General features: G+C 41.6%; 48 protein-coding genes and 2 tRNA genes (2 of these 50 cut by a window edge). 27 read left to right on the top strand and 23 right to left on the bottom strand.

What is annotated here, in order from left to right:
* Positions 1-682, top strand: the final stretch of a protein-coding gene (gene recJ, locus I6E61_RS07325; RefSeq protein ID WP_197132418.1) for a single-stranded-DNA-specific exonuclease RecJ. It extends 1160 nt beyond the left edge of the window; only the last 682 of its 1842 coding nucleotides appear in the window; its start codon lies off the left edge, out of view; its stop codon occupies positions 680-682.
* An 81-nt stretch (positions 683-763) separates the two neighbouring features.
* On the opposite strand, the gene I6E61_RS07320 is transcribed toward recJ, so the two are convergent.
* From I6E61_RS07320 to I6E61_RS07295, 6 genes are all read right to left on the bottom strand, one after another.
* Complete coding sequence (locus I6E61_RS07320) at positions 764-1429, bottom strand: trimeric intracellular cation channel family protein (RefSeq protein ID WP_197132415.1); 666 nt, start codon at positions 1427-1429, stop codon at positions 764-766.
* 103 nt (positions 1430-1532) lie between these two features.
* A complete protein-coding gene (locus I6E61_RS07315; protein WP_194197049.1) occupies positions 1533-2168 on the bottom strand; it encodes a trimeric intracellular cation channel family protein in 636 nt (211 codons plus the stop codon).
* A gap of 102 nt (positions 2169-2270) precedes the next feature.
* Positions 2271-3416 (bottom strand): multidrug resistance efflux transporter family protein, encoded by a 1146-nt coding sequence (locus I6E61_RS07310; protein ID WP_197132412.1) that lies wholly within the window; start codon positions 3414-3416, stop codon positions 2271-2273.
* A gap of 61 nt (positions 3417-3477) precedes the next feature.
* Positions 3478-4224 carry a radical SAM protein gene (locus I6E61_RS07305; protein ID WP_197132408.1) on the bottom strand — a complete coding sequence of 249 codons (747 nt, stop codon included), beginning with the start codon at positions 4222-4224 and terminating at the stop codon, positions 3478-3480.
* A gap of 241 nt (positions 4225-4465) precedes the next feature.
* Positions 4466-5287 (bottom strand): 2,3,4,5-tetrahydropyridine-2,6-dicarboxylate N-succinyltransferase, encoded by an 822-nt coding sequence (gene dapD / locus I6E61_RS07300; RefSeq protein WP_194363938.1) that lies wholly within the window; start codon positions 5285-5287, stop codon positions 4466-4468.
* A gap of 153 nt (positions 5288-5440) precedes the next feature.
* The gene (locus I6E61_RS07295) at positions 5441-6397 is read right to left on the bottom strand and encodes an alpha/beta fold hydrolase (protein ID WP_197132405.1); all 957 of its coding nucleotides are present in this window, start codon (positions 6395-6397) and stop codon (positions 5441-5443) included.
* Between the two features lie 540 nt (positions 6398-6937).
* On the opposite strand from I6E61_RS07295, the gene arsS reads away from it, so the two are divergent.
* From arsS to I6E61_RS07270, 5 genes are all read left to right on the top strand, one after another.
* Entirely contained in the window at positions 6938-7930 is a 993-nt protein-coding gene (gene arsS, locus I6E61_RS07290; RefSeq protein ID WP_197132402.1) for an arsenosugar biosynthesis radical SAM (seleno)protein ArsS, read from the top strand.
* Positions 7931-8024: 94 nt separating this feature from the next.
* Complete coding sequence (locus I6E61_RS07285; protein WP_197132399.1) at positions 8025-8846, top strand: DUF547 domain-containing protein; 822 nt, start codon at positions 8025-8027, stop codon at positions 8844-8846.
* 70 nt (positions 8847-8916) lie between these two features.
* Complete coding sequence (locus I6E61_RS07280; RefSeq protein WP_197132396.1) at positions 8917-9636, top strand: TIGR04283 family arsenosugar biosynthesis glycosyltransferase; 720 nt, start codon at positions 8917-8919, stop codon at positions 9634-9636.
* A gap of 98 nt (positions 9637-9734) precedes the next feature.
* Positions 9735-10409 carry a TIGR04282 family arsenosugar biosynthesis glycosyltransferase gene (locus tag I6E61_RS07275; RefSeq protein WP_197132393.1) on the top strand — a complete coding sequence of 225 codons (675 nt, stop codon included), beginning with the start codon at positions 9735-9737 and terminating at the stop codon, positions 10407-10409.
* A 131-nt stretch (positions 10410-10540) separates the two neighbouring features.
* A complete protein-coding gene (locus tag I6E61_RS07270) occupies positions 10541-11584 on the top strand; it encodes a methyltransferase domain-containing protein (RefSeq protein WP_197132390.1) in 1044 nt (347 codons plus the stop codon).
* A 161-nt stretch (positions 11585-11745) separates the two neighbouring features.
* Here the strand turns inward: I6E61_RS07270 and mtnP are convergent, their stop codons facing one another.
* Positions 11746-12639 carry an S-methyl-5'-thioadenosine phosphorylase gene (gene mtnP, locus I6E61_RS07265; protein ID WP_197132387.1) on the bottom strand — a complete coding sequence of 298 codons (894 nt, stop codon included), beginning with the start codon at positions 12637-12639 and terminating at the stop codon, positions 11746-11748.
* 506 nt (positions 12640-13145) lie between these two features.
* Here mtnP and I6E61_RS07260 point away from each other — a divergent pair.
* Genes I6E61_RS07260 through I6E61_RS07250 form a run of 3 tightly spaced genes read left to right on the top strand, consistent with a single transcriptional unit; the run spans position 13146 to position 16723 of the window.
* Positions 13146-14168 carry a TAXI family TRAP transporter solute-binding subunit gene (locus tag I6E61_RS07260; protein ID WP_197132372.1) on the top strand — a complete coding sequence of 341 codons (1023 nt, stop codon included), beginning with the start codon at positions 13146-13148 and terminating at the stop codon, positions 14166-14168.
* Entirely contained in the window at positions 14146-14709 is a 564-nt protein-coding gene (locus I6E61_RS07255) for a DUF1850 domain-containing protein (RefSeq protein WP_197132369.1), read from the top strand. The genes I6E61_RS07260 and I6E61_RS07255 overlap by 23 nt, the downstream gene beginning before the upstream one ends.
* Positions 14681-16723 carry a TRAP transporter permease gene (locus I6E61_RS07250; protein WP_197132366.1) on the top strand — a complete coding sequence of 681 codons (2043 nt, stop codon included), beginning with the start codon at positions 14681-14683 and terminating at the stop codon, positions 16721-16723. The genes I6E61_RS07255 and I6E61_RS07250 overlap by 29 nt, the downstream gene beginning before the upstream one ends.
* Before the next feature lie 124 nt (positions 16724-16847).
* On the opposite strand, the gene lipA is transcribed toward I6E61_RS07250, so the two are convergent.
* Both lipA and I6E61_RS07240 read right to left on the bottom strand, forming a co-directional pair.
* Entirely contained in the window at positions 16848-17891 is a 1044-nt protein-coding gene (gene lipA / locus I6E61_RS07245) for a lipoyl synthase (RefSeq protein ID WP_197132363.1), read from the bottom strand.
* A gap of 148 nt (positions 17892-18039) precedes the next feature.
* Complete coding sequence (locus I6E61_RS07240; RefSeq protein WP_197132360.1) at positions 18040-18444, bottom strand: carboxymuconolactone decarboxylase family protein; 405 nt, start codon at positions 18442-18444, stop codon at positions 18040-18042.
* Positions 18445-18901: 457 nt separating this feature from the next.
* Between I6E61_RS07240 and acnB the strand changes: the two genes are divergently transcribed.
* Together acnB and I6E61_RS07230 are read left to right on the top strand one after the other, a co-directional pair.
* On the top strand, positions 18902-21505 hold the full coding sequence (gene acnB / locus I6E61_RS07235; protein ID WP_197132357.1) for a bifunctional aconitate hydratase 2/2-methylisocitrate dehydratase: 2604 nt from the start codon (positions 18902-18904) through the stop codon (positions 21503-21505).
* Positions 21506-21728: 223 nt separating this feature from the next.
* Positions 21729-22172, top strand: coding sequence for a PACE efflux transporter (locus I6E61_RS07230; RefSeq protein ID WP_197132354.1), 444 nt, complete (start codon positions 21729-21731; stop codon positions 22170-22172).
* Positions 22173-22610: 438 nt separating this feature from the next.
* Here the strand turns inward: I6E61_RS07230 and I6E61_RS07225 are convergent, their stop codons facing one another.
* The 8 genes from I6E61_RS07225 to I6E61_RS07190 all read right to left on the bottom strand — a co-directional run bounded on the left by I6E61_RS07225 (position 22611) and on the right by I6E61_RS07190 (position 33041).
* Positions 22611-23378 (bottom strand): hypothetical protein, encoded by a 768-nt coding sequence (locus tag I6E61_RS07225; RefSeq protein ID WP_197132351.1) that lies wholly within the window; start codon positions 23376-23378, stop codon positions 22611-22613.
* A gap of 88 nt (positions 23379-23466) precedes the next feature.
* Entirely contained in the window at positions 23467-24114 is a 648-nt protein-coding gene (locus I6E61_RS07220) for a hypothetical protein (RefSeq protein ID WP_197132348.1), read from the bottom strand.
* Entirely contained in the window at positions 24107-24442 is a 336-nt protein-coding gene (locus tag I6E61_RS07215) for a hypothetical protein (RefSeq protein WP_197132345.1), read from the bottom strand. The genes I6E61_RS07220 and I6E61_RS07215 overlap by 8 nt, the downstream gene beginning before the upstream one ends.
* Complete coding sequence (locus tag I6E61_RS07210; protein WP_197132342.1) at positions 24439-25428, bottom strand: hypothetical protein; 990 nt, start codon at positions 25426-25428, stop codon at positions 24439-24441. The genes I6E61_RS07215 and I6E61_RS07210 overlap by 4 nt, the downstream gene beginning before the upstream one ends.
* A 442-nt stretch (positions 25429-25870) precedes the next feature.
* Positions 25871-26680 (bottom strand): hypothetical protein, encoded by an 810-nt coding sequence (locus I6E61_RS07205; RefSeq protein ID WP_197132339.1) that lies wholly within the window; start codon positions 26678-26680, stop codon positions 25871-25873.
* A gap of 4 nt (positions 26681-26684) precedes the next feature.
* Positions 26685-29183: a M23 family metallopeptidase gene (locus tag I6E61_RS07200; protein ID WP_197132336.1), complete on the bottom strand. Its 2499-nt coding sequence runs from the start codon at positions 29181-29183 to the stop codon at positions 26685-26687.
* A 1-nt stretch (position 29184) separates the two neighbouring features.
* Entirely contained in the window at positions 29185-29931 is a 747-nt protein-coding gene (locus I6E61_RS07195; protein WP_197132331.1) for a hypothetical protein, read from the bottom strand.
* Positions 29932-29963: 32 nt separating this feature from the next.
* Complete coding sequence (locus tag I6E61_RS07190) at positions 29964-33041, bottom strand: DUF2345 domain-containing protein (protein ID WP_197132328.1); 3078 nt, start codon at positions 33039-33041, stop codon at positions 29964-29966.
* Positions 33042-33239: 198 nt separating this feature from the next.
* Here I6E61_RS07190 and I6E61_RS07185 point away from each other — a divergent pair, with 198 nt between their 5' ends.
* The 16 genes from I6E61_RS07185 (at position 33240) to I6E61_RS07110 (ending at position 52834) form a co-directional block, all read left to right on the top strand.
* Positions 33240-33680 carry a tetratricopeptide repeat protein gene (locus tag I6E61_RS07185; protein ID WP_197132325.1) on the top strand — a complete coding sequence of 147 codons (441 nt, stop codon included), beginning with the start codon at positions 33240-33242 and terminating at the stop codon, positions 33678-33680.
* 105 nt (positions 33681-33785) lie between these two features.
* Complete coding sequence (locus tag I6E61_RS07180; RefSeq protein WP_197132322.1) at positions 33786-34493, top strand: hypothetical protein; 708 nt, start codon at positions 33786-33788, stop codon at positions 34491-34493.
* A 27-nt stretch (positions 34494-34520) separates the two neighbouring features.
* Positions 34521-35033, top strand: coding sequence for a type VI secretion system contractile sheath small subunit (tssB, locus tag I6E61_RS07175; RefSeq protein ID WP_197132319.1), 513 nt, complete (start codon positions 34521-34523; stop codon positions 35031-35033).
* 3 nt (positions 35034-35036) lie between these two features.
* Positions 35037-36527, top strand: a complete 1491-nt coding sequence (gene tssC / locus I6E61_RS07170) for a type VI secretion system contractile sheath large subunit (protein WP_197132303.1) — start codon at positions 35037-35039, stop codon at positions 36525-36527.
* A 52-nt stretch (positions 36528-36579) separates the two neighbouring features.
* Positions 36580-37083 carry a type VI secretion system tube protein Hcp gene (locus I6E61_RS07165; protein WP_025651832.1) on the top strand — a complete coding sequence of 168 codons (504 nt, stop codon included), beginning with the start codon at positions 36580-36582 and terminating at the stop codon, positions 37081-37083.
* 101 nt (positions 37084-37184) lie between these two features.
* Positions 37185-37676: a type VI secretion system baseplate subunit TssE gene (tssE, locus tag I6E61_RS07160; protein WP_197132286.1), complete on the top strand. Its 492-nt coding sequence runs from the start codon at positions 37185-37187 to the stop codon at positions 37674-37676.
* Between the two features lie 54 nt (positions 37677-37730).
* Positions 37731-39554, top strand: coding sequence for a type VI secretion system baseplate subunit TssF (tssF, locus tag I6E61_RS07155; protein ID WP_197132283.1), 1824 nt, complete (start codon positions 37731-37733; stop codon positions 39552-39554).
* A complete protein-coding gene (tssG, locus tag I6E61_RS07150; RefSeq protein ID WP_197132270.1) occupies positions 39518-40558 on the top strand; it encodes a type VI secretion system baseplate subunit TssG in 1041 nt (346 codons plus the stop codon). The genes tssF and tssG overlap by 37 nt, the downstream gene beginning before the upstream one ends.
* A 149-nt stretch (positions 40559-40707) precedes the next feature.
* Positions 40708-43653 carry a type VI secretion system ATPase TssH gene (gene tssH / locus I6E61_RS07145; protein WP_197132267.1) on the top strand — a complete coding sequence of 982 codons (2946 nt, stop codon included), beginning with the start codon at positions 40708-40710 and terminating at the stop codon, positions 43651-43653.
* Entirely contained in the window at positions 43653-44804 is a 1152-nt protein-coding gene (tssA, locus tag I6E61_RS07140; protein ID WP_197132264.1) for a type VI secretion system protein TssA, read from the top strand. Before tssH ends, tssA begins: the two co-directional genes overlap by 1 nt.
* 107 nt (positions 44805-44911) lie before the next feature.
* On the top strand, positions 44912-47815 hold the full coding sequence (locus tag I6E61_RS07135; RefSeq protein WP_197132251.1) for a contractile injection system protein, VgrG/Pvc8 family: 2904 nt from the start codon (positions 44912-44914) through the stop codon (positions 47813-47815).
* Positions 47808-48824, top strand: coding sequence for a polymorphic toxin type 44 domain-containing protein (locus I6E61_RS07130; RefSeq protein WP_197132248.1), 1017 nt, complete (start codon positions 47808-47810; stop codon positions 48822-48824). The genes I6E61_RS07135 and I6E61_RS07130 overlap by 8 nt, the downstream gene beginning before the upstream one ends.
* A 17-nt stretch (positions 48825-48841) precedes the next feature.
* Complete coding sequence (locus I6E61_RS07125; protein WP_197132245.1) at positions 48842-49324, top strand: hypothetical protein; 483 nt, start codon at positions 48842-48844, stop codon at positions 49322-49324.
* 1483 nt (positions 49325-50807) lie between these two features.
* Entirely contained in the window at positions 50808-51239 is a 432-nt protein-coding gene (locus I6E61_RS07120; RefSeq protein WP_194197080.1) for a hypothetical protein, read from the top strand.
* Between the two features lie 24 nt (positions 51240-51263).
* Positions 51264-51701, top strand: coding sequence for a hypothetical protein (locus I6E61_RS07115; RefSeq protein ID WP_197132242.1), 438 nt, complete (start codon positions 51264-51266; stop codon positions 51699-51701).
* Between the two features lie 71 nt (positions 51702-51772).
* Positions 51773-52834 (top strand): DUF6708 domain-containing protein, encoded by a 1062-nt coding sequence (locus I6E61_RS07110; protein ID WP_197132239.1) that lies wholly within the window; start codon positions 51773-51775, stop codon positions 52832-52834.
* Between the two features lie 369 nt (positions 52835-53203).
* Here the strand turns inward: I6E61_RS07110 and I6E61_RS07105 are convergent.
* The 6 genes from I6E61_RS07105 to I6E61_RS07085 form a co-directional block, all read right to left on the bottom strand.
* Positions 53204-53290, bottom strand: a tRNA-Leu gene (locus I6E61_RS07105).
* Positions 53291-53414: 124 nt separating this feature from the next.
* Positions 53415-53488, bottom strand: a tRNA-Cys gene (locus I6E61_RS07100).
* Positions 53489-53676: 188 nt separating this feature from the next.
* The gene (locus I6E61_RS14200) at positions 53677-53811 is read right to left on the bottom strand and encodes a putative transporter small subunit (protein WP_220034714.1); all 135 of its coding nucleotides are present in this window, start codon (positions 53809-53811) and stop codon (positions 53677-53679) included.
* Positions 53812-53918: 107 nt separating this feature from the next.
* Positions 53919-55559, bottom strand: coding sequence for a sodium:solute symporter family protein (locus I6E61_RS07095; protein WP_197133194.1), 1641 nt, complete (start codon positions 55557-55559; stop codon positions 53919-53921).
* Between the two features lie 949 nt (positions 55560-56508).
* A complete protein-coding gene (fdhD, locus tag I6E61_RS07090; protein ID WP_197132236.1) occupies positions 56509-57528 on the bottom strand; it encodes a formate dehydrogenase accessory sulfurtransferase FdhD in 1020 nt (339 codons plus the stop codon).
* Between the two features lie 104 nt (positions 57529-57632).
* Positions 57633-57671, bottom strand: partial view of an FdhF/YdeP family oxidoreductase gene (locus I6E61_RS07085; protein WP_197132233.1) — the end only. Its footprint extends 2310 nt past the window's final position; 39 of the gene's 2349 nt are visible here — the last part of the coding sequence; the start codon falls outside the window, past its right edge; its stop codon occupies positions 57633-57635.

Below are 57671 nucleotides of genomic sequence, written 5' to 3'. Positions count from 1 at the left end.
CATTTTGTATCAAGATGACTGGCATCAGGGAGTCATTGGTATTGTCGCTGGTCGCCTAAAAGAGAGCCACTATTTACCTAGCATCGTTTTTGCACCAGCAGATACTGAGCGCACCGATGAAGACAGCGCCATCAAAGGCTCGGCACGTTCTATCGCTGGCGTGCATATTCGTGATGCGATTGAACAAGTGGCCGAGCGTTATCCTGAGTTGATTACTCACTTTGGTGGACATGCGATGGCAGCAGGTTTAACGATTAAGCGCGGCAACTTTGATGGTTTTGTGACGGCCTTTAATGAAGTCATGGCGCAGATGGATGATGAGGTGTTTGCTGAGCAGAAATTCACTGATGGACCCTTGCAGGCCAGTGACTTTAGCTTATGGTTCGCTGAACACTTGGCGGATGCCAGTATTTGGGGTCATGGTTTTGCACCGCCGATATTTGATGGGATATTCGAAGTGCTAAGTTTTAAAGTTTTAAAGGATAAACATCTGAAACTGTCATTACGCTATCCCGATGTACAGTATCCAATTGAAGCGATTTACTTTAATTTTGATAGCGATGTATGGGATTACCGTGCCGAGCAGGTACATTTGTTATTTCAGCTAGACATCAACGAGTGGAATGGTAAGCAAAGCCTACAGCTGATGGTCAAAGACTTGGCTGTGGTAGAGCAGGGCTAAGGTTATAAGGTATCAGTGCGTTTGAGTTTGAGTGCACTTATAGCATTTGTTGCTTGTTACTTGTTGCTTTTTGATTGGATATCAGTACTTCCATTCCAGGGCTGGAAATTGCCAATCGTAGCGTATTGCCATCATGCGTAAGGTGAAAATCGTACTCATGGTGGCGATATCAGTAATCCAATCTGTCACACCCAAATTGCTTAGCGCAAAGTAGAGAATACCACCAGTCAAGGCTGCGGTGATATAAATCTCTTGCTGTAATACCAGTGGAATCTCATTGCAGATCATATCGCGGATGATACCGCCGACGATAATGGTAATAACTCCAAGTAATAATGCCACGGGTACATTCGTGCCCATGCTATCGGCAACCTTGATACCGATTAAGGTAAACGCTGCCAGCCCGATAGTATCTGAGAGTTTGAGAAACTTATCAACGCGTTTAGAGTTGGGATGGAAGAATATCTGCATCACGAGTGACGATATCGTAATAACGGTCAAGTAGCTCATATCCACCATCCAAAAAAGCGGATGACGATCCAAAATCACATCACGCACAGTACCACCGCCGATAGCTGTGACAATAGACACTAGCAAACAACCAAAGACATCGAAATTCTTATGTTTGGCCAGTATCGTGCCTGAAACGCTGCAAGCGATGATGCCGATCATATCAAATAAATATATCAAAGAGCGCGGATCAAAAGTAGTGATTAGGACGGCAGGGTCCAATGCGATAGATAGCATAAGCAAGTCTCACTAGTTTTTGATAATGATAAATCGATATGATAATTGTTAAATCTACAGCCGTTTTTACTTTAAGTGGCCAAGCGACTAAGCAGCTAGGCGACTAAGCAACTAGGCGAATAGAAGGCAGGTGCCAGTCGTATTTAAGCGCTAACATGCGTACCGCAAAGATGACGAAGAGCATAATAAATTCGTTGATACTGGTACCCACTCCTAAATACTGTAAGCATAAATAAGTAACAGACCCAGCGATACTGGCAGTAATATAAATCTCACGTTGCAGCACTAAGGGAATCTCATTACAGATAATATCGCGTAGTAGGCCACCGAGAATAGCCGTCCATACCCCCATCATGATGGCAATAATAGGCGACATGTCTTGCGTCAACGCGATTTTAAAGCCAATGACACTAAACGCTGCCAGACCAACGGCATCAAAGAGTTTTAATGCATTGTCGATCTTATGATATAGATGGAAAAATATTTGTAAGATGAGTGATGTCACAGTAATGACAATCACATAGTTGAGGTCAGTCATCCAAAATAGTGGATGACGGTCTAGCGCCATGTCTCGTAATGTACCACCGCCGATGGCATTGACCATGGCTACCAAGATACATCCCGCAATGTCAAAACCTTTATGCTGCGCCAGCAAAGTTCCTGCAATCGCGCACGCAATGATACCAATCATGTCCAATAAATATAATAAAATATCAGGGAAAATTAAAGCATTAACCATGGTTATATTACCAAATCGTGTTTATCAAAGTGATTAAGTGTTTTTTGAGCTGTCACTATGTGCGTGACTCAGACGGAAAGCTGAGTATTAGACCCAGACCGTTTAGCCATCTTTTGCAAATAGAATCAACCCAACAATAATGAGAGCAATACCTATTAATCCCATCATCGATGGCAGACTGCTATTGAGCAATAACATGCCACCAATCAAGGCAAATATCACCTCACTGGCTTGCGTGGCATCAACACCAGCCACTTCGCTTGATGTTTCTGCTTTTTCACGGGCATATAAGAAAATACTAGTGGCTGCCACACCTGCCAATAAAGCAACCAGTAACGTATTAAATACTTGCTTCGTCTCGGGCAATTCAGGATGAACGATAAGACCCAATACCAACCAAAATGGCACAGTACCCAAGGTCATGAGCCATACCTTATTAAAAGCATTTTGCAGTAAAGTGGTTTGGATAGCGGGAATTTTTGCAATTAAGCCTTGCAGTAGAGAAGGGGTTGGTTCGGCTAAGACAGCATCTGTCGTATGAGCAATACTGATTGAGTCTGTTGGGTAGTGAGTATCAATAGCAGATAAAGGCGGCAGCTCAGTTTCCGCCGTCTGGTCAGTTGCTTGATGGATCGCTTGCATCGGAGCTTGTGATTCAGTATTTTTCTGCTTGGTATTATAAGAGACCTGCCAAACTAACTGGTTACCAATGGGGTAGCTAAAGGCTGCTACTAAAGCAGGCAAAGCACCGTAAAGCAGCATGTCTTTCATAGGTACGGCATCAGCACCCAATACAGAGGCGGCATGTATACCTTCACTAATGTTAACCAGCACTACACCGAAAAACACCAATAGTGCATAAGCGATGAATTTCTTATCAAACCGCTGGCCAAATACTAGTAAGACGAGCAGACTTGCGACAACGGTAAACATAAAGGTTGCCGCAACGACCCAGCCCGCAGCATGATCTGCCGCGTAGCATATGCCTGTATAGAAAACACCAAAGCCAATACTACCGGTAATGCACCAAAAACCCCAATGTTGACGAAAGATAGTGAGCAGCTCTCTAATACGTCCAAAGCCATGTTGCATAACGATAATGGCGGTGAGAATCAACCACATAAATAAATAGCGAAGGCTGGCTGACCAAAACCAATGTCCACCAGCCGCACTCATTAGCTCATTTAGGATAAACGTCGAGCTAAAAAATGCGCCCGATAATAACCCCAATAAAATGAGTTTGACCATAACTCTATCCTTACACTTGCTTCGCTAGTTATTTAAAGTGTCTATTTACACTTTTATATTGCTATTTGCCTTTGGCATCTGCCCAAATAATTTTATGCAACTGTAATTGGAAGCGTACAGGTAGCGCATCCACCAACATCCACTCTGCAAGCTCACGAGCTAGTACCGGTACTTCAGGGCTAGGCAAGTTTTTACTAGCATCTTCACTGATGTCATCTGCGACGTTGAACATCGGAGAAAACCATACGGTACCAACTAACTCGTGTAGCTTATGCTTGGTCAACATAGCTTTTGCCCAGTCGTAATCGGTACGATTCATAATGACGAATTTTATTTGGTCATGCTGAGTGAGATAGTCGAGGTTAGACCACAGGTTTTTATCGACTTCGCCTGAGCTTGGCGTTTTAAGATCCATCACTTTGCTGACAGCTGGCGGTACATTTTCTACCGTGAGCGCGCCTGCTGTCTCAAGCGAGATTTCATAATCATCGTTCAGCAAACGTTTCAGTAGTTCAATGGCATTCGGCTGCGCTAGTGGCTCTCCGCCAGTCAAACAGATGCGCTTGCATGGATAGCCTTTGATGGTCTCGATGATAGTTTCTAATGACTGACGCTCACCACCTGTAAATGCATATTCGGTATCGCAATACACGCAGCGCAGTGGACAGCCCGTTAGGCGCACAAATATCGTTGGCAGACCTGAGGTGATGGCTTCCCCTTGCAAGGAATAAAAAATCTCTGTCAGACGTAGACCTGCTTCAGGATCAGTGACAGGGATGGCGGCTGTGCGTAATAGTGATTCACTCATAATATGTCAAATACAGTTAAAGATTGATAAGGCGATTAGGCATCTATCAATCGTAATAAAAAGGCGGGTTCTGATATGGGGATTTTGCGTTTGGATAAAGCCAAACTAAAGAAAAGGATTATAACGCACCACCCTCTATTAAGCTGCAAAAAAGACGCTGAAGTTTTCTTCAGCGTCTTTAATAAAGATGATCTGTCGCTGTCCGTACTGTTTGGGTACGAGACTATAAGTATCAGAAATACTAGGCTAAGCGTAATAGCTCATTGACTGATGTTTTTGCACGAGTTTGCGCATCTACTTTTTTCACGATGATAGCAGCATACAAGCTGTGAGTACCATCTTCTGACGGTAAGCTACCTGGTACGACAACTGAGCCAGCTGGTACACGGCCACGATGAATCTCGCCAGTTTCGCGATCATAAATGCGGGTAGATTGACCGATGAACACACCCATAGAGATGACAGAACCTTCTTCTACGATAACGCCTTCAACGATTTCAGAGCGTGCACCGATGAAGCAGTTGTCTTCGATGATGGTTGGATTAGCTTGCAATGGTTCAAGAACACCGCCGATGCCAACACCGCCTGATAGATGGACGTTTTTACCGATTTGGGCACATGAGCCAACGGTCGCCCACGTGTCAACCATGGCGCCTTGATCAACGTAAGCACCAATATTGACATACGATGGCATTAATACCGCACCAGCTGCGATGAAAGAGCCTTTACGAGCTACGGCTGGTGGTACCACACGTACGCCAGCTTCTTTAAACTGCGCTTCTGTCCAATCAGCAAATTTAGTCGGCACTTTGTCATAAAACTGCACATGCTCACCAGCGGCCTGAACATAGTTGTCGTTTAAGCGGAAAGACAGTAATACCGCCTTTTTCGCCCACTGGTTGACGACCCATTCACCGTCTTTCTTTTCTGCAACACGTAGGCTACCGTTATCTAGTTGCTCAAGCACTTGCTCGACAGCATCGCGTACGTCTTGTGGCATAGTACTTGGGCTGTATTCGTTACGGTTTTCAAAGGCTTGTTCGATGGTTTGTTGTAATGACATAAAAAATCCTAACGTTAGTTAAAGGTAGTTAAAAAATACATCGTACTTATAGTTAAATGTTTGCTTAGTTTTGGACTAAGATTTTACTTGCCGTATTGTCGCTAATTTAACAACTTTTAGCAAACGAGTTCACTGTGAACCTCGGCATTGAGGTTAATTATCCGACGTATTACTCTCAATCCACTCCAAGATATCTTGATAAACGATTTTATGGTCTTTTTCGTGTAGTGGCTCATGGCGCATATTAGGGTAGAGTTGAATATCTACGTTATTAAAGTTTCTCTTGTTTAAGCGAGTGACGATTTTGCGGATACCATGACCCATATCTCCAATGGGATCATCTTCACCGCTGATGAATAACATCGGGAAGTTTTTGGCAATCGTCGTCGCCCAGTTTTTATTCAAGCCTGTTTCCATTAGAGAAAACAACGTCATAAAGCCATTGTTGGTAAAGTCAAAGCCCGTTAATGGATCTGCTTCGTAGATTTCGATGGCGGCAGGGTCTTCAGTTAACCATGCAAATTCTGATGAAGAGATGCGATCTTCAAGCTTGCTATTCAATACCTTGTTCATCACTTTGGCAAACACAGGATTTTGTTTTCTTGAGGCGACTTTTGCCAGTATTTTATTGACGGGCAGTAGTACTTTAGTCAATGGATTGGCATCTGCTGTGCCCATTAAAATAGCGCCAGAAAAAGTGCCTGCATGATGCTTGAGGACGTTGCGGATAATGAACGAACCCATTGAATGACCCAAGACAAAATGCGGCACGTCAGGATGGCGATTTTTTAGGGTATCGGCCATAATAATCACGTCTTTCAACAAGGATTGAACCGGATGCTCTTCGCCAAAAAATCCTAAATCCTTTTCTGTTTTGATGGTTTTCCCATGACCAAGATGATCATAAGTGACCACTGAAACACCATGATCTGCCAAAAACTGAGCAAATTCTGCATAACGTCCGCTATGCTCTGCCATACCATGCACAATTAATAATGTGGCCTTTACTTCTGTCTTTTCATCGCTGGGCTCAAAAAATTCGTGATGCAAATAGTGAATGTTATCAGAGGAGAGAATGTGATCGTTAGCGGTATCGATATTGGTACTCATATAAGATTCCTTGATTACTTATAATTGTCATTAAGGGGTTCGATGGTTATGTTCAGATGATAGGCTACGCAGAGCAATCTGTCATGCGGCTATAATAATGTCCTATTGTACTGGTCGTTAGTAAGTAATTTCACCCTATTTTATTGTTTTTATCACCATTTTCAAAATAAGAGCAAGCCTTAGCGTAGTAAGTACTCTTGAAGCTAGATAAGACATTTACGCTCTTACTGTTAGCCTGTAACAGATTTGTTTTATTTATATGCTATTTTTAAATGGATTTTTGAAGCTATACCTATTTGTAAATCTCAAATAGACCCTAATGCTTATTTGGAATAAAAGATAAAATCCATACGATTAGTTATCAATGATTATTCATAATCAGGTATGATTGATTAGATAAATGTTAAAGTGGGCAAGTAAGATCTAAGCTGTTTTTTTTAAAATAGTCAGTAAAAGCAATGTGTTGCTATTATTTTCTAATGTTCGTTTTTGCGTTGCTATCCTTTTTTAGTTGTACCGCCAACAGGATTTTATACCACCATGAAATCAACTATCGAGTTACTTGAGCATACTGACTTTCCAACGATAAAACGGCATCAATTGACGATATTGCAAGTCAATATGGGCTACTTATGCAATATGTCCTGTGTACATTGCCATGTGGCTGCTAGTCCTTATCGTACAGAGATGATGTCACGTGAATTGGTCGAGTTGATACCTAAGGTGTTGCAAGCACAAAATATCGACACGCTTGATTTGACGGGCGGTGCGCCTGAGATGCACGAGGATTTTAAGTATTTGGTCAAGGCCGCCCGTGCTTTAGGTGTCAAAGTTATAGACCGCTGTAATCTGACCATTCTTATGGAAGAGGGTTATGAAGATATGGCGCAGTTTTTGGCAGACAATCAGGTAGAGGTGGTGGCCTCATTGCCATGCTATTCCCTAGAAAATGTAGACAAACAGCGCGGCAAGGGCGCGTTTGACGACAGTATATTGGGATTACAGAAGCTTAATAGTTTGGGTTATGGCAAGCCTGACTCAAGCCTGACACTGAATTTGGTCTTCAATCCGCAAGGTGCCACACTACCGCCCAATCAGCAGCAGTTGGAAGCCGATTATAAGCGGGAGCTAAAAGAGCATTTCGATATTGAGTTTAATCAACTGTTTGCACTGACTAATATGCCGATTCAGCGTTTTGGGGCAGTGCTATTGGCCAAGGATCAATTCCACCCTTATATGACACTGCTCAAAGACAACTATGTCGCTGCCAATGTAGCTGATGTTATGTGCCGATCAACCATTAGCGTCAATTGGTTGGGCGAGCTATTTGATTGTGATTTTAATCAACAGCTAGAAATACCCGTACCCAATAAATCGCGTCGACATTTAAACGATCTGTTAACCCAAAACCCTTCTGGTGATGAAATTGCTATTGCTGATCATTGTTATGGCTGCACCGCAGGACAGGGCAGTAGCTGTGGTGGCGCATTAGAAGAAGAGGTAGTAGAGCCAGTGCTAGTAGACACGCCCTAGTACTTTTAATACAAGGACTTTTGGCATAAGTAGTTTTAGCATATATAAAAAACAATTTAGACAAAAAATAATCAGTGTAAACGGAGTAAGTATTATGTCGGTATTTAATTTTTCAGCGAAGACATTGTTCGCGCAACCAGTGATTGCTACGACTATTTTATTAGCAAGCGTGGCGGCTCATGCTGATTTTAACCATCAAAGCTGGGATAGCTTGTTAAATAAGAACGTAACCATGACCAATGGTGGCAAAGCTTCTGTTGTGAACTATGCCGGTATGAAGGCAGACAAAGCTAAGCTCACCAGTTATCTTAATTCAGCAAGTAAAGTATCGCAGTCAGAATTTAATCGTTGGAGTAAAAACGAGCAGTTGGCATTTTTAATCAATGTTTATAATGCTGGCACGGTCGATTTGGTACTAACAAAATATCCAAATATTAAGTCTATCAAGGATATTGGCAGCGTTTTGAGCTCACCATGGAAGCAAGAGTTTATTCCATTATTGGGCAAAACACGTTCGCTTGACGACATCGAGCATAATCTTATTCGTGGCTCTAAGCGTTACAACGATCCGCGCATTCACTTCGCCGTTAACTGCGCCAGTATTGGCTGCCCTGCATTACAAGATGATGCTTTCACTGGCAAAGGTTTGGACGGGCAATTAGAGCAAGCTACCTCAAAATTTTTGGCAGACAGTAGCCGCAATCGTCTAAAAGGTAATACGCTGAGTGTATCACCAATCTTCAAATGGTATAAAGAAGACTTTGAGACCAATTGGCGCAGTACCAACGATTTGGAAGGATTTTTGGGTCGTTACTCTTCATCATTGGGATTGAGCAAATCCCAAACCGCTGACTTAAAGCAAGGCAAAATCAAAATCAGTTATACCGATTACAATTGGAACTTAAATAAAAAGTAACTCTAGATTTTGGTCGATACAGGTGCTGGTCTTTATCAAAGATAGGCGAAACTGATGATGATTCATTAAAATGGTGCATTTATTGGACATCTCTATCATCATTCCGTTGCTCAATGAAGCGGACAATATGCCGCAGCTCATTGCTCATATTAATGGTCTATATCCACCGCCATCACAAGTGATAGTGGTGGATGGTGGCTCGACGGATGATTCGGTTGGTATTGCTAGACGTTTATTAAATGATTTATCAAGTGTGGCGCAGCCTACTATAGACTGGCAAGTGATTGAATCCGTAGCAGGACGTGCTCGGCAAATGAATACGGGCGCTAGGCAAGCAACAGAGGATGTTTTGCTATTTTTACATGCTGATACCGAGTTACCAATTGAGGCGATAGATAACATTCAGCAGGCAATGACTCAGTATGACTGGGGACGTTTCGATGTGCGTCTAGACAGCCGTGATCTATTATTAAAAATCGTCGCCATGATGATCAATAAGCGTTCACGCTTAGTGAGTATCGCCACGGGTGATCAAGCGATTTTTATCAAAAGGTCTTTGTTTGAGCGAATGAATGGCTATGCCGACCAGCCATTGATGGAAGATGTTGAGCTCTGTAAGCGGCTCAAACGAATTGCCCGACCTGCTTGTTTAAAGAATAAAGTAACAACATCAGCTCGGCGTTGGCAGCAACATGGTACGTGGCGGACGATTTTCTTGATGTGGCATTTGCGCTTTGATTATTGGCGTGGCGTATCACCTGATAATTTAACGCAGCGCTACTATCGTTGAATCCAAATGACTTCGATTGCCTTGATGCTCGTTTAAACCGAATCAACGATATAAACATTAATACCTAATACCCCTTTAGATTAAGGATGCGCCCTAGCATGACTGAGCATTCAAGCCCTCACAAAACCCGTACGATAACCGATGCACAAGCACAATACCCAGACACCTGTGTCATATTGTTTGCCAAATATCCAGCGCGTGATATGGCAAAAACGCGCCTGCAACCAGCCCTAGGCGTAGAGGGCGCTGCTCGTATGGCAAGACAATTGCTGTTGCATAGTGTCGAGCAAGCAGTCGCTACTGATTTTGTCGTTGAGCTATGTGTCAGTCCAGCAGCGATAGAGCCTTGCTGGCAAACCCTTAATTTGCCTGACTCACTGCAGTGGTCGACTCAAGCAGATGGCGACTTGGGCACGCGTTTAATCACAGCAAGTCAAGATGCCCTGAAAAGATACCAAAAAATCGTATTGATAGGCTCTGACTGTCCCAGTCTGACGGCAGAGCGTATTCAGACAGCAGTACAGCAGCTCGATGCCCATGATGCGGTTATGACCCCAGCGACTGATGGTGGCTATGTGTTATTCGGGTTTAAGCAATTTGATGGCAGTCTGTTTTCAGATATCGTCTGGAGTACAGCTAGTGTGGCAACTGTGACCCGGCAGCGTGTGGCGGATTTGGGTTGGACATTGGCATTGTTAGCGCCGCTACATGATATTGACGAGCCTGCAGATTTAGAGCATCTGCCATCAGATTGGCTTAAGTTTGCTCAATAGCTATGACCATACGAACAACTAGATGACGGTCGGCACCCGCTTGTCATGGATGTATTTATACCGTATTGCTTTATTTTTTATGATGTTTACTCAGATTTTAACCAGGTTTTACTCTCAATAAGGATATTGTTATGCATGACGTCGTGCAAAATTACTATGGTAAAGAGTTACAAAGTACCGATGATCTAAAAACCTCAGCGTGTTGTGATGTGAGCAATATGCCAGAGTGGCTCAAGCCATTATTGGCCAATATCCATGATGAAGTGCTGAGTCGCTATTATGGATGCGGGCTGGTGTGTCCTGCACTGCTCGAGGGTTGCCGAATTTTAGACTTGGGCAGTGGTTCAGGCCGTGACGTCTATGCATTGGCGCAATTGGTGGGCGAGAGTGGGCATGTGGTCGGCGTCGATATGACCGATGAGCAGCTGGCCGTTGCCAAAGAGCATCAGCAATATCACATCGACAAGTTTGGTTATGACAATGTGACTTTTTTACATGGCTATATCGAAAAGCTAGATGAGCTCAATCTTGCAGATGCTAGCTTCGATATTATTGTCTCAAATTGCGTGATTAATCTCTCACCAGACAAAGCAGCCGTCATGGCCAGTGTGCAGCGCTTACTTAAGCCTGGCGGCGAGTTTTATTTTTCTGATGTGTATGCTGATCGCCGTATTCCACAACATTTAGTCGATGATCCAGTCTTGTATGGCGAGTGTTTGAGCGGCGCGTTGTATTGGAAGGACTTTACCCGTTTGTCACGAGACGCAGGATTTTTAGACGTACGTTTGGTCGAGGATCGTCCGCTTGAGATTACTGGTCCTGCCTTGGCGGCAAAAATTGGTGATATTCAGTTTTTTTCTGCTACTTATCGTTTGTTTAAGATTGCAGCGCTCGAAGATGCTTGCGAAGATCATGGTCAAGCGGTGATATATAAAGGCTCTATCGAGCAATCACCGCACCGTTTTGATCTTGATAAACATCATGCTATTGAAGCGGGTCGGGTATTTCCAGTGTGTGGCAATACGTTTAGAATGCTAAAAGAGTCTCGCTTTGCACCGCATTTTGAGTTTATTGGTGATGACAGTCGTCACTATGGTATTTTTGCCGGCTGCGGTGAGCTGATGCCATTTAACCAGTCTGTGATATCAACCTCTGGATTAGGTGGTTGTTGTTAAAACTAAGAGATTGACATTAGCAAAGGCCATTAATTTACTTAATGGCCTTTTTTATGAGTCATTCGTTGCTGATGTTTGTGTATTGGCAGACACTATAGAAATAGCGTTTTACTGTTTGATCGATTGATTTTCGGTTAGATACTCATTTATCGACATGTTTATCAATGTTTAGGAAGTAATGCTGCCAGTCTGATTTTGGTTGTGTCGTCCATCGTATCTACTGACGTCACTAATGCCTGAGCAAGCGCATTATGTGCAATTGAGTCAGGCGATTCAGCGGCAATCAAAGAAACAGCTTCCTTAATCACTTTTTGAGCATTGTCGGCATTTTTCATGAGATTTTTTATCGCGTAGTCTGCACTGACAGCTTCTTCAGTCGGATGCCAACAATCAAAATCTGTCACTAAGGCCAACGTGGCATAGGCAATACTCGCTTCACGTGCCAATTTGGCTTCTGGCATATTAGTCATACCGATAATATCTGCCTGCATCTGACGATACCACTCTGACTCCGCACGAGTTGAGAACTGTGGACCTTCGATACAGACATAGGTCGCTTTTGAGTGACTGGTGCCTTCTGCAATATCTGCATTGTCATAAGCACGCGTCAAGAGTTCTGCTAGGGCAGGGCAAAGCGGATCGGCCATTGATACATGAGCGACTGCACCCGCGCCAAAAAAAGTATTCACTCGCTGCTTGGTCATATCAATCATTTGATCTGGAATGACCATATCTAGTGGCTTAAGCGATTCTCGTAGAGAGCCTACTGCTGATACGGACACGATGTAGCGCACCCCAAGCGTTTTTAACGCATAAATATTGGCACGATAAGGCACTTCAGACGGCGTCAGTCTATGACCTTGACCATGCCTCGTCAAAAAAGCAACGGTCACACCTTCTAACTCACCAAGGACAATGTCATCAGAGGGGCTGCCAAAGGGCGTATCAATAGTAATATGACGCTTGTTGATGAGCGCATCCATTTGATACAACCCGCTACCCCCAATGATAGCGATATCTGCAGATAGTGGTGCTTGTTCTATAGAGGTTGTCATAAGTGTTATCCAATTTAGTTGTCGAAGACAACCGTGCTAATGTAGAAGAAATTTCTTGCTATTGGCGCTTATTAATATTTAAAGAAAATATAGCAGAAATTGAGTGGTAATAGTAAGCAATCAAAAATAAGTACTGGGTCAAATTTTATGCGTTATCTATAACAATATATTGTCACAATTAAAGTAGATGCTGCCTCAGATAGGTAGTATGTGTCATCCATATCTGGTTTTGATAAAGGTTTGTACTACCCTCAAACTTTGCTTGGATAGTTGATGATCGAAACTTAGTTTTATATAGAGAAACTATGTGCATATTCAGATTTGATGATAAAACACTAGCATGCCTTCAAACAGCTTTAAATATAAGGTATTGAAAGTAAAAGAGAAGATAAGCTTTGGTTTATTTATTGTTAAAATTACTATATTATTACAAGTCTGTAACGCATCAATGTATATGTGTTGATGCAACTAGATATATTAAATTGATTATTTCAAGGATGAATTCCATGCTCAACTCTTTCAAGTCCCCGTTATTATTGTCAGCGATGCTAAGCGCCACGTTAGGCCTAGCTGCATGTTCAGAAAGTAGTGATACTACAGCCACTGATAGTACCGCAACGGATAGCGCTGCGACGGACACTGCCGCTGATAAGCTAGATACAAAATTCCTTACCATCGCTACTGGTGGCGCTTCTGGCCCTTATAACATCATTGGTACGTCATTATCTGAACTTTATGTCAAAACATTTGGGGTCAACTCAAAGACTCAAACCACGGGTGCATCAGTCGAAAACGTTAACCTGTTGACCCAAGGTAAAGTCGATATGGTATTGGCACTCAGTGACGTAGTCACGGATGCAATCGAAGGTAAAAACAACTTTGAGAAGCCAATCACTAACATCCAACAGATTGCTGTTTTATATCCTAATGTCGTGCAAATCGTCACGTCAAAAAAATCTGGTATCAAAACTATTGAAGATTTGAGAGGCAAGCGTATTGCTGTGGGTGATCAAGGTTCTGGTACTGAAGTAAATGCTCGCACGTTATTGGAAGGGTTTGGTATCACGTATGACGATGTCACTGTTGATTATCTAGGCTTCGCTGAAGCGGCCGATGGTATGAAAGCAGGTAAAATTGAAGCAGCCTTCTTTAGTAGTGGTCTTCCAAACTCATCTTTGATGGAGCTTGAGCAGGGCTTAGACTTACAGATTGTCAGCATCGACCAAGACAAGCTAAAAGAAATCATCGCGACCAAGCCTTATTTCAAAACCTTTGAGATTCCTGCTGGCACGTATGGCAACGAAGCCGCTATCCCAACGGCAGCAATCATGAATGCGCTATTGGTTAGCTCTGATCTATCTGAAGCTGATGGTTATAAGTTAACCAAAACGTTATTTGATAATTTGGAAAGTCTAAAAACAGCTCACCAAGCGGCTAACGATATCAGCTTAGAGACAGCACGTGATGGCATGGTCGCTCCAATTCATCCTGGCGCTAAAAAGTACTATGACGAACAAGCAGCCAAATAATTCATTGTGGTTATCGACTGGCGCAGCATTTATTGCCGCGCTGGTTTTTTTTACGTTATGGATGGGGGTTATTCTCCAGCCTGTCGTTGAAGTGCGCGTCGCAGGAGTAGAAGGTGCTGATGATACAGTTTGTTATTTCGTTGAGTCTGACTTTCAACTGCGATGGATACATTCTGTAGAAAAACAATGGTGGGAGGAGCAGTACCAACGTATTGACGAAAGCCGTACGGAAAAAGGTGCACTGCTACTGACCACAACCTATTTTGAAGCTTTCGGTGCAGGTACTCCTTCCACCGAAATGCTTGCTCCTGTACAAAAACCTGGCTATCTGGGTTACCAAATCAATGAGAAGTTACCTAATCTCAATTGGGTGGTATCCAGACTGACCAAAGGTGAGATTGATTATGGCGACCATCGTGTTTTAATACATCAGTTGGTGCCAGATTATTCTGAAGTAACGATCATGCCGAAAATGTATGGTTTCATTGATAGATTTAACAAGGACTTTTGTCATGACATCCCAAGTGACGGATCACGGTAGCGTAACTACCAAGCCAGACGCTCATGTTGATACCGACGCTGAAGCTGCGGCAATCAACAAAGCAGTATTGGAAAAATATGACCGAGAGTCAATCACGCGTCATATTACTCAAGGACCAGTGAAGTATTTGATCGCTGGGGTTTGTATACTCTATTCACTGTTTCACCTCTATATTACCTTTAATCCGATGCCAGCGTTATTACAGCGTTCTGTACACGTAGGCGTTGGTTTTGCATTAATTTTCTTGATTTTCCCCGCGAGTAAAAAAAGCAGCCGCCAGCGCGTGGCATGGTATGACTGGATTTGGTTTGCGCTGTCGTTATCTGGCATGGGCTATCTAATATATGAGTATCAAGATATTGTGACCTCGCGTGGCGGTATGGCCAACCAAGTCGATGTGATATTTTCATTGATTACGGTGGTCTGTGTGCTAGAGGGTAGTCGCCGTATCACTGGTTGGATTTTACCGATCTTAGCAGGGATATTTTTGGCGTATCCATTTGTCAGTCATTTGGATTTTATGCCTGATAGATTATTGACTCGTCCTTATGATATGGGCGATATCTTTGGTCAATTATTCTTAAAAACCGAAGGCTTATACTCTGTTGCGATTGGTGCATCGGTAACGTTCATTTTCCTATTCATTCTCTTTGGCGCGTTCTTAGCACGCTCGGGAATGGGGCAGCTGTTCAATGATTTGGCATTGGCCATCGCGGGTCACAAAAAAGGCGGCCCTGCAAAAGTAGCGGTCATTTCTAGTGGCTTTATGGGCAGTATCAACGGCTCTGCGTTATCAAACGTGGTCAGTACCGGTGCTTTCACCATTCCGTTGATGAAAAAGGTCGGCTATCACAAAGATTTTGCGGGTGCCGTTGAGGCAAGTGCCTCTGTTGGCGGGCAGATATTACCGCCAATTATGGGTGCGAGTGCGTTCATCATGGCCGAGACAACAGGCTTACCTTATAGCACAATTGCATTGGCAGCCTTACTGCCCGCGATTTTGTACTATTTGGGCGTGATTGCACAGGTGCATTTCCGCGCTGGACGCCGTGATCTAAAAGGCATCGCGAAAGAAAACTTGCCAGCGGTAAAAGAAGTACTAAAAGCCCGTGGTCATATGCTACTACCGATTGTGTTTTTGGTTTTCTTATTAATCAAAAACGTGCCAGTTGGCTATGCAGCGGCTTATACCATTGGGTTCACCGTTGTGATCAGTATGTTACGTGCTGAGACTCGCATGGGGTTGTCTGATATCTTAGGCGCACTAGAGGATGGTGCTCGCCAGTCACTAGCGGTCATGGCGGCTTGTGCGGTCGTCGGTATTATCATCGGGGTCGTTAGTTTGACCAGCTTTGGTACGGTGATGACCTCATCTATCGTCACATTAGGCGCAGGGTCATTATTCTTTACGCTCATCTTAACCATGTTGGCATCGATGGTTTTAGGCATGGGACTACCTTCTATTCCTGCCTATATCATTACGGCGACAATGGCAGCACCTGCACTAGCTGGCTTTGATATTCCAATTTTATCAGCGCATATGTTTGTATTCTATTTTGGTATCTTTGCCAATATTACACCGCCTGTGTGTCTGGCAGCCTTTGCTGGTGCTGGTATATCAGGTGGCGATCCGATGAGAACGGGCTTCTTGTCGCTGAAACTTGCCCTTGCTGGATTCATCGTGCCGTTTATGTTTATCTACAACCCGACGATGCTAATGATAGATCCAACAGGTTTGGCAGTCACGGCGAAAGATTTCCCACTGCCTCCTATTGTAGATATCATTACCGTGGTAGTAACGTCAATCACTGGTGTGATTGCACTAAGCGCTGCGCTTGAGGGATATTTCAGAGGCGGAATGAATACGCTTACCCGTGTTATCTTGGTGGTTGGAGCATTGTTGTTGATTTATCCTGAGATCATCACTGGTGTTGCAGGCGCTGTTATTGTGCTTGGTATTGCTGTGTTTAATATTAAGACGAGTGAAGCACCGACACCGACGTTAAGTGTCTAGCTTTTAGGTATTGATATTTAATTAAGTTACAAAAAAAGGGTGAATAACAAATTTGTTATTCACCCTTTTTCTATGCTCAGTAGCTTTTCTTAGCGAACGCTTTTACATCAGCTGTATGGTCAGATTAGCAACCAAGTTTACCTTCTGCCGCCAATGCTTTTTTGCTACGGATTGGTGCAGGGCAGTCTTCGCCGTAGTACTGACGATCTGCAAAGTAGCTTGAACGTACCATTGGACCTGCCCAAATATTAAAGAATCCGATCTTTTTGCCGTAGTCCATATAACGTTGGAACTCATCTGGATGGACATAGCGATCAACAGGCGCATGGTTTTTACTAGGTTGTAGATACTGACCAACCGTAATCATATCCACATTATGTGCCTTTAAATCGTCAAGCAGCGCATAAATCTCTTCTTCGGTCTCACCAAGGCCAACCATAAAGCCACATTTGGTAGCGATATCTGGACGGCGCTCTTTATACAGCTTAAGCAAGTCGAGTGAATGCTGATAATCAGAACCTGGACGGAACGCTTTGTACAAACGCGGTACCGTTTCGATGTTATGGTTAAAGACATCTGGCGGCGTTTCCGTTAGCAAATCCAATGCAATATCCATACGACCACGAAAATCAGGCACCAATATCTCAATTAAGCAGTTCGGGCTAAGCGCACGTGATTCGTTGAGTACTTCAACGAAATGCATAGCACCGCCATCTTTTAGATCATCACGATCCACAGAAGTAATGACTGCATACTTGAGCTTCAAGCCTTCAATTGTCTCAGCAGTATGGCGTGGCTCATCAGCATCTAGCTCATTTGGACGACCATGGCCGACATCACAGAACGGGCAGCGACGCGTACAGATATCACCCATAATCATAAAGGTCGCCGTACCATCAGCGAAGCACTGTGGCAGGTTAGGGCAGGCGGCTTCTTCACAGACGGTATAAAGCTTTTGCTCACGCAAAGTGGCTTTGATACGGGCTACTTCAGCAGGCGATGACATCTTGACCCGAATCCAATCTGGCTTTTTCTTTGCCTCGATGGTCGGGATCACTTTAATTGGGATACGGGCAACTTTATCGTATCCACGCAGCTTCTCGCCTTGAATGGCTTTTTTGGGTTTGGCCTTAGCAGCAGGTACATAGGTTTGTACGGCAATTGTCATAATAAAATTATCTCTTAACCCTTTATCTTATAAGGGTTTATGGAATTATTAGAATGTGTTGTGAGTGAGGACATTATAACAGAAATTCAAGGGGTAGCTTTTAATCAATCTTGTTAAGATTACTACGACTTATCTCTTTACCATAGTTTTAAATATCTATGTCAATATCCAACTCATTCAGGATTTCTATGGCGGCACGAAACGCTTCTTGGGTAGCAGGTGCGCCGCAGTAGGGCAAGCTATGCATGAGCACTTCTCGAATCTCAGCGACACTGGCACCATTATTGATAGCGCCTCGAATATGTCCTTTTAGCTCATTTGGGCTTTTTTGGGCAATTAAAAAAGCGATAGTGATCAATGATCGATATTTGCGTGGTAATACGGAGTCCTCTTGCCACGTGCTACCCCACGCATGCTCAATGATCCAATTCTGTAATGGCTGAGTGAACCCATTCGCGCTATCCAGTGAGCGTTTGACATGTTGCTCACCCATTACCTCGGTGCGAACTTTTAGACCGTTGTCATAATTGGCATTGTTTTCTTTATCATTCATTTTATTATCCTCACTGGCGGTTTATATGTGCTAGCTATGTATGCTAATGATATATGTATGCTAATGATATGTGCTACTTTATTAAGCTGCTGTGCTAGAGTGCATTAAATGACTAAAGCGCATTTGAAAAAAAGCATGTTTGAAAAATAATATCTTATAGAAGAGTATAGCAGGCACGTAGCGTCTATTTAATCGAAAATCATAAAGCAGTCGATGAGCGTAGTAATAGACGTATAAATTATAAAAGACCATTCAAGCGTACTATTGACGGTACTATTTTTATAATAAATGTCCAATATGGCCTTATTCTAAGCCTTTTCCAAGCTGAGCCATTAACATTTAGAGCGTTTTGAGCTATGATTGCACAGATAATTATTCCATCTAGTACATGGACGCAGGCTGTCATACTGACTACCCAACGTAATGTGCTAAACACCAACTAACGAGGACGACTATTGTGTTAGAAGCTTATCGTAAACATGTCGAAGAACGTGCTGAGCTAGGAACGGTTCCGCTACCACTGAATGAAAAACAAGTAGCAGAGTTGGTTGAGCTATTAAAAACGCCACCTGCAGGCGAAGATGCATTCTTGATGAACTTGCTAGAAAATCGTATTCCTGCTGGTGTTGACCAAGCTGCTTACGTTAAAGCGGCATTTTTAGCTGCGATCCTTAAGGGTGAAACATCATCACCACTTATCAGCAAGCAAAAAGCAGTTGAAATCTTAGGCACCATGCAAGGTGGCTACAACGTTCAGCCATTGGTTGCTGCACTAGATGATAGCGATGTTGCACAAGATGCTGCTGAAGCATTGAAAAAGACTTTGCTAGTATTTGACGCGTTCAATGACGTGACTGAAAAAGCAGAAGCGGGCAACACTATTGCAAAAGAAGTCGTTCAATCTTGGGCAGATGCTGAGTGGTTCTTGAACCGCGCTGCAGTACCAGAAAAAACAACTTATACAACGTTCAAAGTAACTGGCGAAACCAACACAGATGACTTGTCACCTGCGCAAGATGCATGGAGCCGTCCAGACATCCCATTGCATTCATTAGCCATGCACAAAAACTCTCGTGACGGCATCAATGCTGATGACGAAGGCGTCGTTGGCCCAATGAAGCAAATCGAAGAGCTGAAAAAACTAGGCCATCAATTGGCTTATGTTGGTGATGTTGTCGGTACGGGTTCTAGCCGTAAGTCTGCAACCAACTCAGTGTTGTGGTTGATGGGTGATGATATCCCTAACGTACCAAACAAACGTGGCGGTGGTCTAGTACTTGGTAACAACATCGCGCCTATCTTCTTTAACACGATGGAAGATTCTGGTGCATTGCCAATCGAAAAAGTAGCGGTTGATAACCTAAACATGGGTGATGTATTTGACATCTATCCGTACGAAGGCAAAATCACTAAGCATGACTCTGACGAAGTATTGTCAACGTTTGAGCTAAACTCGCCAACGTTGCTTGACGAAGTTCGTGCTGGTGGCCGTATTCCATTGATCGTTGGTCGTGGCCTGACCAATCGTGCTCGTGAATACATGGGTCTTGGTCATTCAGATATCTTTGCTAAACCAGAAGAGCCAGTTGATACTGGTAAAGGCTTTACCCTTGCGCAAAAAATGGTTGGTAAAGCTTGTGGTTTAGAGGGCGTACGTCCTGGTATGTACTGTGAGCCTAAAATGACAACTGTTGGTAGCCAGGATACTACTGGTCCAATGACTCGTGATGAGCTAAAAGATTTGGCTTGCCTAGGTTTCCAAGCGGATCTCGTGATGCAGTCATTTTGTCACACTGCGGCTTATCCAAAGCCAGTTGACGTTGAAACTCAGCACACACTACCTGACTTTATCATGAACCGTGGCGGCGTAAGCTTACGTCCAGGTGATGGTATCATTCATAGCTGGTTGAACCGTATGCTACTTCCAGATACCGTTGGTACTGGTGGTGACTCGCATACTCGTTTCCCAATGGGTATCTCGTTCCCAGCGGGTTCTGGTCTAGTGGCATTTGCCGCAGCGACTGGTGTTATGCCACTTGATATGCCTGAGTCTGTCCGTGTACGCTTCGTTGGCGAACGTCAGCCTGGTATCACACTACGTGACTTAGTACATGCGATTCCTTATCAAGCAATCAAAGAAGGTCTATTGACTGTCGATAAGAAAGGTAAAATCAACGAATTCAACGGTCGTATTCTTGAAATCGAAGGTCTAGAAGACTTAACTGCTGAGCAAGCGTTTGAGCTATCTGATGCATCAGCTGAGCGTAGTGCTGCTGGTTGTACTATAACTCTATCTGAAGCGTCAGTGACTGAGTACTTAAACTCAAACATCACGCTACTTAAGTGGATGATCTCAGAAGGCTATGGCGATGCACGTACCATCAGTCGTCGTATCGAGCAGATGCAAGATTGGCTAGCGAACCCAAGCCTATTGCGTGCCGATGAAGATGCTGAGTACACGATCGATATGACTATCGATATGTCTGATATCAAAGAGCCTATCCTATGCTGCCCGAATGATCCAGATGATGCTAAAACATTAGCTGACGTCGCTGGTGATACCATTGATGAAGTATTCATTGGTTCATGTATGACCAACATTGGTCATTTCCGTGCCGCTGGTAAACTGCTAAAAGACGTACCAGCAGGAAGTCTAAAAACTCGTCTATGGATTGCGCCACCAACTAAAATGGATGCGCGTCAGTTGATGGAAGAGGGTTACTACAACATCTATGCTCAAGCCGGTGCTCGTACTGAGATGCCAGGTTGTTCATTGTGTATGGGTAACCAAGCACGTATCGCTCCGAAGTCTACCGCCGTATCTACCTCTACGCGTAACTTCCCGAACCGTCTAGGTCAAGGCGCTAACGTATACCTAGCTTCTGCAGAGCTTGCAGCAGTAGCAGCGGTACTTGGTAAACTGCCAACCAACGACGAATATCAGCAGTATGCTGGTATGCTAGACAGCATGGGCGAGGAAGTGTATCAATACATGAACTTCGACCGTATGTCAGAGTATACTGAAGAAGCTGATAAAATTAACGTTGCTCAGTTGACTTAATCTTGGTTGAAATTTAAGCTAAACGTTTTTCAATAAAGAAAACCCCGTATCGTGATGATGCGGGGTTTTTTATATTCTTCTATAAATGGGCAGTCTGGTTTTTTATGTTGTCTAATGTATAATATAGTAGCAGGCGGAAACCGTGGCTCTGCAATATCTTTATTCTTTCTATCTCGGGACGGACCGATACTTTAATACGCACCTATGTGCTTTGGAGTTTTGGTTGATTACCTTATCCCCAGTTAAACGCCGTATCGTCTATGTGATTGTGTTTGAGATTCTCGCAATCATCTCCTCTACCTTTGTACTGATGAAGCTTAGCAACAGTGATGCATCAGAATCATTGCCCGCTGCTATGATGATATCGCTCGCTGCGATTATTTGGAACTTCTTATACAATACTGCTTTTGAAGCTTGGGAGCGTCACAGGCAGGTGGCACAGCGTACATTACTGATTCGTAGTGCGCATGCGCTCATCTTTGAAATCGGCCTAGTATTGATTTGTTTACCGATATACATCATTTGGTATAATGTCGGCTTGATCGAAGCGTTTATGATGGAAGCCGCTCTGATGATTTTCTTCTTAATATATAACTTCTTATTCACCTTTATTTTCGATAAAATATTTACTTTACCTTATCACTATAAACCCGCGTCTGCCTCTTAACTAAAGACATTGACCAAAAAAGGGCTGCCATATTGGTAGCCCTTTTTTGATGGTATTACTAATGAATTGATATATCACCAAGGTTACAAAACAAGGTTTTTATCGTCAGGCTGCGTAACTACAATCTCCCCAATTTAACCGTATGGATTTGACAGCATAGGTCAATAACTTTAATCTCTCCTTTATGGTTCACGTTGCCAATAATCTCTAACTCAACCTTCTCACTAAACACTCTTAATGTCTGACCGTATGTTAGAGTACACTGAAGAAGCGGATAAGATTAACGTCGCTCAGTTGGCCTAGTTTTTGATGTTTTAAGGCTTCTTTGTAAAATGAGAAGTCTTACGTTCAAAACAAGAAAACCCCGTATTGTATGATGCGAGGTTTTTTGTTGGGTAAGCTACGGATTTTGAATTAGTTGACAGTGCCGTTATTATCTTAATCTATTTTGATATCCACCCGCTCATAAGTTATCCCCGTATCGTTATTAACTAAACGGTACTCGAAGCCAAATTGCTCTTTGAAACTATCAACGGTTTCTTGATCAGCTTGAGTGTTTTGACAAGTATATGAACGAGTCAAGTGCCAGTTAGTATCAATGTTAAAATTCATCATGCAGATATCATCTATCTGGATGTTCTCTTGTCCAAGAGTATCAAAGTCAATATCGGCAAACTCGTTAGGGTCAATATCTAGTTTAATGAGTTCGCTATCTTGAAATTCACAATCAATAAGCCCTAAAGGATAAACTCCTATAGTATAGGTGCTATCTTTCTCATTATCTTTTTTAATGCTTGTAATATGAAATGACTGATTTAGATACATATCTTCGGATTGGTCGTTGCTAAAACTAAGCAGAAACGTTTCTTGATCATCGTAGGGTATGAGACCCAGTAATATTTGCTTATAATACACTTGAGATTTTGGGTATTTCCTGTCACCTTCAACATCAAACATACCATTATCAAACTTCTTTATATCTAGGAAATCTTGATTAGAAATAGGTAATTCAAAACAAGGAACTTCTGCTAGCTCTTTAGCTTGCCAATCTGGTATGGTGTTATGGCATTCTAATGCTTTGTTATTTGAAACTTCAATCATATCTTTTTTATCAACTTCACTAATATCAACTTTAGTGGCGGCTTCATTGTTTACATTGCATGCTATTAAGGTAACAGAAAATAAAGCTACCGATAAATATTTCATTCTAAATACCTTCAAGAATTTTATGAGATTTCAGACTAGCTAATGAAATATAATTTTCTTTATTAATCCTAAATTGAAATAAAAATTATTACAGACATCCTTCCATATACAATAAAGAGGTGTTTCCTATACTCATACCTGTAACAATATCATCATCAACATCATAACGAATACCACTATTCTTCTCGGGAGAATACCAGTAGATTAATACTATATTTCTACCTGATTCACCATATGGATTGTCTATTACTTCAGGTGTCTCATTGGCATGTTTGCTATATACATCTTCTAAGCTACTTCCTGTTTTGACTCCACTATAAGATCCAAGTCCTAATTCATTAGTATATATTATTGCTACTAATCCATTTTCTATTTGATAGTTAGCTTCCTTTTCATCTGTATTGCTAACAGCGTTAAAGCAGTCATCAATAATTTCTGTATCTCGCTTTAATAAAGTCTCATCGAATTTATCGCCGATATAAATATCGTTGTAATTGTTTTTATTGAAGTAACCTGAATCATTTAGATCAGTAAGAGTGCTGGCATTAATATTTTTTGTTTCAATAATATGTGTTGAATCAGCAACTGTTTTTCTATTAGTAGTGTCTTTTTCAATGACGTTTATTAAGCCAACATTCTCACTAGAGCTATCTTTTTCAATAGCAGCATTATTTTTTGGGCTACAAGATACTATTAAAAAACATCCTACAATAGACATAACAATGTTTTTATACATCTTCGACCTCATAAGTATGACCTCCTACGTGTAAGTGGTGATGATGCTTCGGAGCCCAAGAAGTACCTGGTATTTTAGCTACTCCATTAGTTGCTTTATTACCTGTATAGAAAGTTCTAAACTTAAATCTTTTAAATAGCTTTACTAGTTTGACATTAGCTTGCATATCAAATGAAGAGTAAGTGATATGAACAGCACCACGTCTATGAGCTCCATTTTCACCAAGATATCTGAAATCACCTGCCTCTCCATTCCTATGAGTTTTACTTGGAGCCATCAGAAATGACAAATGCAGTTTAATTAACTTTATATAGTTTTTAAATTTCAAAAACTAAAAGGACATTCAATTGGTTCTTCATTAGCTAAAAAAGCCATTTGATAGTTATAAGTATCATTGATACAAATTTCTGTTTTATTCACAGTATCAAACTGCTCAGCTATTTTTGAAATGTTGTAAGTGAAGTTTAATATTTGTTCTGGACCTGTAATTGATAAATCACTGCTTTTAAAATTTATAAGAGCAGTTTTTTTCTCAATATGTACTTGAAAACTATCGTTGTCAAAATTACTAGTTTCAAATCCTAGCTTTTTCTCTTCTAACGTTAAACCATTCAAGTATTCTTGAATGCTATTTTTTAGTGGTGATGCCTTATCTACATATCGAATAACATAACTTGGGCCCTCTAAATTTGAATTTTCAAAAAAAACTTTTGCAGCTAACTTGCCTTTGAGTGATTGTTTATTTATTTTATCAAGATAATCCCCATAGTTTTCAGAATATATAGACGATAACTTAATCATCATCGCATCAGCTAGTTTAGGGTTAGCTCTAACAGTTGACTCTGTAGCAAAACCCCATAAAAATGGCTTAGAACAACTATCTATATTACAAATTAGGTTGATAATTTCATTTCCATTTGATAGTTGTACTCTAGAATTAGGAAAAACCTTAGCTTCGTAACTCTTATTTTTGTAATGTGATTTTGTAGTTGCAAAAAAACCATACTCAATTGGTGATAGTTCATTGGCTTCTATAAGCGAAGAGTAGGTTTCATAATCTTGAATTTTGATCGCTTCTTTAAATTTTTTGGAATCTTTCCAGTAAGTACACACCATATTATCTTCGATATCTAAATTAAACTGTGCGCAGTTTAATCTAGATTGAGGTGTTTCTAACGTTTGTGTTTGAGATAAAGAAACCTCTCCTTCATGAGTCTTAGATATCGCTGGAGAGTTGATATCTCCCGTATTGCTACAACCTGCCATTGCAATAAATAATATCGTTAATACTAACCTATAAAGATTTTTTTTCATCTCTTATCCCTCGGGAAATCTTTTATCAAGTATAAGTGGGCTATTGCGGTAAGGTGCAATTTTGTTACTAGAGGGAGGGTTCGGCAAATACTCTTTCAGAGCGATCCAAACTAAGAGACCTTCGTAACTTTGTTTTTGACATAAGTCTTCATGAAAATGAACTTCGTCATAGGTAAAGTTATATTTTTTCATTAAAGCAACTAGAAGACAGGCTACTGATATAGCTTGCTTATCATTTACATCTTCCAAAGTTTAACTGTGCGGATTTGACGGTAGGGGTCATCTTGGCTAGCACTGTGCGAGGCATAGCAAACGATGTCTGTTTTGTGTGAGAACTTAAAGACTAACCGTTTGCTATTTTTTCCATCATTTTATTCACAATGTTCAACACGCCTTAATATGTACTATATGTTAAAAAAGTTAAATTAAAGTTTATTTTTTTCTACTGCATATCGTTATTCATACTAAACTCTACTATTTTTTCTATAGGGCGATACTTTGCAGTTTGAATTTTATGCTCAATTAAAGGTTCGAAAATTTTGTTTGGAGAAAATATTAAAGTAGGTAAGTTCACTTGATTTTCAGCCATCGCATAATCATCATCTCTTTTAATGTTAGTATATGAGCTATAGATTTCTTTCTGGTTATTGATTATGAGACTATCAATATCCCATGCGTAACCCCAATAATATTTATCGTTACTATAAATAATAGGATTAAAATAAAATAGTGTATCTAATGACTTCTTATCAAAATTTATCTTTGCAATTTTTGCATCACTGCCGTCTTCATAACCTCTTATACTAATTAGTTCTTTTTGGTTATCATTATCTACATCTATAAAAAAGTGATAGTTCTGGCTAGGTAGATCACTCAATGTGAGAAATAGTCGACCATTATCTTGAACCCAAAATTCACTAAAATCTGATAGCTCTTCAGAGTAAGCAAGATATATATAGTCATCTATTAGGTTGTTGTTGAAATCTTCACGAATGGTTCTCTCAATAACAAAACCCTCTGGTAAGATAAAAGAATTACTTGATTTTTTATCAGGAGTAATAAAGTGCGACTCCGTATTGTCTGAAACGCTATTCACTTTTTTTTCAGAGGTATTAACAGATGAGACTACGCCCTTTGACGAATTATTTATTCCCTTATCGGATGTACTAGTAGACGGAGCTACACTATTTGTATCAACGTCTGTACAACCAACTAAAAGAAAGAAAAAAGCTGTTAAAAAAATCGTTCTCATATTACTACCTTTGTGAGGACTTGCTCGGAGATTTATTAATAGTTTTCAACTCTTCAATTGTGTAAGGGTTAATTCGTCCACCTACTTTATTAGGAGTAGTGCGGACTTCAAAATGAAGATGATGTCCTTTTGTTAATTTTTTATCTACATTACCAGTCTTACCAGTCTTACCTATAGGGTTTCCAACAGTCACTTTTTCATATTTTTCAAACAACCTTTCCGACAGGTGTGCATAAAAGAAATAGTATGTTTTGCCATTGTGAACTCCTTCTATGCCAATTACATGACCATAGGTACTTGATGTGTAGTATTCATAAACTATCCCACTAACACAAGCAAATAAGGTTGTACCTTCTGGTGCATACAAGTCTAAACCATCATGTTTACCGCCCGTTCTTCCTTTGTAGTCGCTTTTATTTGGAGTCCACTGTGTATTAGAGTACCATCCTCTGAGTTCCATTCTTGACAAGGGATTATGCCATTTAGCTTTTGACTTCTTAGCCTTATAAACATAGGGAATATCATTTCGATCAGCACTTGCTGTAATAACATCTTTCTCAACTTCCTTACCGTCTTCATACACCAGTACGGTTATATCAACACCTACTAGCGAATCATGTGTTTTACCTCTGGTACCATCATTTCCTGTCACAGAAGTGTTCTTACCATATTTAGTAGACTGAGTAATATATGAAAGACCTGATAGTGGCTTATTTGTAGATTCATCAACGAACTTTATGGTAATTTTAGCCTCATCTGAAGAAACCTCAAGCGTCGGCCCTGTTTCTGTCTTTTTTTCAATCTCTGTTACCTTCGGCTTTTCTACTTTGATGACAGGGTTTTGCTCTATTTGAGGTTTTGGTGTGTCATTTGATTCGCTTGTCTCCGGAGTAGTCGATGCTTCTTGACTCAAGGTATCTGAGGCATCGCTGATATTTTCTTCGGTGATGCCTGTTCCTATAATTATAGTCCATTGCTTGGATCCATAGGTAGCGATGGCGGTTGCTTGCGCTCTACCTTGTCCATCGATAAGGGTGAGTTTTTGACCAGCAAGGGCTCTAATAATACTAATACCTTGGCTGCTTGCTCTTTTTATAGCAGATTGTCTGCCACGATATAGAATTTTAAACTCGTAGTATGGTATTGGTTGGTTCTTGTTATCAACAAATTTGATGCTAAAGATGACAACAGGAACTTTTAAAACTTTGGTTTGTCCGTTTAAGTCTCCAGTAACAGGAAATGCCATGCTGTAAATAGATTGTTTCTTTCCATCGTCGTCATCAAGATAGACGCCAATAGATTGGCTGACATCTGCTTTTATACCTGAGTCGATACCTGAGTCATTCGTTTTATGGGGTTTGATATTGTTCTTGTACTCAAGGTGATAGGTTGTGTTTGATAAAGGTTTGCCTGTATCGCCTTCGACTAGCTTTATATTAAAAGTTACTTCATCAATGATAATATTAGTAGTGCCGTCGTCCTTTTGTTCTGAATTACTTGTTTTATCATTGTTGGTACTACTATTGCTATCATTACTCTCTTGTGTAGCTTCAAATTTTTTATGTTCTGATAGTACGGATGAGTAGTTATTCTTACCTAGATAAAATATTTCATAACCTTGTATCTGATCTGCTTTTTGAATTATTGTTTCAATAAGATTCCCATCTATTTTTAACTGAATTTTCGTTTCTGGATGTCTAATTATTACTGGTAAATTACCTTTTTTATCAGTTTTATGAGTAACTACTATTTTACCTAGATTAAACTTACCCTTAAATTCAGAGCTGACTTCAACTTCTTTGTTAGGAATGCCAACTTTTTTAGCGTCTACAATCTTTACGTATATCTTTCTTTTACAACAAGTTTGAATGTCATAATGAGCAAATAAGCTCATGTACTTAGCTATACTTGTTTTATTACCGTCAACTGCATTCTTTTCACCATTTGAGATTAAAAATTTTTTAACGGCTCCCTGACCTTTTAGATGAATAGCGGCGATAACTCCTGATTCACTTACTTCAAAATCTTCATAACCTCTTGCTCCTGTAATAGTTGAACCATAGAATTCGTTTAAGTTCATGTTCCTTGCATATCCACAAAGACGGTTGATCCAATATTGAATAGCCTGCATTTGAATAATACCACTATTTCTAAAAACGCTAAGTGATGTAGCACCATACTTACCAGTCCAGTAATTTCCGCTCCTTCCCCAGTCTTGAGTTAAGCCGTTTTTCTCGGTATCATTTCTAGTGCCATCGAAACGATAACAACCTACGTCTTCTAATGCTATTTCAGAAAACTGAAAAAGTCCTGTATACTTCCAAGGATTCTGTCTTCTAACAGAAGCTGGATTGTCTACATACTCACCTTCTTTATTTTTTCCTTTATAAGAGTAAGAATAACGTAGATCTGAAGATGATTCTTGTCTAGAAACTGCTCCAATATAACCTACTCTATTAGGGGTATAGATCGCTCCTTTAACTGGCTTTATCAGTGAGCTCATATTATTTTTCCTTAACTATCGACAAGCGTTTTTTACAAGCACTAGGAGCATAGCTATAATCTAGAGGGTCTTGTACATCGATATATTTTTGTAATAGTTCTTTAGTACGTTGATCCTTACCTGTTATGTTAACTTTAATAAACGAACAACCATCATAGAGCATCCCTGTCATTTCATAGTTTTTGGGGTCAAAAATATAGAACACTTGACCTATAGCACATTTACTATCAAAGCAAATTTCATTAAATACATACTTTTTATCAGTATTTATATCTTGTATGTATACTCCTTCTTGCTGTGATCCCATGGCATAAAGCTCCTTATTAGTAAGATCAATAGGACTGACAAGTTTAGAAATCATTTTTTGAAATGCTTTGTCATATCTACTATCGTAATTAGAGTTAATACCCTCTACGGTTGGTAATTTCTCATTCACTAACTCAAAAGGGTATATGGTGAATTTCCCATCGCCATACTCATAATCTACATACCGAAAAGGAACTTCATTGATTGCCAGTTCTTTATTTAGTTTATCGGTATAACTTATTGGATCTGAAGTATATGCTTGCTCTGAAGGTTCGTTCTCTTCATCTTGTGAAGGAGCGATCATTTCGAGCTGAACGCGAGGTATGCTATCTCTATAACTTTGATAATCTTCTTCGTTTGTGGTTTGAGCTACACTGATAAATGGTGTTGTAAAGAGGAATATTGAAAAAAAGCATAAATTTTTATTATTAAACGAGTACATAGGTTATCCTGTAAACTTACTCTGTAAGAGGTTTAATAGCCAAAGTCGTCTTCATCATGTGCATGATTATCACTACAATCTTCAAATAGATCTTCAATAGAGCAATCACAGCCAAAGTCGTCTTCATCATGTGCATGATTATCACCACAATCTTCAAATAGATCTTCAATAGAGCAATTATCGCACTCTATCTGATCTGATACATCAATGACCTTAATCTCTCCTTTGTGGTTCACGTTGCCAAGAATCTTTAACTCAATCTTCTCAACTTTATCACCGAACACTCTTAATGTCTGACCGTCTTTATCAAGTTGTCCTTCAAACTCTGTTCCTTTAGAATGATTGATAAGCTTATAGCTTATACCCTGATCTATTAAATCTTGCGGTAGCAATTTCTTGAGATCAAACGCTTTACTAAACAACCCTGAAGTCGGCAAAGCAATTACTGGCGCACTAACCTTAGCCCCCGCAACCATCTCCTTCTTCACCGCTTTAATCTTAACCGTGCCCGGACACACCAGCTTAATACCGCTGTCATCGATGGTAATCGACGCTCCGCCTGACGTTTGCAGCTTAATCCGTTTCGGACTCGACACATTGACCTGTCCCGACTCACTACCAACCGTCATCGACTGCTGACTGTGCAATTGCAGCTCACCGCCTTGTGCCTGTATCGCCACAGGTTTGCTATTGGCACTGATATGTAGTCCTGACTGACCGGCTTGACCACCGACGCCTGAGAGTGAGTCAATTGTATTTGCCGTCAGCGCATAATTGCCTGCCACCATATCTGATTGCGTGCTGCCTGATTGCCTGACTATGGTTTTCGCCGTCCACAGAGTATTGCTGCTTGATGCGAGGATACTATCTTTGCTCACCAGTAGCACATCCGCTGCGCCAAGTACTTCGGTATTCAGTGTCTCATCAATGATTTGCGCCGTACTCTTAAAGCCTTCTATTGACGCTCGGGCATGACTGAGCGCCTCGGTCGATTGCAGATGTGCGTGCTTGGCCTCTGCTAACGTCTCACTGAGCTCAGCGCCCAACTTTAACTGCTGCTGTCCGGCATCATTGACCCACGCAGACTCATGCTCGGTTTGCGTGTGTCTGATATCAAAGGTAGAGAGTAGAACGCCCGTATCACCAGTGATTTGTAGCCCATGATCGGTGGCGACATTAATACCTTGACCACTATCATTTGATTGATGATTGCTAAAGCGATGGCGTAGCGTGCCCAATGCGACGATATGCTCATCAGGGGCAAAGGTAGCGCTAGAAGTGATGGTTGGTGTCTCGGCATTGGCGCGTGTGCCAGTATTCACCGTCCACTGTAGACCGACCTTGTTTGGCGTGTCATCAAAGCTCATCGCCACTTCAGAGTCAGCCGTCAGTCCGTATTGCGCAATACCAGAGATCCAGCCGCTGTGAGTATCATCGTCACTGATTTGCGAATGACCGAGACCACCGCCATGCCATCTAGGGGAAGCACCGCCTTTGAGGTTATGTCGATTGGCTAAACCGGCATCCTGAGTGGTGATGTCTTGCTCATCCACATCGCCCATACCGATACCATCGAAGAGCGCACGGCTAATCACGGGACTGTCAATATCACCATACCAGTGGTTAAGGAGTACGGACTGGCCGATGCGCGGAGCGAACTGCCAGCCATGCGTCGCCCCTGATGACAGTTGCAAGGAGCGTAGCGGTGGCGTCGTGCCATCATCATGAGGACTGAGTCCTGACCAGACAGGCGTAGTAATGGTTTGTTGCAGGTTGTCATCAGTGATACTAGACGCGTAACTAGGAGAGGGCGAGCTACTCGTGTCTCCCGTACGTGCTTGCGTCAGACCGTGATAGCTACTACTGGCAAAAGACAAAGCGCTGGGATAAGGACGATAGGCGATAGTCGCATCAAGTAATGTGGCAGAGACCCAAACACCAGTATCACGAGCGATATCAAAGCCATGAGCGGGCATTGATGATAGGGTCGCGTTTGTGATGCAGCGCTGCATCTGCTGCACCGTTTGCTGTAACCACTGTTTGATAAAGGTCTGATAATGATACGACACGCTATCATTGTCAGGCTCAATGCCGATTAAGGTAACTGCTATACAATGCATCGATAAGCTGCCAATGGAGGGTAGGTTGTTGATATCTACAGGACTACCGATACTTAAGCCACGCATGGCGCCAGTCGCTTGATATGTCTCACGTTGACAGCGATTGGCCGCGATCCATTGTTCAGCAATCGCAGTCGCTGCATCATCGCTGTGCACTCGCGATGGTGCACCAATTAATACAGTCGCATCCTCTATCGCAAGCGGTGACTCATCTACTGCTTGACCTTCATAGATGGTATCAGCGGCAAGGCCATCTGCCCGTACCATGACACTATGACTACCTAGCTGCTGCGAGCTCATTTGCAGTGCATTGACGCTGTCTTGACCTGACTGTACCGATGACTGGGCATAACTGTAGGTCAGCGGTATTTGCTCACTCTCATCCAAACCACTGACCAACCACCATGTGCCAAGCTCATCTACCGCATCCCCTGATACCCACAAAGTAGAGACACCAATATCCGCAAGCAGACCCATGACAAACTCATAGTCACTGACATCCGCCTGAATACGCATAGGCAGTGTTGCAGATAATCGCTCTGCTGAACTACTGTCCGATGACACAAGCGCCTCAGACATTTCCCACTTCATATCATAATCACCAAGGATAGCGGTCAGGATATCGAGGGTGGATTGATTGATGAAACTGCGCGTATGTATCGACTGCGTCAATTGCCAATCAGGGCTCACGATATCTAACGCATAAAAATGCATCGCGCCATCAGACTGCTGATAACGGACACCTCGTATCAGTCCGGTACGACTCGTAGGAGTACGACTGACCGATAGCGTGTTCAAACAGATAGGCGTACCGACCAATGATAAACAAGCGTCCGAGTCCAAAAAATCGTAACTGAACACTAGTATGTCAATAATGTCGGTTTGATTGATACGATTAATACCAGAAAACGCGACAGGATATAAGATATTTGTCGTTAATATATCGGTTTGGATAGTAATTGTATATAAACGATTGGTCTGAGAGGGCATGAGAGGGGTACCGTTACTACTGGCTTTATACCAAGGGAATGGCCCGAATTGGATTGTTACTGAATTATTTACCAATAAAAGTATAGAGTTTATTGAAATATTGTCAAGTGTATGTATAATCAATCTCACCGAATATATTATACTTAACAAACTTTAGTCAGACTTTGTTTTGACGCTTTTAGTGATGATACTGCACTTATGAACCCTATTTATTGTACCAATCTAACAAAGATGGGCTTGCTCTCCGTAGTGGTGAGCGCTTCTGTATTGATAACTGGTTGTAACACGACTGGTGAAAAAAAGAGTGCAAGTGCAAGTGTTAAAGCATTGAGTGCACCATCACTTGTCTATTTGTCTGGTCCCAACACTGTGCAACGCGATTTTGAAGCATGGATGACCATTGCTAAAACTAACTATGATTCAAAAAAATACGCACGAGCACTCAGAGCTGCTAATGAAGCTCTTGCTATCGATAATCAAGCGGTTGAAGCGCGTCAAATTGCGATGCTCTCATCTATTAAGGTGACAGAGGGCAGTATCAGTGCTTATCACAACGATGCATTAATGGATAGCGATGATAAAGACATGTTGAAAGACAAGTTAACCAATATCACGACCATGATCCAATCCACTAATTAGAGCTTCTAATTAAATCCTTTGGTTTGATTGGCAATATTTAGTGTAAATACACCTAAAGCAGTAATGTACCCATCCAATACTAATAATGACGAGCACCGACTTACAATGACCAGTATCCAACGTAGTATTAACGTCAGCTTTACGCTACCGAAAGCACTCTTGGCGGGTTTGTTAGTCATGGGTTCCGCGATGAGTGCAGCGCATAGTGAATTGGTGATTCAAGAAAGAGATCCTGGTTCTAGCATTACCAATCAATTCGCCACACTCAAAAATGCGAATGCCCAATCACCTGAGCTACATCAACTGATTGCAGATTTGAATCAAAGACTGGCTGTCAATCCTAATGACGCTTTGGCATGGGATATTTTGGCGCAGATTTATTATAACAACGGCTATCATGATTATGCCGTTTATGCCGCTAGTGAGGCAATGGATCGAGGTCAAAGCACTGCTGAGCTCAAAAATATTTTGCTGAATAGCAGTGCCATCATCGCGCAAAAGCAATTGCAGTCAGGCTACTTAAATAATGTGGATGCGGCGTCTAAAACAGAGTACCAGCACGCCTTAAGTAAGATAGCTGGTGATGTTTACGGATTTAATTACGATGAGTCTTTGCCAAAACCACCGAAAGTTATCAGGCGTAACGTCCCTAGAAAAGCAAGCAGTACAAAAAAATCAGCTGCTTCTGTTAAGAAAAAAACAGTCGTGAAACCAAAAACAACTTACGTCAAGCCTGTTACTAAGCCGGCACAAACATCATCTCCTAGAAGCAACACTCCTGTATCTACTGATCCATTTAGTATATTGCGTTAAAACCAAAAAATGCTGAGGTAATTAATTATGGCAAAGCAAGACAGTGTGCAAAAGAAACTCGCAAAAGTACGTGCTCCTCGTGTACATCTTACCTATGACGTCGAAGTTGGTGATGCAATCGAAACGAAAGAGATTCCTTTCGTCGTCGGTGTGCTGGGAGAGTTTTCGGGAGATTCTAAACTTGAGCAGCCTCGCTTTAAAGACAAAAAGTTCGTTGAAGTGGATTTGGATACCTTTGACGAGGTGATGTCAGGCTTAGCACCACGTGCGACATTCCGTGTCAGCAATGATTTGAGTGATAAGGGTGGCGAGTTTGCCGTTGACTTGGCATTCAATAGCATCGATGACTTTCGTCCAGAAGCGGTTGCTGATCAGATTGAGCCATTAAAACAATTGGTACAAGCACGAGATCGCTTAGCAGATCTGCGTAACAAGATATCAGCCAATGAAAAACTCGAAGATTTGTTAGAGGATGTGCTCAAAAACACTGAGCAAGTCAAAAAAATGGCAGAACAAAACCAAATTGACGGTGAGGATTAATCGATGAGTGCCCAAGCCCAGCAGAATATAGCAGCGGATTCAGTCAGTAGTGAAAACTACGACCTACTCGAAGAAATCGTCAATAAAAGTAACGTTGCCAAGTCCGATGACGAAAAAAATCGTGCGAAGTCACAAATTGCAGAGCTGGCCAATGAAGTCATGCAAGGTACGGTGACGCTATCAGATAATTTAGCAGCCTCAATTGATGCTCGTATTGCGCAAATTGACGCATTGATATCTAAGCAATTGACAACTGTCATGCATGCACCTGAATTTCAAAAGCTAGAGTCTAGCTGGCGCGGTCTACATTACTTGTGTAGTCAAACGCCATCAGAATCTATGCTGAAAATTCGCATGATGAATACTACCAAACGTGAGCTGACCAAAGATTTTCAGTCTTCAATTGATTTTGACCAAAGTACTTTGTTCAAAAAAATCTATGAAGAAGAGTTTGGTAGCTTTGGTGGTGAACCTTATGCTGCCATTGTTGGCGATTTTGAGTTCACTCGTCAAAATTCAGACATGTATCTACTCGAGCAACTGTCTCATGTCGCTGCTGCGGCTCATGCGCCTTTCGTATCAGCAGCATCTGCTGAGATGTTTGGTCTAGATTCGTTCACCGATATCGGTCGTCCTCGTGATCTATCGAAGATATTTGAGACCGCTGAATATATACGTTGGCGCGCCTTTAGACAGTCAGAAGATGCCCGTTATGTAGCATTGACTGCGCCTAGGTTTTTAGGGCGTCTGCCTTATGATCCTAAAGACGGCACAGTGGTTGAAGGGTTCAACTTTACCGAAGACGTGTCAGGTAGCGATCATAGTGATTATCTATGGGTAAACGCGGCGTATGCATTTGCGTCACGCTTGACAGCTGCTTTTTCTGATTACCGTTGGTGTGCTGCTATTCGCGGTGTTGAGGGCGGTGGTCTGGTTGAAGGTTTACCTGTCCATACCTTTAAGACAGATGAAGGGGATTTGGCACTCAAGTGTCCAACTGAGATATCTATTACGGATCGCCGTGAAAAAGAACTCAGTGACTTAGGATTTATCCCACTAGTTCATTGCAAAAATACCAATTATGCCGCTTTTTTTGGGGCGCAGTCAGTACAAAAAGCCAAAACTTATCAAAACGATGATGCCAATGCCAATGCTGCGCTATCAACGCAGATTCAGTACATTATGGCCGTGTCACGTATTGCTCATTATCTAAAAGCGATGATGCGCGATAAGGTTGGTAGTTTCTTAGCACCTGGTAATGTTGAGACGTTTTTGAATGACTGGATTTCTCGTTATGTCTTGCTAGATGACGGAGCCTCACAAGAAGCAAAAGCCCAGTACCCACTGCGCGAAGCTTCTGTACAAGTTGTAGAAGTGCCGGGTAAGCCTGGTGTCTACAAGTCGGTGGTCTTTTTGAGACCACACTTTCAGCTTGACGAATTATCTGTTTCTTTGCGTCTGGTGACTCAGTTGCCGCAGTCTAGCAACAGCTAATCGTTTATTAAAAACTAACGTTAAATTTAAATTTTTAAAAAAGGTATGAGATATGAAAGATATTTATATTCAGTTCCGTGGTAAATATAAAATTGATGGCGAGTCTCGTGATAGCGAGCATAAAGGTTGGCTTGAAGTAAATACTTGGGATCATTTGATCCGTCAGCCAAAATCAGCGACAGCAAGTAGCGTTGGTGGTCATACTTCTGAGCGTTGTGAGCATGCTGACATGACGTTTATGAAAGACTTGGACTCGACCAGTCCTAAGCTATGGGAAGCGTGTTCTGCTGGTTACACTTTCGATGAGATTCAAATTGATTTCTATCGTGCCAACGGTGACAAACGTGTTAAATATCTTGAAGTAAAACTCAAGCATGCGCTGATCGCAAGTGTTGAGCCAACAGTACGCTCTGAAGGCGTGCCAATCGAAAAAGTCGGTATCAAGTATGCAGCTGTTGAATGGACTTATACCCAGCAAGATATCGATGGTACTGCTAAAGGTGCTGTGACTAAGAAATGGTCACTAGCTAATAATACTGCTACGTATACAGCTTAAGTTAGGTTGTATCAGGTGTCATCTATTGTATCGTACCGAAAAAGAAAGGTTTATATCTAGGCCTTTCTTTTTTGTTTTTTAAAATAGGAATGATTATATCAATGAATTATGCCACTAACGTCTCTAACAAAGAAATCGGCTTTCGTCCAAATTTGTTTGAACAGTTATTTGATGATCAGCCCCGCCATTTGTCGCATGAGCTCGTGGTTCGTCGTCTCAACATTGAAGAGTTAAAGTCCTCTGTTGCACGAGACCTTGAAGCTTTATTAAATACGCGCTGCGTGGTGTCTAATAAGCTGCAAGAGTATCAGCATGTGCGCTCATCGATATTAAATTTTGGCATCTTGGATTTTGTGGGGCTCAGTAGTGCCAATCCTACCGACTGTGATTATATCTGTCGACAAATCGCAACCACTGTCGAACAACAAGACACCCGACTAAGAAACGTTCGAGTATCGTTAGATATTGGCGCTGTTGATGTCAATCAGCTGTGTTTTTCTATTGAAGCGTTATTAAAGGTTTATCCAGCACAAGAGCTGGTCAGTTTTGATGCATTCTTTGAGCCAAGCTCTCAACGTTACTTAATAAAATAACCCATATCTATGCTCAGCTAACACCGTTAGCGGCGCTAATCATATTGAGGCCTCATGGACAGTCTACTTCCTTATTTTGAGCATGAGCTTAGCCTGTTTAATAAACAGTCAAAAGAGTTTGCCAAAAAGTACCCAAAAATTGCCAATCGGCTACTGATGGGTCATGACACGGTAGATGATCCTCATATTGAGCGATTAATACAGTCTTTTTCGTTGATTAGCGCGCGTATCAATAAGAAACTAGATGACTCGTACTCTGATTTTACTGAGTCACTATTAGAAGTCGTTTATCCTGATTATCTCAAGCCTTTTCCATCCGTTTCTATCGCACAGTTCAATTTAGGCGTGCAGGGCAATGCGATGAGTGAAGTCGTTGTAGCACCTAAACAAAGTACGTTTGCCACTCAAAAAATAAACGGTACGCCTTGCCAGTTTCAGTCAACCCAAGACGTGACGTTGCTACCCCTAGAAATAGATAGCGTCAGCTTTGAGACGCGCCAAGAAATATACGACAATCAGCATGGTCTATTGAATGGTTGTATCAGTATTAAGTTTAAAGCATTGAATCCAAGCTTTGACTATCAGGCATTATTAAATCATTCGCTAGACTTATATATAGATGAGGATGCCAGTCAGGGCACGAGTCTATGGGACTTGTTATGGTGTGATGTCAAGCAAACGCATCTTCATGGTAGGCAGATTAATAAGATAACCGGCAGTCCATTTGAGATTATAGGCTTCGATCCTGAGCAGCAGATTCTGCCCAGTCACCGTGTGAGTAACGCGGCCTCTGCGTTATTAAAAGAGTACTTTTATTTTCCCGAAAAATTCAATTTTTTACGCCTGAATCTTGGCCGTGCTTGTCCAAATTTGAAAATCGATAGTAATGGCTTTGAGATTCGCTGTTATTTTAAGTTTGATAAAAAAAACACCATCCGTTTAAAAAACTTGCAGCAGTTAAGCGCTAGCAGTATCAAGTTGTTTTGCACGCCTGTTGTCAATCTATTCAAAGCTGCTGCCAAGCCTATCCAAGTAACCCATCGTTCTGTCTATTACGATTTGGTACCCGATACCCGTGCGCTCTTTCAACATGAAATCTATGAGGTAAAAAAAGTCATAGAGTCCAAACAAAGCGACAATCGTCTGATACAACGTGAGTACCATCCGTTTTATGCGCTCAATCATTACGAGCAGCAAGATGAAGGTCGTTATTATCATATCAAACGTGATAAAGACATGGCCGAGTTTAAGCAGGGTTTTGAATATCAGATTATGTTTGTAGAAAAAAACCGTGAAGACTTGTCAGGTGCGGTGAGCATGAGTGCGTCTTTGTTATGTACCAATAGAGATTTGCCCGCCCAAGTGGTATTCGGCCAAAGCCGTGGTGATTTGTTTAGTGAAGGGATGTCGGGGTTCAGTAGTCTGTCATTATTGAAGCAGCCAACCAGAACGGCACGGTTTGAATACACAGGAGAAGAGCGTTGGCGTTTGATATCGCTGATTAGTCTGAACTTTTTATCATTGGCGGCCCAAGATGCGGAGCTGATGAAAGAGTATCTGTCGCTGTATGATATTACGCAGTCTGCATCTAATAAGTTGTTGGTTGAGGGTATTGTCTCTGTCGAGACCAGTATTGAGGCGAGACGTATTCAGCGCTTGCCACAACCTGGGTTTGTGCGCGGTACGCTGATCAATATTCAAATCAATCAAAATAATTTTGCTGGCGTCAGTATTCGCCAGTTTGCCAACTTATTGGCTCATGTTTTTGGCTATCACGCCAGCTTAAATAGCTTCGTAGAGGTTGCCATTAGTGATGCCGTTACTAAAGAGGAGATATACAGATGCCAACCACGCAGCGGTCTCAGTCCTCTTATTTAACGGATTTAATGGCAGCGCCGCAATCCTATGAGTTATTGCAAGCGCTGCGTTTAGTTCAGCATGAAGTCAGTATGGGATATGCGCCTATTGAGGTGCGCTACCGTGCCTCACTGTCGTTAGCGTATCCACAAGCAGAAATTGAGTCAATGTCGCTTATTGTCCAAGACAATATGGGAGGCAGTGGTAGTTCAGTAAAGGATGGTCAAACAAAGGCCAGTTCATTAAAGGCCAGGCAGATAGAGGTTTGCCCAGCAGTTATTGGACTGACAGGGCCATTATCAGCTTTGCCGGCGATGTATACCGACCATCTGGCATCGCGAGTCAATCATGCAAAGGATAAAGCAGCACCAGCCTTTCTGGATTTATTCAACCATCGTTTGACAGATTTATATGTGCAAGCGAGCTGGTTTTATAACTTGCCATTACAGTATGAGATAAACAATAAAAAAGACAGTTATCTGCTGAGCTTGCGGGCGCTGGCACGTCAGCCGAAAAAGCTAACGGCGATCGATAGCTTGATTGCCTATGCTGGCATGATTGCCCCAGGACGCCTGACCGCTGATCAGTTAGCACATGTACTGTCGCATTTTTTGGATAGCACGGTCAGTGTCGAGCAGTTCGTACCAGAATGGTTTGACTTGCCAGCTAGTGAGCAGACCGCACTTGGTGGACAACATGCGGCACTCGGCTTATCTGCATTTTGCGGTGCGCGCGTCGTACAGTTCGATAGCAAAATTAGAATCGTATTTCACCAGTTGGATGCTAAGCGTTATTTGAGATTGTTGCCAGCCGGTGATATGTATCGAGTCATTATTGACTTTATTCGGAAATGGTGCGGCGTCTGTCTTGCCGTTGAAATGCAGCTAGAATTAGACAAGAAATATATCACCCCTCTGTCATTATCAGAAAGCAGTTTTGGTGGCTTAGGGCGAGGCGGGTTTTTGGTATCTCAGCCTGCGACACAGCATCATGACGACACTCGCTATGTGTTGCCTATTCAATAGCTAGGGTATGTCGTCAGTCTGAACCCTAAACGGTAAATGGGCTAAAAACGGTCTGTTCACTAGTGATTATAAGAAGTCGCGCTAAGTTTTATACGTCAGTTTTATAAAAATAATGTTAAGTCTAATCAGAATGCCAAAGGAAAAGGTTTATGAGCCAGTTAAAAGCTGTAATTACCCGCTTGAGCCCGAGCTGCCGACAGTGTTTGCAGCAGGCAGCTAGGCTTTGTATAAATAATGGGCATCGTGAAGTCGATACTGTCCATCTATTGCATGAGTTGATTGCGACGCCGCACAATGATGTGGCTCAAATACTCAAGTTCAATAAGATTAATCAGCAATCGCTGCTTGCAGACTTAACAGATTTACTAAACACCTTTGATCAGGCAACAGGCTCGACCCCTGTGTTTAGTCAAGGGTTGATGGCGTTGTTAGAAGATGCGTGGGAGCTAGCCAGTAGCCAACATAGCCAAAGTAATGACAGTAACAGCCCACTCGAAATCCGCTCTGGACACATACTGCTTGTGCTACTGGCTTATGAGCAGTATCAATCGCTGCTCAAAACCCTACCTGAACCGCTACAGTATATTGATCGTTTTACCCTAAAAGATGATTATGAGCGTCAGTGTCTTGGTAGTACCGAGGGTAGTGGATCAAGCAGTAATAAAAGTATCAATAATAAAGACGTCAATAAGGGTGCTGATGATGGTATAGACAATGATACTAACAATCAAGAATCTTTAGACGCTATGCAAACTGAAGCTAAGCCAACCCCTGCATTGGATAAATATACTTATGATTTGACCGCAAAGGCCAGTGCAGAGCAAATAGATCCAGTGATAGGCCGTGAGTTTGAAATTCATCAGCTGATCGATATTTTGATTCGTCGTCGTCAAAACAATCCAATTTTGACGGGTGAGGCAGGTGTAGGTAAAACTGCTGTGGTAGAGGGATTGGCGCAGAAGATAGTTGCCGGTCAAGTACCTGATCAGCTTAAAGACGTGACGATACGTAGTCTCGACATGGGACTATTGCAAGCTGGTGCGAGTGTCAAAGGTGAATTTGAAAACCGGCTAAAGCAAGTCATCGAAGAAGTACAAGCCTCGGTACAGCCGATTATATTGTTCATCGATGAAGCGCATACCTTGATTGGCGCTGGTGGGCAAGCGGGTCAAAACGACGCGGCGAATTTGCTGAAGCCTGCGCTGGCTCGTGGTGAGCTCAGAACCATTGCTGCGACGACGTGGTCAGAATATAAGAAGTACTTTGAAAAAGACGCTGCATTGTCACGTCGCTTCCAAGTGGTCAAAGTTGATGAGCCTGATATCGATACGGCAGTGGCGATGATTCGTGGTTTGAGTGCCAAGATGCAGGCGCACTTTGGCATATTGATAGATGACGATGCGCTACAAGCAGCCGTTGAGCTGTCAGCACGTTATATCAGTGATCGACAACTGCCTGATAAGGCGGTCAGCGTATTAGATACGGCGGCCGCTCGGGTGAGCTTATCGAAAACCGCCATGCCCAATCAGCTGGATAGATTACAAGCCAAAGGTGTGCAACTAGAGCAGCATATCAATAATCTCAGTCAACAGCTTGAGCGTATCGGCGGCGTGGACGAAAAAGAAAAAGTCAGCCAAAAAATTGCCGTGCTTGATGAGCAGCGTCAAACCAATCAGCAAAGCATCGCTGATATGACCAATCGCTGGCATGAACAGCGTGAGCTTAATGATCAGCTTGATGCACTCAATCAGCAGTTGAATGGCAAGGCTGATGGTGCTGATACGCTCAGTGCAACAGAGCGCTTAGACAAACAGTCTGAGTACCAAAGCATTGAGCAGTCGCTAAAACAAATACAAGAGACACATCGCCTCATTCATCCTGTATTAGACAGACAAGTTATTAAGCAAATTATCTCGGATTGGACAGGGATTCCACTCAACGATATGGCAGGAAATGAAAAAGACCATATCTTGAATTTGGCTGACACCTTACAGACGCGCGTGATTGGCCAAGACCATTCTGTGGCTGCCATCGTCAAGCGGATTCATACTGCAAAAGCACGGTTAGACGATCCCAATCGCCCGCAAGGGGTGTTCATGCTCGTCGGGCCAAGTGGTGTGGGTAAGACAGAAACTGCATTGGCGCTATCAGAGGTATTGTATGGTGGTGAGCGTAATCTTATTACCATCAATCTATCAGAGTATCAGGAAGCGCATAGTGTTGCCTCCTTAAAAGGCTCGCCTCCAGGTTATGTTGGTTATGGTGAAGGTGGTGTGCTAACGGAGGCTATTCGCCGTCGCCCTTATAGTGTGCTCTTGCTCGACGAAGTCGAAAAAGCCCATCCAGACGTATTGGATTTGTTTTATCAAGTCTTTGACAAAGGAGTCATGGAAGACAGCGAAGGGCGTTTAATTGATTTCAAAAATACCCTGATCTTATTGACCAGTAATGTTGGTTCATCGCAGATTATGCAAGCGTGCATCAATACTGATCCAGCCGTCACTGATTTTAGCTTACCAGACAGCGATAGCCTAAAACAGGTGATCAATCCGCATTTATATAAATCATTTAAGCCTGCCTTTTTGGGTCGTCTAACGGTCATTCCTTATTATCCATTGACGGATGACGCACTGGCAGAAATCATTCGCCTGAAACTGGACAAAATAACTGGCCGCATTCGTGACAATTATGATGTGCCTTGTGTCATTGATTCTGAGGTCATTGAGCTCATTTTATCGCGTTGTCATGAGGTCGACTCTGGTGCACGTAATGCCGATGCCATCATCAGTCATACCTTGCTACCGCAGCTGGCAGGTCAGCTACTTGCTCACGATGACAGTCAGAGTGTGCTAAAGAAAATTACTGTATTCGTCGATGATGAAGATAATTTTGCGTATCGTCTTGATACCGATGCGGTTGTGCCACTGAATCAAATGGCGCAATACAGTGAAAGTGAAAGTGAAAGTGAAAGTGAAAGTGAGGATAAGGTTAAAAAGTCGGCAAGCAAACCAGTTTCAGCCAAAAAGCCTGCTGCTAAAAAGCCAACAGTTAAAAAAACAGCACGCAAAAAACCTGTTAAAGAGGAATTACTATAATGAACACTGATAACTCTTTAGCCACCAATATAGATGCCCTTATCGCTCCTATTGATGGCAGTCATCATGGTGTCGGCGAAGACCTGACTTTTGATTTACGTATTGATGCCATCGTTGCTGCTCGTCAAGAGGACGATCCAATGCTGGCACAAGGCAACTGGGTCACTGAATTAAAAGTCGCTGATTGGGATTTTGTCAAAAACCAATGTGCAGAGTTGCTGAGCCATACTAGTAAGGACATGAAGTTGGCGCTTTGGTACGTTGATGCCTTGAGTCATACAGATCATCTGGCAGGTATTAGTCATGGGCTAAGCGTATTGCAAGCATTCAATGACGAATACTGGCTCACCATGTATCCACCATTAGATGGTGAAGAAGACAGCATGGATATTAGGGCAGGGCTATTGTCATGGTTTGTAAAAGCGCTCACTGATGACCTAAAACAGCTATCACTCTCTGATACAAAGACAGAAAAATATAATTATAACTATTATCTAACCGCTCGTGACCATGACAAGCAGCGTCAGCAAAATCCTGATAGCGAATCGTCCAGCCAATTGACGCTGAGTGATTATAACCAAGCCATCAAAAGCAGTAGCGAATCATGGCAACGCGCATTGATGACGACTCTGAGTACCGTTACTGAGCAGTGGCAAGCATTATCTGACCAGCTTAATGATCTCATGGGTATCGATGCGCCTGTCTTCGCGCCAGTGACAGAGCTGTTGGCTGGACTGAAGCAACACCTGCACTCATTGATACCAGAGCAGGCTGATATGGTAGACAGTAATAGTCAAGAAGGTATTGACGATATGGAAGAAGGTTTTTCTACTGAGAATGCAGTGCTAAATGATGGACAAGTAACTGGCGCAAAAACAAGCGCATCAACCAGCTTTAATCCGAACAATCGCGATCATCAAAGCAATCGCCGGCAAGCGCTTAAGTTATTAGGTCAAATCCAAGACTACTTTGCGACCAATGAGCCGCACAGTCCAGTGACATTTTTACTCGGACGGGCGATTAATTGGGCTGATATGCCACTAGATCAATGGCTCACACATATCATCAAAAATGAAGACCAGCTTGCTAATCTTTCAGACATGATTGGGATTCAGCCAAAACGTGACTCATCTGATGACAGTTATAGCTAAGAAAACAGTTATAACTAAATAGTCAATTTGGCTGCGGCTTAACTGGCAATCTGTGTGCCATTTTTAATATATGTTTACACCTTTGGACTGATATAGAAGGGCTTGTCATGGTATGGACTCAAACGAAGCGGCATCTGCAAATTAGTAGTGCCCATCCTGATATTGCTACTAGCCTTATTCAACAAGCTGACCTTATAGAGAGCTTGCTTGGTTTGCCGCTGCCTGATAGCGTGTGGAGTAAGCCCGCGCTGATGCCAACGCCCGATGCTTACCCAAGCCCTTATCATCAAGATCAACGCGCGCAATCCTATCAGCAGCGTCAACTTGCGCTCTATTGCGGCTACCGTATCAGTATTACGCTATTGCATCCGCAAGCAGGACTGGCTACCAAAGATTGGATAGGGCAGAGTCTATCTATTCACTGGCATACAGGCGACGCGCTGTTAACCAGTCAGATCCGTCATGGTATCATCACCGAAGTTGTCGCTCTAGGTAGTAACAGCGGTATGGCGGCCTATCGTATCATCTGCGAACCCGCTCTGAATCAATTACGCCTATCTAGTCATAACCGCCGCCATCATCATCTCAGTCTAAGCGAGTTGATCACCGATATTCTCAGTCCATACGATATGAATGTTGAGATTGACGAACGTCTCAGTGATGACAGTAACTATCATATTCAGCACAGCGTGCAATATAACCAAACCGATCTCGCTTACTTAACGCAGTATCTCACTCTTTATGGTATCACTGGCTATTACCGTCATGAAGCGGACAGCCACACGCTGGTGCTACTACCCCATGATGGTGAAATACTGCGTCCTGATGCCAATGACATTCAAAGCATCTTGAGTCAAAACCCTGCTAACCTCGCTGACAGACAAGATCGCATCACCGCTATTCGTCCGCAAGTTGCACAACATACTCAGCAGAGTGAACTATATCGTTACGACAACCGCTTAATTGGCACGTATACTGGCAGTAGCACCAGTGAACAACCTATTGACGCGGACAGCCCCAATGTTCACAGTCGCTTCTTGCACAGTTATAGCCACCTAAATGACGACGGACTCACCGCGCTTGCCACCCGCTATCAGCAGCACGCACAGCAACTTGCCAACCTTGGTCGTCTAACCGGCAACATCCGTCATCTGAACTTGCCAAGCGCCCACTATATCGATGGCAACCCTTATTTGACCGACCCGATCAGTCTCGTCTCTATTCATCAGCACATTAATAACCACATACCTGCAGATTGGTTGGGCGCAGTCGCCTTTGACCCTATTACCTTGCAGCCCAATACGAACCATGCCAATTATGACAATGATGATAACAACGGCGACAACAACGTCCATCACATCAATGCCTGCTATCTACCGTTTCCACATCATCACCATATTCCTTTTGGTCAACAACTGAGCGAGCTTGGACAGCCACATCCGAGTCTGACAGGTCTCATGAGTGCCAGCATCATAGACACAGACAGCAGCGCCATCACCCATGACCGTAACCACCGTGCCCATATCAGATATCACTGGCAATCTGATGGCAGTAATGGCAGCGATAATAATAGCGACAATAGTCATGATGATGCCCACTGGATACCCATCGCCAGTCACCTCGTCGCCGATCACATGGGACAGACCCACCCCTTACGTCATGGACAGCATGTACTCATCGACTTCATCGGTGGTGACTTAACCCATCCCATCATCATAGGCAGCACCCATAACGGACAAGGCAATTCTGACGCTCAGCACAATAGCATCGTCAGTGACTCAGGTAGCATCGACGCCACCAGTCCAGCTTGGTTCATCAACCAAAGCCATGCTTACCCCATAGACGGAATCAAAACCCAAAGCATCGACAGCAGTCGTACAGGGAACGCCACCAAAGACAGCATCACTAATGGCTATAACCAGCTCATGTTTGACGCCCATCCTGAGAGTTCACAGATCAACGTCTATAGCAGTAGCTACCAGTCCAGCCTAACCATTGGCCATCTCTACCAACACACTGACCATACCCGTGGTCAAGCACGTGGACAAGGTATCAGTATCGAAACTGGAGCCGCTGCCAATATTCAAGGCAGCACAGGCATTCATATCAGCAGCAGCCAGTCAGACCCCTCATCAAACCCTCACATGAGCCATGACAGTCATAGCAAACTGCAAATTGCTGACCAACATCAAATAGCCTATCAAAGCCTAGCAGAAACCCATCAACCTGTCGGTATAGATGGCAGCAGTCAAAGCAGTAGCAAAGGAGGAGAACAACAAACCGCATTCGGTCAATTTAGCGAAGACACCAATGACAGTGCGCTAGATGAAGCAGGTCAATGGCAACAAGCCAATCTGCTGATCGACTCTCAGCGCCACCTTGCCATGCTCACAGGACAACACAGCCAACATACCAGTACCCAGAGCACACATAGCCACGCCACCGATAGCACCCATTATCACAGTCAAACGCAGATGAATCAGCTGGCAGCAGGGGATATTCACTACTATTCAAACAAAGCGCAAACCCATACCGCGGCTCATGGTGATGTGACCATACAAGCGCATCAAAGTGAGATGCGACTCGATAGTGAGCAAGTATTACGCATCCATAGCCGAGACAGTATTGAGATCATCGCACCTGATACGCTGACCCTAAAATCAGCGGGTAGTGGTATTGAGATAACAGGTGGTAATGTGACATTTATCACGCCTGCTCAAGTGGGCTATAAGGCGAGTAAGGTGGATCGGGGCAGTGGGGGTGGGAGTATTGCCAAAGCTATTGTTCTTAGACAGGCAAAGATAATAGAAGGCGAGAAGTTTTATTTGAAATATGAGATTAAAGATAAGCAAGGTAATATTCTTAGAAACCGTGACTATATTGCCTATAACCATACGACTGAGGAAATGATAACAGGTAAAACAGATAATTTAGGCTATACCGAGCAGTTTATTACTGAAGAACCAGAAAATATTGAAATACATGTTGTAGAGGGACAAGATAATGGCTAAGAACACAGGATATATTCACTTATCTATTTCAGGCGGTGTTTTCGTAACAAGATGTAGGTATGAAATAAAAATCAATAGTAATGCTATACTTTCTAAAAATCCAATTATTGGACTAATAAGTGCCAAGGATATAGTGGGCAATAAAGGAATCAAAAGAATAGATTTCAGCTACGATAGCGGTAAGGTAGATGTCAATAAAATAATTATAAGTTATAAACTATTTATTGGAGAGTTAAAAGTAGATGAGGGTATTCTAAATGCTTCAAGTAGCAGTAAAGCTCAGATTATAAATAATAATGTCAATCAGCTTCGTATTAGGTCTACAGTTGAAGTAACTATAGATAATCGAGAAGCCCAAAGAAAAGTGAATGCCCAGACCTGCAAGTATCCTGATGGTGCAATTCAAGTAGCGGAATATATTGTTAAAGAAATACAGAAAAACGTTAGATCTAGTGAGGCTGCAAAAATAAAGTCTCAGTTATCATCTATAATAGCAGCGAGAAAATCTTTAGGGTTTTATAATTGGTATGTGCAAGTTGCCCCCGGAAAACCATGGGATCATAAGCCTAAAATTAAAGATCATTCAAATCTTAAATATATAGCTGTTCAGAGAAAACTTGAATCGGGTAGAATGTCCGAGTCATTTTTTCATAAATATAAAAATTACGATTATTTTTATGATGTTTGGTCAAACATTCATTATGGCTATGTAGGCAGGTATGTAGGTTTTGACGCAAATACTTTGCTAACGGGTTCTTATCTACAACAATTTGGTAAGGAAGCAATTGATGAGGTGATGAAGGTTAAAAATGGTGAAAAAGTTTTCAAAGATATGGAGCTTAAAGCAGATACTAAAGACGATATTACAGCCATGCAAATAGGTATAGATTTGTTTGAAAGATATTATCCTGCAACATATGTCACCGAATATCTGATATTGAAAATATTAGATTCTACACCAAAATCTGATTTACCTTTTTCTAAACAGAACCATGTATGTTATTTATAGAATAAACAGGAATCATAATGCATTTAAAGAAAAAGTTAATAAAATACATAGTAATTCCAAATATATTATTTGCTATAAGTAGCCTATCAGGATGTATGCATGCAAATTATTCAAACAAGATTTTTTTGAATAATAAAACAAGCTTTACGCTTTATACTTCGAAGTTTGAGACCGAAGATAGTGATGCTGAGATTACCTTAGAAGAGATGGAGTCGGAAAAACGTATCGTTTTAGATGTGAATGAAAAAGATCTTTATTATGTTAGTGACTATGCTCTATTAGCGGATTTTCTAGTTAATATTGATATTATGTGGCATGTTACCGATGAGGGTATTGACGGAAAGCTTTTGTACCAAAACCAAGGAAAATTTTTTAAGGTCTCTGAGACAGATGAAGGTTTTTGTAGCTACGAAATCGATATTTATGATACTCATACTGAGGTTAGAGGGCTAGATGAAGGGTTGTGTGATAAGAAGATAATACTCAATGAAGATTTATGACAGATTATAGGAGCTATCAAACCCAATATCTATACAATGATAAGCAGCGTGTATAGCAGATCATTGATGCAGAGGGTAATATGGTGCGCTATCACTATAATTTTTGTAAGGCTTGTTAGAATATTATGATTAATCAAAAAAAATATCGGATATCTGTGATAACCGAATTGTACTCTAAAACCATACTTGTTATGAGTACTCTTATTATTTTGATAGGTTATATGATTTACGATATATATGAAATTAGCATATATAACTATTATATAGATTTATTAATTATTACCACCTTGGCAATAGGGTTATATATAAATAAAAATGAATTTTATAAAAAAATATTAATGTATAGCTTGTTTGTATTTTTATTTGTTTATCATATAATTTTGTTTGGTCTGAGCTTTACAGACATCAACTACTACTTAATAAAATTTGTTATTTTAGTCTCTATTTTTTCTACAACAGCATATGTGTATTTTATTATAAGAAAGATCGATTTTGATTATATGAAAGACAGTGACTTTAACAAAAATTATCTGCCATCTTTATTCTATAGAAAAAATATTTTTTTCAATAAAAACCTATGGTACGTAATATTAGGTGTTATTTTTAGCTCTATCATGATTTACTTTTTTAGTAGGTTTTTAGCATGTTTTATGTATGCATCTTTTCTGATGTTATGCTTATTAAGTTTTTATTCGTTTTTTATATTTACTGTAGTATACAGCTATGAGTTAGAAAAATATCATCCAAGTTAATTATATGATATGGGCTTAAAGTAGAATATTAACCCCTATCGTTATAAGAAAATTGATAATTTTTAGCTATTCTGATTGATAACAAAAACCAAACCAGACATGTTTTGGTTATTTAGAATCTAAAACCTTTTGGATTCTAGTATGATCGTCATACAGCTCAATATAGCCAATAATATTGCAAGTAGTATGGAGCTTAGTTTTATACAGATGGTTATATACCGACTCATTCTTTAGTATTTCACAAAAGCTCTCTACGACCAAAGCCTATATTACCAAAGTACCGATCAGCATATTGAGATATGCCATAATTAGCGTAACAAAATCCATGTCAGGGCCATCTGTTAACAAGGTGTTCCTGACAGTGTCTACACCTATGACTCCATGGGGCGACTCACCAACCAAAATAGTAGCTACAACGATTATATCGTCGTTGGATCTCAGCACCAGTACGATCCTACTGGACAACTCACTGATATCAACAGTCAGATATCACTCACAGTTAAAAACAACTGTGACAGGAACCCTTGAATTTGGTGGTAGTGTCCATGAAGGATATTATGGTGCTATGGTAGGGATTGCATTTTAGCAATAGTTTTTGGAGTAAGTACTGCTGGATTAGGCTTTGTTGTATTGGGTGCTGGAGCAGTTATAGGTGGTACAGTTGGCGGTTTGGCAGGGGGTGAAATTGGAGAGTTCGCTGGAGAACGAATCGGAGATGGGGTGAATGAACTATGATTACTTATGACCTTTTAGCAGATATTAGCGTTCTTATTTTTGTTGTAGGTATAATTATTTGGTTGATATCGCAACAACTTGTAATCCGTTATACACAAAAGAATTTAAGGTCGTTGTGTTATTACCTTTATGGAGATGAATACTTTTACGAAGGTAAGCTAAATATGTATGACATGTTTTTTATGACCTTTATAGCTAGCCCTATTTTTGTACAGTACCACTTTGTATATAAAAGAAAAGGGTATCTGCCAATGTTTAAGGGTGGTACTAGTGTGATGCATGCTAATTTAGACGAAAAAAATGCACTTTTATTAGTTAAGAAACACTATAAATGGTTGGTTTTGAACTTCATATCTTTATTGCTTGGTTTTTTTTGGTTATTTGGAAGCGGTTTTTTCATGATGTGGGCGAAGCGAGTAGGTAGTTAGATATTCGGTGAATAAGAGAATATAATGGACCGGAAGAATATTATAGAGTGGGTTGCCATTATATCATGGCTGGGAGATATTATAATTTGGATGATTTCACATCAAATGGTAATCAATTACACGCAAAAGAATTTGCAGTCTATATATAAATATCTTTATGGCTATGAAAGTCACTATAGAAAAAAATTAAATATGTATGAAACAATATTTATGACTTCAATAGCTAATGTTATATTTTATCAATATCATCTCATATATAAAAGAAAGGGTTACTTTCCAATGTTTAAGAAAGGAAAAGGCTCGATGTACCCTAACCTCAATGAAGAAACAGCCCTTTTACTAATCAAAAACAATTATAAATGGTTAGTTTTAAATGTCGTATCTCTTGGTTTAGGTTTTTTTTGGTTCTTTGGTAGTACGCTTTTTATGCTTTTAGCAAAAAGAGCAGGTACAGGTAGTTAATATAGCGCTATCATTAATGCACGGATTCATTGATGTGTGAGATAGTTTAAATAAAAATAAGAAGGCGGTAAATGCAACTACGCGACGACTTTGCCCAGCATATCAGTGAGCTTAACGATCCACTTGAGCGTCCTTATACCGCCAGTATAGACAAAAGCTTATTAAAGAATACTGAAGATATTGAACATCTTAATAAAGAAATTCATGATGTTAATCCTGATTATCTGACCTTCCTACCAGCGTACTTTTGGATGTTTTACTTTGCTATGGGCTGGGTTTACTTTTCTTCTTTTATGTTTTTTATTGTTTCTATTAATGAAGTGTTTCGTTTAGAAATTTCTAATGTGCCTCTATTTTTGTTAGATATTTTTATATTACTATTAATGTTTATAGTGTTTTGCACACCACTAATATTACTCATCTATCAATTTATTAGAAAATACTCTATTCGTACCCAGTACTACTTTTTGAAAAAAGAACAAAAAATTGCCTACTACTATCGTCCGCTAAGGAAGTTTAGACAGCCTTATGAGCTTAAAATAGTCGACTACAAAGACGTACATCCAGACCTTCATCAAGATCCGTACAATCGAGCCTATACACCGCTCAATCTATATGTCGCCGATCCTAAGACTGGCGATATCACCCATCATCTCAAGCTAGAAGATTATAGAGTAAACCCACGCGTACAATGGGCATTTATCCGTACCTATATGGAAAGCCCTGCGGATGAGTTGCCAATAGACGCTCAGTTCTGTGAAGCTTATCCAGCTGATACAAGTGGTTCACTATTTGCTTGCGCTGATATTGTCTTTCGCAAAAACGGCATACTGCCTAGCGATCATTCTGGCGGTGACCAGATCATGGTCTTTATAATAGGCTCAATAATAGCTTTGGGTAATCTATTTCAGGCAAATCATTATCAATGTACCAAGCGAGCCATCTTACATCCTGACGTGCAGAAGCTTTTAACTTGGAACGGTCAAGACAATCCTTATCCGATACAGCCTATAACTGATGAAGCCAAATTAGCCTTTGAAGGTAGCAATTGGGAAGTTAATGTCAGGTGGGTATGTATCATACTTATTAATGCTGGTTTATTTGCTTGGGCGGTAGTGGCTTATAATAGTTAGTAGTTATCTACTATAGATCCCTGATCTGAAGAGTAAATAATATAAGTAGGGAAGTGGCTAGAAGACCTATGAGGTTAATACTGATTTTAAGTAATGGACTTAAACTATAATTTAATAACTTTAAAACCGATACAGTATTGTTTGTATGAGTTCTTACTTACTGACTCTGCCATGCAAACAGAAGACAATAAAATCTACTGCTGGTAGCATATGATATGTAGAGAAAAGTGGTTGTTCTAAAAAGATATATATGAAATTATTACTGTAGACCATCTAGGAAGTGGGAATTTAAAGAAGAGATTCAGTTTAATAAGAAATATCAAGGCATAAGAAAAAGGCTTCCAATTGCTTGGAAGCCTTTTAATGTAATGGTACCCGGAGCCGGACTTGAACCGGCACGCTATTGCTAGCGAGGGATTTTAAATCCCTTGTGTCTACCAATTTCACCACCCGGGCAAAACTTGTTTTATCTAATATGTAAGCTAGCTGATAGACCATCTAGTTACTAGATAAGTGCTCGCTATTATAGTCAGTTATGATAATAATGCAAGCTTAAATTAACGTAAAGTTAATAAATAATTGGAGGCTGGAGTCGGAATCGAACCGGCGTTAACGGAGTTGCAGTCCGCTGCATGACCACTCTGCCATCCAGCCAATCAAGGTCGCCTATATTAGCAAAAATATAATAAATTACAAGCCCTTTTTTCATTAAAAACAGGTTATTTGCTACCTTATCTATAAATAACCCTGATTTAGAGTTATTTATACGATTAATAGGCTTTATAACGCTATCACCAAGCTAGTGTTCAGTGATGTTTTCTGAAAATAATGGCAATGATACGCTAAACAATATCCTTGTTATCACGTTTTGCTTTTTTAATATCACGATAAGTTGCGGTGCAAATTAATATCAGCACGCCTAGCGTAATCACTGGCCAAATCAAAATATATGAGCCGTAGATAAAGACGTTATCCATACTATCTCCTTATAGTCTTTTTTAATAATTGTCGGATGATCAGTTTCATGATGCGATAACAAACTGACCAACCGCTGTTTGCGTTAAATAATTTCAGTTAAGACAATTTAAATTTTTGGTGTATCAGGCTTATTATCGTAGTCACCCACACGTTGCTTAATTAAGTCAAAGTCAAAATGTTCGTCACCCATCAGGCTGACTATCACACAGACGATAGTACTAGCGCCATAAGCGGTCAGTGAGGCGAGTAAGACCATGTACTGACGTAGGAAGCCAGTGGCAAAGATTAGCATCAGTACGAGCGTGATAGCAGCGGCTCCCATGCCAATCTTACGACCTAAGAAGCCAAAGACCATCAGACCAATCACGACAGCACCACCGACACTGGCCAATATCTCGAAGAATAGGGCAGTGAAACCTGTAATTGGCAACAATTCAAAGCGTGCGACACAGAATAGGAGGAGTCCGACGATGACGGCTGAGGTAAAAGCGGTATTGGTCACGCGATTCCAGAACACACTGGCAATGACAGGGAATACGATGGCTCCCCACAATGCACCAACGAAGACTAGCATCACTAAAATATCGAGCTTAAAGCTGGCAAAAATCAGTCCAGCTGCTGTCGCGACAATCATCGTGCCACGACCGACAAGCATCATGGTTTTTGGTTTAATATGACCTTTTTTGGCGATGTTTTTACCATATACATCTGCCATCATAATCGTCGATAGTGCTGATAAATCGGAATCAGCAGTCGATGACAATGAACCAATCACTAAGATAAAGAATAAGGCGATAAAGACAGGATGCAGATAAGTGCTGACCATCTGTGGAATCAGGTTATTCATATTGCCATCGAGTGGTTCGATACCGATGGTGACAGCCATCAATCCAATCATACCGAGACCAATGACAATGCCCGCATAGCCGACGGTGGCTGTGACAAAGGTGGCTTTGATTTTAGTTTTATCAATCGCAAATAAACGCTGAGTAATGGTTTGGTTACCGATCGCATAAGCCAATACCGCAACGAAATAAGGTGCGCCTTGCTGAAAGAATGCTTCAGAAGAAAAGAAGTTTTGTTGCTCTAATGTTAGATTTGATAGTCCTTCAACCATGACTTCAGGTCCACCCATCGCAAATAGTACCGCTGGGATAATGACAACACCAATGGCCATCAACGCGACCAATTGTGCGAAGTCAGTAAACACGGATGCACGGAAGCCTGACGTTAACGTATAGCTCAATACCCCGATACCCGCGATCATCACACCGGTTTGGAACGATAATGGTGACAATACTGACACCAATGCTCCAGCGGCAGTAAAGTTGACCATCAAGCTAATTAAGCTGCCCATAATATTGGATATTGCTAAAATTAATTGGCTTGATGAACCATGGCGGGCATGGATAAGTTCACCTAACGTGTGGCCATTGGGCGCAAGCTCACGAAAGCGCATACCAAAAGGATAGATGAATAAAATCATCAACGCGCCCCAGAAGCCATAATGTATCGGACCTGATACACCGTATTTATAGCCAGAGGTAGCAGCAGCATAAAATGAAGCCGCCCAAATCCAAGTGGCGGTCATACTGGCCGCACCCATACCAAAGCCAACACCGTGGCCTGCGACCATAAACCCAGAAGTTGTCTCTTTGTCCTTCTTTATCAACAAAGAAAGTAGGTAAGTACCGCCATAAAAAGCTAGTAGTAATAAAATAATGGTTAATGATGAAAATTGGAACAATGACTCAGTTTTCAAATGTATACCTCGCAATTGTTTTAAGTAAATAAAGTTTAGTAAAATTATCTATTCCAAACTATTGAGCATACGACATAGCCTAAAAAGCCCTCATACTGGATGTATGTGGCTAATATGAATAGCAAAAATACCAACTGTAGTGCTGAGCAAGTACTAAGTGTCGTGCCGCTGTTTTATGATTCACATCGTATTAAATCAAAATGACAGGGGCTACTCTCAATAGGCGTCAGTTCATGGATAAACCATGACGCTATTAATATGCATACACAAAGGTAGCTGAGTGCTAAAGAAAGCCCATATGATGAGCGTCTATAGCAGAATTACGAATGAGCACTAAGCCATGAGGGCATGACCTGATCTCGGTTTAGACAGCCTTATCAGCTGTAATAAGCAATAGTTAAGAGGTTTTCACTCAATTATCGCATTGATGCATCACCTGTAATTCAAATACCAAATCCAGTACTGTGTGAATAATCAGCACAGTGAACTTAGTATTAACAAATAAAACTACAGGTCTGTTAAGTATATGTAACATGTTCGTGAGGTTAGGGTAACCTATTATGTCGTCAACCTCAAATGTTATGCAAGATTAAGAAGGTATTTCCTCAATTCAGTTGCTTATCACCTAACTGGGCTAAAAGTAGCTAAATCTAGCCAAACAACGTCAGAAATCTAGTTAATATCTTGATGTTATCTGCGCTGCTTTTCTCGTTTGACGGCAACTTATCCTATTTTTATTAATACCTTTAAAATATGGACACGACCTATCCTTGAGCGTCGGAACGTCCAAGATAAGCCATTAGTGGGTGGTCTAGGTTTAGTAGAAGAAGTGGTGTTGAGAGGTGTTGCAAGAAGCTAATATGAGTAGATTTAGTATTAAGTATACTCACTAGTTCGAAGCATTAGCCTCGATTAAGAAATACTTGATGATGCGTCAAATACCGGAGTAGTAAGTCACTCTATCGTTACGTAAGAATCCCGCCAACCCCAATCCATAACGCTCAGCGACACGTACCGCCGTACTGGTAGGCGCAGACATGCCGACCAGCCAAGGTATGCGACTACGGATAGATTTTTGTACCAGCTCAATCGATACGCGTGAGGTCATTAGCACACAGTCGACATTGATCTTCTGTCGTAGTTGCCAGCCGATCAGTTTATCGAGGGCATTATGGCGCCCTACATCTTCGAATAGATATAATTGCTGCTGATGCATCGTTGCCGCAGCGTGTACGGCACCTGTCAGTTGGTGCGTGTGTTGTGTGGCATCAACTTGTTTTCGCATTTTTAATAAGTCATCTAGACTTGGCGCTAAAGACTTTTTATTTGAGCTACTTGATACGTCATCTTGGGTGTAGGTGCTCAAATCAGGCAAAGCTTGTGCCAGTCCAGTGATACCACACATACCGCAACCTGTGCGCCCTGCGAGCTGACGTTTCTGTGCTTGGATACGTTGATGGCAGCGTTGGTTCAATACCAGATCCACGATATAAATATCATAGTCCTGTAGCTGCTGTAAGGTTTGCTCAAGGCTTTCTGATTCCAGACCTTGATCAGCTGACTCTTGAGTAAGGGGTTGATAACTTGCAGTATCGGTCAGCTGAGTGACGTCCCAATCAAGTAACTCATGGCTATGTTGGATCAGGCCTTCGCTAAATAAAAACCCAACAGCTAAATACTCTAATTGATGCGGGCTGGCCATCAGTACCGCATAGTGAATACCATTGATAATGATGGCAACCGCCGCTTCTACGGCGAGACTGGCTGGTTGGCGATCAATACGTACCTGAGAGGTATTGTCATCATTGTTGCTAACGGATGAATAGTAATGCTTTTCCGATAAATGGGTACGTACCAATGGCGTCATCGATGTATTTACGCTTTCAAACACATTGTTTTCATGCTGCTGTTCACCGGTGTGCTCATGCTCTTTAACATAGGTTTCAGTTGTCATCATGGTTCGTTATATTGTCTTGTCAGCAACATCATTTTGGCGATGTTATTTTTGACGATATTATTGTGTATGTTGTCATTATTTTACGATCCAATCCCCATTCGTCATACAGGCTCAGCTATGCTTGCATTTACCCGTTGTAA

Origin of the sequence: Psychrobacter sp. NZS113 (assembly GCF_015864825.1) — a bacterium.
Taxonomy (GTDB): Bacteria; Pseudomonadota; Gammaproteobacteria; order Pseudomonadales; family Moraxellaceae; genus Psychrobacter.
The sequence above is the reverse complement of the archived record's forward strand: the minus strand, read 5'-3'. Positions and strand labels throughout refer to the sequence as shown.

Coding starts and splice junctions, on each gene's coding strand:
- I6E61_RS07320 (WP_197132415.1), bottom strand. CDS start 1,429: ATGCTATCTATCGCATTGGACCCTGCCGTCCTAATCACTACTTTTGAT.
- I6E61_RS07315 (WP_194197049.1), bottom strand. CDS start 2,168: ATGGTTAATGCTTTAATTTTCCCTGATATTTTATTATATTTATTGGAC.
- I6E61_RS07310 (WP_197132412.1), bottom strand. CDS start 3,416: ATGGTCAAACTCATTTTATTGGGGTTATTATCGGGCGCATTTTTTAGC.
- I6E61_RS07305 (WP_197132408.1), bottom strand. CDS start 4,224: ATGAGTGAATCACTATTACGCACAGCCGCCATCCCTGTCACTGATCCT.
- dapD (WP_194363938.1), bottom strand. CDS start 5,287: ATGTCATTACAACAAACCATCGAACAAGCCTTTGAAAACCGTAACGAA.
- I6E61_RS07295 (WP_197132405.1), bottom strand. CDS start 6,397: ATGAGTACCAATATCGATACCGCTAACGATCACATTCTCTCCTCTGAT.
- arsS (WP_197132402.1), top strand. CDS start 6,938: ATGAAATCAACTATCGAGTTACTTGAGCATACTGACTTTCCAACGATA.
- I6E61_RS07285 (WP_197132399.1), top strand. CDS start 8,025: ATGTCGGTATTTAATTTTTCAGCGAAGACATTGTTCGCGCAACCAGTG.
- I6E61_RS07280 (WP_197132396.1), top strand. CDS start 8,917: ATGGTGCATTTATTGGACATCTCTATCATCATTCCGTTGCTCAATGAA.
- I6E61_RS07275 (WP_197132393.1), top strand. CDS start 9,735: ATGACTGAGCATTCAAGCCCTCACAAAACCCGTACGATAACCGATGCA.
- I6E61_RS07270 (WP_197132390.1), top strand. CDS start 10,541: ATGCATGACGTCGTGCAAAATTACTATGGTAAAGAGTTACAAAGTACC.
- mtnP (WP_197132387.1), bottom strand. CDS start 12,639: ATGACAACCTCTATAGAACAAGCACCACTATCTGCAGATATCGCTATC.
- I6E61_RS07260 (WP_197132372.1), top strand. CDS start 13,146: ATGCTCAACTCTTTCAAGTCCCCGTTATTATTGTCAGCGATGCTAAGC.
- I6E61_RS07255 (WP_197132369.1), top strand. CDS start 14,146: ATGACGAACAAGCAGCCAAATAATTCATTGTGGTTATCGACTGGCGCA.
- I6E61_RS07250 (WP_197132366.1), top strand. CDS start 14,681: ATGACATCCCAAGTGACGGATCACGGTAGCGTAACTACCAAGCCAGAC.
- lipA (WP_197132363.1), bottom strand. CDS start 17,891: ATGACAATTGCCGTACAAACCTATGTACCTGCTGCTAAGGCCAAACCC.
- I6E61_RS07240 (WP_197132360.1), bottom strand. CDS start 18,444: ATGAATGATAAAGAAAACAATGCCAATTATGACAACGGTCTAAAAGTT.
- I6E61_RS07225 (WP_197132351.1), bottom strand. CDS start 23,378: ATGAAATATTTATCGGTAGCTTTATTTTCTGTTACCTTAATAGCATGC.
- I6E61_RS07220 (WP_197132348.1), bottom strand. CDS start 24,114: ATGTATAAAAACATTGTTATGTCTATTGTAGGATGTTTTTTAATAGTA.
- I6E61_RS07210 (WP_197132342.1), bottom strand. CDS start 25,428: ATGAAAAAAAATCTTTATAGGTTAGTATTAACGATATTATTTATTGCA.
- I6E61_RS07205 (WP_197132339.1), bottom strand. CDS start 26,680: ATGAGAACGATTTTTTTAACAGCTTTTTTCTTTCTTTTAGTTGGTTGT.
- I6E61_RS07200 (WP_197132336.1), bottom strand. CDS start 29,183: ATGAGCTCACTGATAAAGCCAGTTAAAGGAGCGATCTATACCCCTAAT.
- I6E61_RS07195 (WP_197132331.1), bottom strand. CDS start 29,931: ATGTACTCGTTTAATAATAAAAATTTATGCTTTTTTTCAATATTCCTC.
- I6E61_RS07190 (WP_197132328.1), bottom strand. CDS start 33,041: ATGCCCTCTCAGACCAATCGTTTATATACAATTACTATCCAAACCGAT.
- I6E61_RS07185 (WP_197132325.1), top strand. CDS start 33,240: ATGAACCCTATTTATTGTACCAATCTAACAAAGATGGGCTTGCTCTCC.
- I6E61_RS07180 (WP_197132322.1), top strand. CDS start 33,786: ATGACCAGTATCCAACGTAGTATTAACGTCAGCTTTACGCTACCGAAA.
- tssB (WP_197132319.1), top strand. CDS start 34,521: ATGGCAAAGCAAGACAGTGTGCAAAAGAAACTCGCAAAAGTACGTGCT.
- tssC (WP_197132303.1), top strand. CDS start 35,037: ATGAGTGCCCAAGCCCAGCAGAATATAGCAGCGGATTCAGTCAGTAGT.
- I6E61_RS07165 (WP_025651832.1), top strand. CDS start 36,580: ATGAAAGATATTTATATTCAGTTCCGTGGTAAATATAAAATTGATGGC.
- tssE (WP_197132286.1), top strand. CDS start 37,185: ATGAATTATGCCACTAACGTCTCTAACAAAGAAATCGGCTTTCGTCCA.
- tssF (WP_197132283.1), top strand. CDS start 37,731: ATGGACAGTCTACTTCCTTATTTTGAGCATGAGCTTAGCCTGTTTAAT.
- tssG (WP_197132270.1), top strand. CDS start 39,518: ATGCCAACCACGCAGCGGTCTCAGTCCTCTTATTTAACGGATTTAATG.
- tssH (WP_197132267.1), top strand. CDS start 40,708: ATGAGCCAGTTAAAAGCTGTAATTACCCGCTTGAGCCCGAGCTGCCGA.
- tssA (WP_197132264.1), top strand. CDS start 43,653: ATGAACACTGATAACTCTTTAGCCACCAATATAGATGCCCTTATCGCT.
- I6E61_RS07135 (WP_197132251.1), top strand. CDS start 44,912: ATGGTATGGACTCAAACGAAGCGGCATCTGCAAATTAGTAGTGCCCAT.
- I6E61_RS07130 (WP_197132248.1), top strand. CDS start 47,808: ATGGCTAAGAACACAGGATATATTCACTTATCTATTTCAGGCGGTGTT.
- I6E61_RS07125 (WP_197132245.1), top strand. CDS start 48,842: ATGCATTTAAAGAAAAAGTTAATAAAATACATAGTAATTCCAAATATA.
- I6E61_RS07120 (WP_194197080.1), top strand. CDS start 50,808: ATGATTACTTATGACCTTTTAGCAGATATTAGCGTTCTTATTTTTGTT.
- I6E61_RS07115 (WP_197132242.1), top strand. CDS start 51,264: ATGGACCGGAAGAATATTATAGAGTGGGTTGCCATTATATCATGGCTG.
- I6E61_RS07110 (WP_197132239.1), top strand. CDS start 51,773: ATGCAACTACGCGACGACTTTGCCCAGCATATCAGTGAGCTTAACGAT.
- I6E61_RS14200 (WP_220034714.1), bottom strand. CDS start 53,811: ATGGATAACGTCTTTATCTACGGCTCATATATTTTGATTTGGCCAGTG.
- fdhD (WP_197132236.1), bottom strand. CDS start 57,528: ATGACAACTGAAACCTATGTTAAAGAGCATGAGCACACCGGTGAACAG.